Source organism: Streptomyces sp. CNX435 (assembly GCF_059570575.1).
Window position 1 is genome coordinate 57,469 of the sequence record NZ_JCANTA010000024.1, and the last position, 55,223, is coordinate 112,691.

Sequence of the window (55,223 nt, forward strand, 5' to 3'; positions counted from 1 at the left end):
GCCCGGGCTGGAGCCCATGCCGCGGGCCCAGTTCTCGCTGCCGCGTACGGGCGCGCCTTCGAGACCGGTGAAGACGATGTCCATGAACACGGTGCCGGTGAGGAGAACGTCGTGCTCGGGATCGCCGGGAGCCCGTGTGCCCGCCAGCGGGTCGATCGCTGTGCGGACCGCCGAGGGAGTGCTCAACGGCGTGTCCTTCCTGCTCGTGGTTCACATTGAGCGACACCTTGCACCGCCGCGACGGATTTTGCAAGAGGTCACTCACACTCGCGCAAACTCGCTCAGGTGGAGTACATTGCCGTCCATGCTGCGAGAGACGCGCCACGAGAAGCTGCTGAGCATCCTCGGCGACGAGGGCGTGTTGCCCGTCCGGGAGATCGCCAAGCGGCTCGGCGTCAGCGAGGCCACGGCCCGCCGCGACCTCACCGAGCTGGGCCGCGCCGGCCGCCTCACCCGGGTCTACGGCGGCGCCGTCGCCGCCCGCGCGGACGACGAGCGGCCCTTCGCCGAGGTGGCGGTCGACGACCCCGGCGGCCGGGAGGCCGTCGCCACCCGCGCCGCGAAGCTGGTCGAGGACGGCGACGTGGTGCTGCTCGACATCGGCACCACCACGCTGGCGCTCGCCCAGCGGCTGCGGGGCCGCCCTGTGACCATCGTCACCAGCAACCTCGCGGTCTACGAGGAGCTGCGCGACGACCACGCGGTCACCCTGATCCTGCTCGGCGGCGAGGTCCGGCGGAACTACCGCTCGGTCGTCGGCGTGCTCACCGAGTCCAACCTCCGTGAGCTGTACGTCGGCCGCCTCTTCCTCGGCGCCAGCGGGATCCTCCCCGACGGCAGCGTGCTGGACAGCACGCACGTCGAGGTGCCCGTCAAGCGGGCCATGATCAAAGCGTCCCGGCAGGTGGTGCTGCTGGCCAGCGCCGGCAAGTTCCCCGGCGACTCGGGGCTCGTGCGCATCTGCGGCCCCGAGGACGTGCACATGCTCATCACGAACACGTCATCGGACCCGGCGACTCTCGCGACCTTCGGCGAGGCCGGTGTGGAGGTAGTAACGGTATGAGGCTGACAGTGCTGGGCGGCGGCGGGTTCCGCGTGCCGCTGGTGTACCGGGCCCTGCTCGAAGACAGCGGCGAGGAGTCCGGCCGCTGCACCGAGCTGGTCCTGTACGACACGGAGCCACGGCGCCTGGAGGCCATCGGCGCCGTCCTCGCGCAGCACGCGGCGGACGCGGCGGCGAGAGGCGCCCGGCCCCCGGCGGTCCGTACCACCACCGACCTCGACGACGCCCTGCGCGACACCGACTTCGTCTTCTCCGCCATCCGCGCCGGCGGCCTCGAAGGCCGCAGCCGCGACGAGCGCGCGGCGCTGTCGGAGAACCTGCTCGGCCAGGAGACCGTCGGCGCCGGCGGCGTGCTCTACGGGCTGCGCTCCGTACCCGCCGCCATGCACATCGCCGAGCGGGTCGCGGCGGTCGCCCCGAACGCCTGGGTCATCAACTTCACCAACCCCGCGGGCATGGTCACCGAGGCCATGCAGCGCCTCCTCGGCGAGAGGGTCATCGGCATCTGCGACTCCCCCGTCGGCATGGCCCGCCGCGCCGCCCGCGCCCTGGGCGTGGACCCGGAGCGCGCCGAGCTGGACTACGTGGGCCTGAACCACCTCGGCTGGCTGCGCCGCATCCTCGTCGACGGCGAGGACCGCCTCCCGGCGCTGCTCGCCGACCCGGCGACGCTGGAGTCCTTCGAGGAGGGCAGGCTCTTCGGCGCCGAGTGGCTGCAGGCGCTGGGCTCGCTGCCCAACGAGTACCTGCACTACTACTACTTCAACCGCGAGGCGATCACCGCCCTGCGCGGCGCCCCGGCGACCCGCGGCGAGTTCCTGCACGAGCAGCAGGCGGCGTTCTACGCCGCCGCGGCGGCGGACCCGGGCGAGGCGGCGGCGGTGTGGGAGCGCACGCGCAAGGAGCGCGAGGCGACGTACATGGCGGAGAGCCGGGAGAGCACGGGCGGCTGGCAGCGCGACACGGGCGACCTGGACGGCGGCGGCTACGACCGGGTGGCCCTGGCCCTGATGCGCGCCATCGCCCGCGACGAACACGCCACCCTCATCCTCAACGTCCCCAACCGCACCACGATCCCCGGCCTGGACGCCGACGCCGTCATCGAGGTTCCCTGCCGCGTGGACGCCGCCGGCGCCCACCCGCTGCCGACGCCGCCGGCGGCGGCGGACCAGCTGGGTCTGATGCTGACGCTCAAGGACGTCGAACGCTCGACGATCGCGGCGGCGGACACGGGCAGCCGCGCGCAGGCCCTGCGGGCGATGGCGCTGCACCCGCTGGTGGACTCGGTGAACGCGGCGAGCCGGGTCCTGGAGTCCCGCGGGATCTGAGTCGGGTCCTGATCGTCAAGGGGGCGCCGGTCGGTCACTCATTCGAGGGGCGGGATCGGCGTTCCCGGTGGGTACGCTGGTCGTACGGGCGAGGGTCCGTCGTATGGTCCCAACGAACCCGGAGCACGCTCCCCCTACCTGGCCGATTCCACCGCCAGGCGGCTTCACCGCCGACGATCTCGACACGATTCCCGGCCTGCCTTCACACACAGAACTGATCGACGGCAGCCTCGTCTTCAGGGCGCCGCAGAGTTCGTTTCACTCCGGCACCATTTTCATGCTGCGGCTTGGGCTGTACCGCACGGTGCCGGACGGTCTCGCGGTCAGGGGCGAGATGACGATCGTCATCAATGACCAGCAGCGACCCGAGCCGGACGTGATCGTCCTGCGCGCCGAAGCCCTGGGCAACGGGGACGAGACAAGGTACGACGCCGCGGACGTTCTGCTCGCCGTCGAGGTCGTCTCGCCCGAGTCCAGGGGACGGGACCGTGAGACCAAGCCGCTGAAATACGCGAAGGCGGGCATCGAGCACTTCTGGCGGGTCGAGAAGGAGAACGGCAGGCCGGTCGTCTTCGTCTTCGAGCTGGATTCGGAGACCGGGGTCTACGTCCCGAGCGGAACCCACCGCGACCGGCTCAAGCTCAGCGTCCCGTTCGACATCGACATCGATCTCACGATCCCGTAGGGAGCAGGCCGGCACGGCGCGGTGACCGTCACGGCGTCTCGTCCAAGGGGCCGCGACCGCGGCCCACGTGGACACCGATCCGGGCACCCAGCGCGACGAACCCGGCCACACTCACCCTGACGACCCACGTCCGCTGCTCGTCCGTCACGTGCACCTCCAGCTTGGTGGGCACCCGCCCCTCCGGGTCCCAGTAGACGGTCAGCCGGTCGCCGACCGTGGTGTCCCCGTCGCATCCCGGACCGAAGACCTCCGGCTCGGTCCCGTCGGGAAGGCGGACCCGGCAGTGATGGCCGGTGTAGTCCGTGTGCGTGCTTTCGGTGGTGCGTAAGTCCGTCACCACGGCCGTCACCTGCTCTCCCCGCCGGTCGAGAACGGCGTCACCGTAGAACGCGAGCGGCATCACCATCAGGACGTGCAGCATCTGCGTCCCGAGCACGTAGGGCACGGAGAGGCCCAGATACCACACCTCGGCCGCGCAGACGATGCCCGTCATACCGATCACGACGGCCAGGACCGCCGGGCCCTCGTCGCCGGACGAACGCTCCGTCACCCACGCGCCGGAGCGGATCCAGAGCGCGGCCACCAGCAGGCCGCCGCCCGCCCCCAGCGCTCCCCCTACGACCGTCCCCAGGCCCGGCGTGCGCCCCGAGTGCCGTGTGTCCGCCACGTGACCTCCCCGACTCCGCGCCCGGACTCCGACGACGCCGTGGGCGCCCTACGGATACGTACCCGGGCACGCCGGGCAGGCGGACCTCCCCGTGATCGCGCGCGAACTGACGCCGGCCGCCACCACCCCCCGGCATGGCGGACCTGCGCGCGGAGGCAGCGTGGCGCCACACGGACGCGCTCCGGGCCGCGCGGGCCGCGGGCCGCGGGCCGCTGGCCGCTGGCCGCTGGCTGCTGCCGCGCAGGTGCGGTACGCCCCGCGCACACCCCCGCGTGCAGGCCGCCCGCGCCCCCGCGCGTCCGTACGGCACGGCCCCGTACGTACGGCACACCCGCACCCCGGGCAACGCGCCCGTAACCCGTTTCGGTTGTCTGTCGATCTGCGCGGCGGGGGCGGCCCCCGCTCGCCTGCTCTCGATCACACAATCCCTTCGTCGCCACTCCACCCGCTCCACCGCCGAAGGGGTTCCGCGTGCCGTACGTCATGAGTCGCAAGGCCGCCGTCACCGCCACGACCTGGCTCGCCGCCGCCGTCGTCCTCGGGTCCACCGCCGGGTCCGCGGCGTCCGCCACCGAACAGGACTGCTTCGACCGCCGGACCGAGCCGTACACCTCGGTCGTCGACGGACACCTGCACTTCCGGCCCTTCGGCGGCGAGGCCATCCCGTTCCGCGAGCTGGTCGGCTACCTCAAGCGCACCGGCGTACGGCACGCCGGCGTCTTCGGCATCGGCCAGAAGCTCCCCGTGGACTCCCACTGCACGTACTACCTCGACTGCCCCGGCACGCCCGTACTCCCCAGCCTGAAGAACGACGTCGTCAACGCCGAGAACGTCGTCGAGCACCAGCAGGAGGACGTCGACCTGGCCCTGTCCATGACGTACCCCGACCTGGCCCGGCCCGAGACCGTCATGGACGGGATGCGGCTGCTCGACCGGGAGTTCCCGGGGATGTTCCAGTGGATGGGCGAGGTCAACCTCATCAAGCAGGCCCTCCTCCCCAACCACCACGAGCCGGCGGACGAGGAGGACATCGAGGAGTGGGCGCCGTTCATGGACGAGCTGCGCCGGCGCGGGATGCCGATCACCATCCACTCCGACCTCGGCAACGACCGGGAGCCGACGCGCTATCTGCACCTGATGGAGCGCGTGCTGGAGCTGTATCCGCACAACGAGATCGTCTGGGCGCACATGGGGCTCTCCAAGGAGCTGTCGGCCATGGAGCCCGACGCGCACATCGCCATCCTCAAGCGGCTCCTGGACCGCTACCCGAACCTCACGCTCGATCTGAGCTGGCGGGTGCTGGAGGACATGTACTTCAGCAAGCCGGGAGTGCGGGAGAAGTACGCGGCGCTCTTCGACGCGTATCCGGAGCAGGCGATCCCGGGGACGGACTTCGTCGCGTCGCAGAACAAGGACTTCGGGGTCTACAAGGAGGAGCTGGAAGTGACCAGCCGCATCAACAAGGCGCTGGGAGACGAGGCGTTCCGGCGGATCGCGCTGGGACAGAACTACTTCGACCTGCTGGGGATCAAGGAGCGGGCGCCGGAGATCTGCGAGGCGTAGGGCGTGGACGGCGAGGACGCAGGCCGTGCCGCCCGCGTACGCCCGGAAGGCTCCGGACGTACGCGGGCGGGGTCTGTTCCTGCCGGGCGAGACCGGTCAGCAGTTGATCCACCGGTGGGACGAGATCCTGTTGTTGCCGTCGATCAAGTCCAGCGTGGAGAGCGACTGCCCGCGCTTGACGCAGTAGAGGGACGTCCTCTCGCCGCTGACCTTGTAGTAGCCCGTGTAGAACAGCACGTCGTCGTTGACGGTGTTCCAGCCCAGGTTGACGACGGAGCTGGTGTCGTTGTTGTCGCCGCCCCTGCAGGCGCCGCCGCGGCCGTAGTGGCTGTCGTTGTCGTAGTCCTTGCACATCGCCGAGCCGGCGCAGTAGCGCCGGTCGTACATGTTGACCGTGCCGGTGTTTCCGAAGTCCTCGGCGGTCTCCTCGCAGTCCCGGTCCTGGACCGAGACGTCGCGTACCTCGGTGGTGGCGGTCGCGGTGTCGGCTGCGGTGTCGGCTGCGGTGTCGGCTGCGGCCGTGGTGGCCGGGACCAGGGCCCCGGCGGAGGCGACGGCCGCCGCGGCGGCCAGGGCCAGCTTGTACTTGCGCATGGGTGATCTCACTCTCCTCAATCGGTGTGGTGATGGGGTGGGTTCTGTGCGGGGTTCTGTGCGGGGGCGGGGCCGCACGCCGCTAGCGCGGCGGCAGCAGCTCCCGTGCCCGTGCCTGCTCCAGCGCGACCAGCCGCATCCGGTCACGCCCCTCGATCTCCGTGCGGTACCGCACTCGGTCGGACCGTCCCAGTTCCCGCGTCAGGCGCTCGACCGTGCCCGCCAGCGGCGTACTGCGCGCGCACTCCGCCTCCGCCGTCGCCAGCTCCACCTCGACGGCGTGCGCCTTGCCCGCGCTCACGCCCCTCGCGCGCCCCTCCAGCTCGCGCCGCAGGTCGTCGGGGCTGTCGTACGAGTGCCCCCGGCCCGTCATGCAGGCCGACCACTGCCCCACCGCGCGCAGATACGCCGGCGCGCGGCGCAGTTCGGCGCCGTGGTCGGGGAGGTTGGCGGCGACGGTGTCGACGCGGAACCATTCGCGGAAGTCGCCGTACAGCTCACCCTGTGCCTCGGCCAGGCAGCCGGTGCGGGACTGCCGGATGTCCACGCGGGTGGGTGTGGTGACCTCCAGGGCCTCGGTGGCGTCGCCGTAGAGGGTGGTGCGGTAGGCGCGTTGGCGGTCGGGGGCCAGGGTGCGTACGTACGCGGCGTTGGGGTTGTCCTTGCGCTCGCGCGCGGTCTCGCGGTCGAGTGCGCCACCGTAGCCGTGCTCACGTGCCCACGCGGGGTCGTCCACGACGTACGGGAACTGGCGCAGCTCGTCGCGGGTGGCCACGCGGGCGGGGTGGTACCGGAAGCCGTTGCGGTCCATGCACCGGTCGACGAGGGTCTCCTCGGCCCGGTCGAGAAGGGCGAGTTCCCGGAGGGTGGCGGAGCGCGGATGGCTCTCGTCGCCGGCTCCCGCTCCGGCTCCCGCTCCGGCTCCCGCTCCGCCTTCGGCCCCGTCGGCGACGCCGCAGCCGGTCGCGGCGGCGGCGAGGAGCAGCGCGCAGAGCGCTGTCGTCGCCGCGGTTGTGTAGGTACGTACGCGCACGTCAGTCCCCGTTCCCCCGTGGTGCGTTCCCCCGTGCCGCCCGGTTGCCCGACTGCCGGGGTCCTGCTGGTCTGCCCGTTTCCCGTGTTCCCCGTGTTCCCCGTACGGGATGGAGCGCCGACGCCGCCCCTGTGGTCCGAACCGGCGGCGCCGGGCTATGGCAGGAGTGTGCGGGGGTGGGGCGGGGCGGGGGGAGGTGTTTCGGGCGACGCCGAATGTGCGGCAGGGCCTGGTCAGACTCCGGCAAGATCCAGCCCCGGCTCCCCCTGTCATCCTCTGCACGGCCAACACGGCTGATCAGCACCATGGAAGAGGGACGGGGGTACGTGCGCACGAAGTCACGGCTCGTGGGCGCCGCCATGGCGGGGGCCGAGCGGGCGCCGGAGTGAGCAGCGAAGCGTAGGGGCGCGCGGTTGGCTGTCGCCGCCTTGTGGGCGCCGCCGGCCCGGCGGGCGACGGTCGCGGTGACGCGACCGGGGCCGTCGGCACCGGTGAGGGCCAGGGCGTTGGTGACGGCGCTACGGCAGGGTGGCGGCCGGCTCGGGGCGGGTCCCGCGTGCGCGGCGTAGGCTCACCGCCATGGTTGACGTCAGCGTTCCCGAAACCGGCCTGGAGGGCGAGGTGGCCGAGCTGCCGCGACTGCTGACAGAGGCCGCGACGCCGGACGCAGGCAGGTAGGGGTGGTACGCGAACACAAGGACGGTGGCCCAACGCTCACTCTCGCGGAGCCGGTGGGGCGGGGTGCAGGTGCGGGGCCGGGACCGGACGTGGCCACCGCCTCCACCGCCTCCACCGTCGACCAGCTCATGCACGGCATCCGGCGCCTCTGGCCGCTGGTCCGGCCCCTCAGCGCCGAGGCCGTCATCGGCTGCCTCGACCGCGAGACCGTCTACCCGGAGACCGGCGTCCGCCCGCAGCGCCCGCACTGGTTCCTCCACGAAGGCTCCCCGGCCCGGCCGACCCACGACCAGGCACTCGACGTCGTCGACCCCTGGCACGTCGATCCGGTCGTCGAGTCGGTCCCCCGGCTGTCCGTTGAGGCCATCAGGTCCTGGCTGGTACGCGCACAGGCGCAGGCTTCTCCGGCGCCCGACACGCACGAAGTCGGCTGGACGGACCTGTGGTTCAACGCCACCCGCGTACGGGTCCCCCGCCCGTACGCCCCGGATGCCCCGGATGCCCCGGATGCCCCCGCGAACGTCGCCCTGGACGTCGCCGAGACGAGGTGGGTCACGAATGTGCCCTGCGAGTGGCAGGACGGCGCCGCGTGGGTCGCCGGGCCGACCCGCCAGATGCGGCGACTCGCTGCCCGCGCACCGATCACGCTGCACGCCTCCAACTACGGCCAGGTGGAACTGGCGCTCTCCGCGAACTGGACACTGTGGAGCGAGGAGGGATCGCCGGGACGCGCGGCGGTGATCGACGTTGCCCGCACGCTGGTCGCCGACGGGTGGGGCGTGCTGTACGGAAGCGAGTTCTTTCACGAACTCGCGTAGTGCGCGGCTGGGACGGATGCGGCGGGTAGGACGGGGGGCGACAGGTACGGCGGGGGCGATGACCGCGGCTCCGTGCCGGTACCGAACCATCCCCGCACACCCGCCCCAGGGTAGGCCGCTCCTCCGACAACGCCGGGCCCGTGCTGCCGGGGCGGCCGTCGCGCCGCGGTCGTCGCACCGCGGCCGTCACCAACCGCGCCGTCCGCGGCGCGGCGCACTCCCACCATGCGCCGCGCCGCGGGGCATTCCGCGAACGAGGGCTCGCTGCTGATCGGCGCCATCTCGACGCGACCTGACTCCGCCGGAGGTCAGTCCTCGACGTCGCCGTTGATATGCCGTTGCACGTACTGGTGGGCCAGGTCGCCGAACTGCTCACCGAACTGAATGGACGTCTCGGACGTCTTCTTGAAGTGCACGCCGCCCCACAGCCGGCTGGTGGCACAGTCCCGGTTGTAGTCGGTCCAGGTGGGCCAGTGAAGTTCGAGGTCCTTGGTGGGCGTGATCTCCGGCTCCACCACCGACGAGCGGGCGGTAAAGGGCTGCCTCCAGTCCAGGACGTCATCGTCGAAGAAGCGCCGCGCCACCTGCGCTTGGGCGGCACAGATCGTCGTGGAACCTGACGGGTACTCGGGGTGGTCTCCGACGTTCAGGTAGCTGGCCCACTCGTTGGCGGGCATGTCGTCGACCGTCCCCATCCCGGGGCCACCCCAGGCGGTCACAGGGCTGTCGCCGTACACGTGTGCGACCGCGCTGAACGGTCGCACCGTGTCGTACTTCGCCTTGTAGTGCCAGGCGGCGATCAGTGTGTCGTAAATCGCCACCGAGATCCCGGTCATCAAATGGACCCAGCCGTCCAGGTCCAGACCGCGGGTATCAGCCGCGACTTGCCCCGCCAAGCCGACGCCCAGCAGCTTGTTGTCGAAGAACTCGGCGGTCACTTTACGCTCGTCGGTGAGCGTGGCCGACGCTTCCAGGATCTCGTCCACCGAACGCCGGTACGCACTGGGCCTGGTGTGATCGACGTGGTCGGGCGGAGCGAGCGGGTACTGGCCGGGGTCCTTGAACGTGTGGGCCCTGGCCAGCCGCAACTGCGGGGTGACGAACTGCTGGACGGTGAAGATGCCCTTGTCACCCCGTCCCGGGCTGGCGAGGCGGCGTTGATGAGTTCCCAGCTTCGGCTGCCAGCGCGAGGGGTTGGTCAGGTCGTAGGCGGTGTTCACGGGCCGGTAGCCGGTGTAGTCCGCGTAGGGCCGACCGTGGTACTTGCGGCCTTCGTCGCCGAGCTGGTTCATGCCGTCCCGCTCGGTGGCCGCGATGACGGCCTTGCCGGCCAGGTTGCCGATGCCGACCGGACTGGTCCTGTCCTCCGACGTGTCGTCGGGGTCCAGGCCCACCGCAGTCATCAGTTCCCGGAAGAGTGGCTCCCATGCCGGCTCCACGCCCTTAGTCACGTGGTAATTGGCATGCAGGGCGGCGATGTTCCTGTTCCTGTTGGTGGAGGACTCGCTGGAGGGGCGGCGGCCGAGCCGGGAGTACACGCCGACGGCGGTCGGGTGGTAGGGCGCCACCGCGTCGAACCACGAGATCACCGACAGATGGATGTATCTCTGCGAGATGGTCACATCCATGGGGCCGACGATGTCCGCGTACAGCGGGTGACCCGGATGGAACCGGGAGATCACGTCCCGGATGAAGTTGCCGGTATCCATATCGAAGTCCGCGACCGACTCCGCCGCCGAGCGACTGGACTGGCTGGCGGCGGCCGTCCCGTTGTGCCCCAGGGCGCCCAGCGCCGCCGTCGCGGCACCGCCGAACCCACCGAGCAGTAGCGATCTGCGCCGCGGTAAGAAGCCTGAGACCGGAGAATCTCCGAACGTCTTCATAGGGTGCGTCCCTTTCTTGAGAGAATCGCTTGATGCGTGGAATGGGTGCACGTGGCCCAGCCCGAGGCAAGCGCGCAGACTGCCGACTGGAACGAGGCTCGGCGAGTAAGGGCACCATCACACGCCGCAACGTGTGACGCGCCCATGCCGTCCGCCTGGCATGGGGCGGTGGAATGGCGAGAGGGTCGATGCCGCACCAAGCATGGACTCGACCATGCCGTGAACCGGCGGATACCACCAGTCCCGTGGCGGAGCACGAAGTTGCCACAACCAAGCGGTGGTCGGATTCCCCGGTGAAGGTCGCCATGGCCATCGACCAGGCGGGTATCGGGTGTTGATGGCTCGCGGCGGGGGGAGAGCAGGCAGCCCGCGGCTACGACGCGGACGGCCTCGATCGCGGCGGCGCTGTTGTCGCTGTCGGCGCTGTCGGCGCCGGAGTCCATTGTGGCCCATGCGGTCCAGAACTTGTATTGTGCGGGTATGCCTCGACCTCGTGAGTTCGATGAAAATCGTGTCCTTCTCGCTATCCGTGACGAGTTCTGGAACAAGGGCTACGCGGCGACATCGATGGACGACCTGCTGCGCGTGAGCGGGCTGGGCAAAGGCAGCCTCTACGGGGCGTTCGGGGATAAGCGCAGCCTGTTCCTGCGGGTGCTGCGCGACTACGACGACGCGAACCTGCTGATGCTGCGCGAGCGTCTGGTTTCCGCGGCGCGGGGGATCGAGGTGGTGCGCGAGTTCGTACTCGGCCTGACCGGCGATCCGACCGGGGCAGTTGCGCGTCGGGGTTGCCTGCTGTCCAACAGCAACGCCGAGCTTGCCGCCAGCACTCCGGACGTCGCGGCTGAGGCTCGCCGCAGCTATGACGCGATCGCCGCCGTCCTCACCGCGGCGCTGGAGCGCGCCCAGAGCGAAGGCGACCTCGACCCCGGCATCGACCCTTCCGAGACCGCCCGCGCGGCGCTCGTCGCGCAACTCGGCCTCATCACTCTCGGGCGCACCGGCATGGACGTCGGAGCGCTCACCGTGATAGCCCAGTCCGCCCTGGCACGGCTGCTGCCCGCTTCGGCGCAGTAGCGGCAACGCACCGGCCGACCTGCACCGCCACGGCCTGCACAACCGGCTCCGCACCCTGGGGCGTGCCCTGAAGATGCGCCCTGAAGCCGTGCCCTGAAGCTGTGCGCTGCGGCCCCTGCGGAGGGACGCGCTCCGCAGGCCGGGGTCCTGCGCGCCGCCACTCGTCAGGCGACTCGAATCGCGACCCGGCAGGCCGATACCGCCCCGGCGGTCGCGCTGCCGGTGGCGTGGCCCCGCAGTTGTCCGACCTCCGACCAGAGGTCGCGGGTGCGGGACAACTGCCCGCAGCCTGCGCAGCCCGTCTACGGGGCCGCGCCGGGAAGCCCCGTTGCCGAAGCAATCTTGACTGTGCGGTCCATATCGGGGAAGGTTGTGGACGCAACAGTCCATAACTTGAGGGAGGGCGGCATGGCCGTCTTGGAAGGCAAGGTCGCCGTGGTCACCGGGGCCAGCATCGGCATCGGGTTCGCGACCGCGCGCGCATTCCGCGACGAGGGCGCCACGGTGTTCATCACCGGTCGCCGCAAAGACGCACTCGACACCGCGGTTGCCGAGCTCGGACCTGGCGTGACCGGCGTCGTCTGCGATGCTTCGGTGCCCTCAGAGCTCGATGCGTTCTACAGCACCGTGCGCGACCAGGCCGGACGCATCGACGTGCTGGTCGCCAACGCCGGCATCGGCATCGCGGCGCCATTCGGCGAGGTGACGGAAGACCTCATCGACTCGGTGTTCGCCACCAACGTCAAGGGAACGATCTTCACCCTCCAGCAGGCGCTGCCGCTGCTCAGCACCAACGCCTCGGTAATCCTGACGGGTTCGACCGCCTCGACACGGCCCGACCCGGGACTTGAGGTCTACGGGGCGTCGAAGGCCGCGATCCGCACGCTCGCCCGCGGCTGGGCTCGCAGCGCGCGCACACACGGCTTCCGGGTCAACGTCGTCTCCCCGGGCGGTACGCGCACCCCTGGCCTGCTTGAGCTGGTGCCATCCGAGATACTCAAGCAGGCCGAAGGCGCTATTCCCCTCGGCCGGCTTGCCGAGCCCGAGGAGATCGCCGCCGTGACAACGTTCCTCGCCTCGGACGCGTCGAGCTACGTCAACGGTGCCGAGTTCTTCGCCGACGGCGGATCCGCGCAGGTATGAGCGCCCTCGTAAGCGCCGATTCAGATACGTCTCACGCACGGTCCGTGGCTCCGCCAATGTCCGTGGTGTCCCCCGCCGCCGCGCGCTCCGGCCCGCCCGTAGCCCACGTCACCCGCACTCCCGCCCAAGGGTAGGCCGCCCCACTGACAACGCCGATCCACCGCCGCAACCGGGCCCCCCGCACTGGCACCGAGCGGCAGCCGCACTGGAGCGGGCCGAGTCGGCCTGAGGTTGAGTCGAGGTGCGGGTCGCGTTCGCCGGAGGCCGGGGCAATTCGGGCGTACGGCGACGAAACCGCGGCCGGCGTGCGGCAGAACTCGCCGCCGGGCCCCGGGGGGCAGGGTGCCGGAGCACGAGGGCCGTAGCCCGCAAGGCCACCCCGTAGATCCGCGAGGCCCCGTACGCCCGTAAGACCCGGAGGCCACACGGGCACGTACGCCCCCGCCCAACCTCAACGGTCCCCGTACTCCCCCAGGACGACCACCGAGACCACCGCCCCGCCGAACGCGGCGATCGCCCGCCACGCCGTGTGGAGGCGGTTCCGCGTCGCGCGGGCGGCGACGGTTGCGATGGGCGGGCTGTCGGGGCGCGGGGCTTCGGCGGCCCGCGGGCTGTCTGCGGCCCCGCGCGGCGGGGCGATGGAAGCGCTGCTCATGCAATCCAGGCTGCCGCGGATCACCTGTGGAAACGTCGGCCCCGGGACGGAACCGCGCGGTCCCCGATCTACGACCTCAGGGCCAGCCGCACCCCTACGGAAGTCTCAGGGTTCCCCCGAGTTCCCCGTCCCCCGCCCGCCCCGGCGCCTGCCTCCCCGCCGCCGGCTCCAGCGTCGCCCGCACTGTCTTGCCCACGAACTCGCGCGGAAACCACGACAGCTCCGCCCCCAGCCCCCGCGCCAGGAACAGCCCCCTCCCCCGCTCGTCCTCCGGCCCCGGCGGCGACGGGTCCAGCACCCGCGGCGGTAGCTCCGCCTGCGGGTCCGACACGTCGATCACCAGCGCCCCGTCCTCCCGTACGGCCAGCCGCACCCACACCCGCCGGCCGATCCGCCGCCCGTACTGGATCGCGTTCGTCACCAGCTCCGACACCACGACCGCCGCGTCGTACGCGTCCCCGCCCCACCCCCACAGCGCCAACTGCCGCCGGACGTGCACCCGCACGAGGGGCACGGACCTGTGCGCCATCACGTACCCCATCGACCACTCGCGCACCGTGCCCTCCGAACCGCACGCTCCATGCTCGGCCATCCACACCAACTCCAGAATTACAGTGACACTTTGGGATTTGCGGCTGTATTGTCGTAGCGCTTGGTTACGCTGCGTGGTGTAAGGCTTTCGGAGCGGAGTGTCCGGAAGCAAGGCCAGGCACGTGACAGAGGTCACGAGAACGGGAGGCAGGCATGACCCCACGCAACGCCACCCATCGCGCGACGGGTACGACGGCGGAGATGTTCGGCGACGTCCTGAGGCACTTGCGCGAGGCAGCGGGCATGACGCAGGCGGAGCTGGCGAAGCTCATCCCCTGCGACCGGTCGTACGTCGCGAGGATCGAGGCGGCCACGAGCGTCCCGCCGGACACGTTCGCGGCGAAGTGCGACAAGGCGCTGGGTGGTAACGGACTGTTAATGAAGCTGTGGCGGAAGGTCGACTGGTACCCGGACGTGGCGCATCCGGATTGGTTCGACCGGCGAGCGAAGATGGACGCGGAGTGCGTGGCGTTGCGGGCGTACCAGGAGCGGGTCATGCCGGGCCTGCTGCAGAGCGAGCAGTACGCCCGAGCACTGTTCGCGCGCGTCACGCACGACGAGGAGAAGGTCGAGGAACGCGTACGCGCCAGGCTCAGCCGCCAGCAGAGGTTTTTCTCGCCGGAGGGCCCGCTGTGCATCGCCGTGCTCGACGAGAGCTGCCTGCGCAACGTCGTCGGTGGGCAGGAGGTCATGCACGAGCAGTGCCAGCACCTGCTCTCCGCAGGTCAGCGGACCAACATCCAGATCCAGGTAGCCCCGGCCGACCGGCCAGAACTCGTCCGACCCAACACCTCGATGTCGCTGATCACCCTGCCTGACGACTACAGGTGCGTCTACTCCGAGTCTCTCGACCGCGGGCACTTCGGCGAGGATCCAGCGGTCTACGAGCGCCACCTGCGCACCTATGATTTGCTCAGGGCTGACGCTCTGTCGGCCCGCGAATCCGCCGCTCTGATCGGTGAGTTCATGGAGGGATACCGGCAGCATGGCCAAGACGTGGCGTAAGAGCAGCTATAGCGGCGACAACGGCGGCAACTGCATCGAGGTGGCCGCGGACTGGCGCAAGAGCAGCTACAGCGGTGACAACGGCGGCGACTGCATCGAGGTCGCCACCACCCCCACCACCGTCCCCGTGCGCGACTCGAAGAACCCCGACGGCCCCCACCTGGCCTTCACCCCCACCGCCTGGGACGACTTCCTCGCCGCCGTCAAGCGCGCGGAGTTCCGCGCCCACTAAGGGCTGTGCGGTCGGGCGCCCCCGACCGCACACTCCGTACCGGCATGCCGGCTCAAGCCGCGATGTCGGCTTCAGGTCGGAGTGCAGGGCCGAGCAGCAGGCCCCCGTCCAGGACGAATTCCGAGCCCGTGGCGAAAGATGCGTCCTGAGAGGTGATGAAGAGCAACAGGCGGGTGATGTCAGAGGGTTCGGCGAGGCGGGGTATGGCGAAGGGGTCGGGCGAGTAGAAGTCGGCGATGGCCGGCTGGCCTGCGACGGTGGGTTCGTTGATCAGCGGTGTGGAGACGACGCCGGGGTGAATGGAGTTGACCCGGATGTTGTCCCGCCCCAGCTCCAGCGCGGCCGTCTTGGTCAGCCCGCGCACCGCCCACTTGCTGGCGGTGTAGGGGGCGTAGAAGGCCGTGCCGATATGGGCCATGGTCGAGGCGATGTTGACGATGGTTCCGCCACCGCCCCTGCGCATCGACGGAGCCACGGCCCTGATGCCGAGGAACTGGCCGGTGACGTTGACGCTGAAGGTGTGCTCCCAGGTGCGGAGTTCGGTGTGCTCGATAGGAGCCGCCGGGTTCTGGACTCCCGCGTTGTTCACCAGGATGGTGATCGGCCCGAAGTGGCCTTCGACTTTTTGCACCGCCGCCGCCCAGTCGTCCTCGCTGGTGACATCCAGGTGGACGGACAGAGCCCGATGACCGAGCCGAGCAGCGAGTTCGCGGCCGGCGTCGTCGTCGGGGCCGGCGATGACGACGTTCGCCCCCTCGGCGTGGTAGCCCTGCACATGACTGCTGCCCATGCCCCCGCTGCCGCCCGTGACGATGACGGTCTGGCCCTCAAAGCGTCCCATGATGCATCTCTCCCAAGCCACATTAATGGTGAGTCGAGTGACTCACCTCCTCTCTCAAGGTAAGAGCAGGACCAGAGGTGAGTCAAGTGACTCACCTCGCAATAAGAGCCATACTGGAGGGCATGACGGCACAGCCTTCGGAGTACCACCGGCGCGTGGCAGCGCAGAAGCGGACGGCCATCGTCGAGGCAGCGACGAAGCTCTTCCTCGACTCCGGCTACGACGGCACCTCGCTGGCCCGCATCGCCGAGGCGGCCGGAGTGTCCAGGGCAACTCTGTTCAAGCAGTTCACCACCAAGGCGGCCCTGTTCGAGGCGATCGTCACCGAACACTGGAAGGTGGACGACGAGGAGGCGCCCCTCCCCGAGCCAGGGAACCTCCGCGCAGGGCTTGAGGCCATCGGACGCCGATACGTGGCGCTTCTCACCCAGCCCGGCATGGCCGCCCTCTTCCGCATCGTCATCGCCGAGGTGCCGCGCTTCCCGGAGCTCGGCGAGACCCAGTTCAAGCTCGGCAAGATGCCCTACTTCGAATCGGTCCGCCGCTACCTGGAAGCGGCAAACGCCGCTGGTACAGCCCGGCTTGACGATGCCGAGATGGCGGCGACCCAGTTCCTCGGAATGATCTCCAACTACGTGTTCTGGCCGCGGATGCTGCTCGCACGCTGGGAGCCCGACGACTCCGCCGTCACCAACGCGGTCGACCAAGCGGTGCTGACCATGCTCGCCCGGTACGGCACCCCGGGGACCCACGGCGCCTGAGACACCAGCGGCCCCACCGCTCTACCACCCGACCCCTCCCCCACGGACAGGCCCTCGGCCCCGTCGATGAATGTGTGGTGGCCGGGACCGTCGACGTTCACCTTCGGCGTCCAGCCGGACATCATGGACGGCGTGTACGAGCCGAACAGGCAGCCGTTGCTCTTGTACCAGTCCCAGACGTACGTGGGGGTCGCCGCCGGCCCTCAGCCGCAGGTACGTAGCGGCTGCCGGTGGCCGCCGTGGGGCTGCTCATCCGGGCGACGTAGAGGTTCTGTTCGACGTTGGTGTCGCCGGCCCAGCCCGACCACACGAACCAGCGCTGCCCGCCGAACGTGAAGGGCACCCCGTCGATGGCCCACTTGTCGCCGGGCAGGGCCACCTGCCGGAATGCGGGCGAAGCCGGCGGCGGGCGGAGGTCCGGCGTCAGGCGATCCCGCGTGTCGTGCGGCGAGGGAGAAGTGCGGCCCTGGTAGTCGTTTACACGCATACACGACACTGTGTGGCAAATTCGACACAGAAAGGGATGACGTGGCCCGTCTTCCGCTCGTTGCCGCCTGCCTCGCCGCCTTCGCCCTGGCGCTGTCCACCGGCACCCCCGCGCAAGCCGCCGAGGGCACCCTCACCTGGAACATGTACAGCATCTCCGAAACCGACCCCAACAGAACCGACTACTACTCCGCGCAAGAGAGGCAGTACCAGGTCACCGTGGAGAACCCGGCCCCGGGTTGCCACACCATCGCCGAGGACGCCCGGTACAAACGGGAGCACACCGGCGAGCGGTTCCTGCACCAAGTGGTGAAGCAGTTCCAGAACGACACGGACCAGGACCTGATGCTCATCGACGCACCCTGCAACCCCGACAACGACCTCAACATGCCGTCGGGATCGTTCCAGCGGCTCGCCACCATCCGCTCAGGCAACGCAACCTTCGACTGGCCGGAGAACGCACGCTCCCTGGTCATCGGCTGACCGGGCCGACCGGGGGCACGGCCCGGCCGCTGCTGCGGGGTGCCCGCCGCGGACGGCTGTGGCAGCACGAGTGCAGGTCGTCGGCCTGTCTACTGGGCAAGGCCGCCGACCTGCTCTCGGTGCGTCCGCGAGTTCGCAGCTGGTGGGCCGTGCCGCTATCCGATGCCCTGGAAGCTGAAGCCGCGGTTGCTGTACTGCCCGTTGCCGTCGCCGGTGACGATGACGATCCGTCCGCGTTCGATGACGGCGGCCTGAGCCCCTAAGTCCATGAAACCCTAGGTCAGGGCCACACCAAGCAGTACGGCTGGTGGCCCGCCTCGTGGAGGCGGTCGGCGAACTCCTGCCATTCGTGGAGCATCCGGTAGACGTCGAAGGCGTCCCGGGGGCCGCCGCGGTCGGGGACCGTGGACCAGATGAAGGCGGCTGCGCCGACCTCCTCCTCGCCGATGCCGCGGAGCGGGTCGACGACCGTCATGGGGAGGCGGACCACCGCGTAGTCGGGGTGGAGGACGACGAGTTCCAGGGGCGGGACCTTGTGGAGTGGTATGCCCTCGATGCCGGTGAGGACCATCGCGGACATCGTCTCGGGCTTCACCTTGGCGAAGAGGCCGCCCTGGCCGAGTTCGTCGCCGCCGAGTTCCTCCGGGCGCATGGAGATGGGCACGCGGGCGGCCGTCGCGCCGTCGGGCGCGCCGAAGTACTTGTACGTCACGCCGCCCGACCGGCTGTCGTTCTTGTTCACGCCCTCGCCGCCGTGGTTCACCCGGCGATGGCGTCCCGACCTGGCGCGCCGGGGCCCTCGGTCATCGGTCCCCTCGCCCAGTTCGCCACCGCGATGCATATCTCCACCCGACTGCTTTCAGATGTGCACTGCCCCCGCCGCGCAACCCGATCATCGTCTCAGCTACATCCCCAGCAGCGGGCCCGCGAAACACCCCCGCGCGGGTCGCCTTGCAACTCTGAGACCATGGCTTGCGTGACTTATCCGTACCAGGCTCCAGTCTCGCAGAAGCTCTTCGACCGTGCCGCCGCCGTGACGCCGGGCGGCGTGAACTCTCCGGTGCGCGCCTTCCGCGCCGTGGGCGGTACGCCCCGGTTCATGGTGTCGGGGAAGGGTCCGTACCTGACGGACGCCGACGGTCGCAGTTACGTCGACCTCGTGTGCTCGTGGGGGCCGATGATCCTCGGCCATGCGCATCCCGAGGTGACCGCCGCGGTGCAGGAGGCCGTCGCGCGCGGTACGTCGTTCGGCACTCCGGGGGCCGGCGAGGTGGCGCTCGCGGAGGAGATCGTCTCCCGGGTCGGCCCCGCTGAGCAGGTACGACTCGTCTCCTCGGGCACCGAGGCGACGATGTCGGCGATCCGGCTGGCGCGCGGGTTCACCGGCCGGGCGAAGGTCGTGAAGTTCGCCGGCTGCTACCACGGACACGTCGACGCGCTGCTCGCCGCGGCCGGCTCCGGGGTCGCCACCCTGGGGCTGCCGGACACCCCGGGGGTCACCGGGGCGCAGGCCGGCGAGACGCTCGTACTGCCGTATAACGATTTGGCAGCCGTCCGCGCGGCGTTCGACGAGCACCCCGGCGACATCGCCTGCGTGATCACCGAGGCGTCCCCCGGGAACATGGGCGCGGTGCCGCCGCTGCCCGGCTTCAACCAGGGGCTGAAGGACCTGTGCGCCGAGTACGGCGCGCTGTACGTGTCCGACGAGGTGATGACCGGCTTCCGTACGTCCAGGGCCGGCTGGTACGGGGTCGACGGCGTGACCCCGGACCTGATGACCTTCGGCAAGGTCATGGGCGGCGGCTTCCCCGCCGCCGCCTTCGGCGGCCGGGCGGACGTCATGGGCCGGCTCGCGCCCGCCGGGCCCGTGTACCAGGCGGGCACGCTCTCCGGGAACCCCGTCGCCACCGCCGCCGGGCTCGCGCAGCTGCGGCTGCTGGACGACGCGGCGTACGAGAAGCTGGACGCCGTCTCGCGGCAGCTCCGGCAGCTCATCACGGAGGCGCTGGGCAAGGAGGGCGTCGGGCACCGGGTGCAGGCGGCGAGCAACATGTTCTCCGTCTTCTTCACCGGCTCCGACTCCCCCGTCACGGACTACGAGGGCGCGAAGGCGCAGCGTACGGAGCAGTTCACCGCGTTCTTCCACGCGATGCTCGCCGAGGGCGTGTACCTGCCGCCGTCCGCCTTCGAGTGCTGGTTCGTCTCCACGGCGATCGGCGACGCGGAGGTCGAGCGCATCGCCGCCGCGCTGCCGGTGGCCGCCCGCGCGGCGGCCGAAGCGGCCGAAGCCGGGGGCGACGCGGGAACCCGGGAGTAGGGCGTTCCACAATGGCGGACATGCGCGGTAAAGATGAAGAGATCCTCACCGTCGTGCACGTGGTACGCCACGGTGAGGTCCACAACCCCGACGGCATCCTCTACGGCCGCAACCCCGGCTACCACCTGTCCGACCTGGGCCGGCAGATGGCCGAGAGGGTCGCCGACCACCTCGCCGGCCGTGACATCCGGTACGTCGTCGCCTCCCCGCTGGAGCGCGCGCAGGAGACCGCCGCGCCCGTGGCGAAGGCGCACGGCCTGGACGTCGCGACCGACGACCGGCTCATCGAGGCGGGCAACGTCTTCGAGGGCAAGGCGTTCGGCGTCGGCGACGGCGCGCTGCGCAAGCCGGCGAACTGGAAGTACTTCGCCAACCCCTTCCGCCCCTCCTGGGGCGAGCCGTACGTCGCGCAGGTCGTACGGATGACGGGCGCGCTGCAGTCCGCGCGCGAGGCCGCCCGGGGCCACGAGGCGGTCTGCGTCAGCCACCAGCTGCCCATCTGGGTGCTGCGCAGCTTCGCCGAGGGGCGGCGGCTGTGGCACGACCCGCGGTCGCGGCAGTGCACGCTGGCGTCGCTGACGACGTTCACGTTCGACGGCGACGACATCGTCTCCGTCGGCTACCACGAGCCGGCCCGTGACCTGGTGCCGCCGCACCTGCGCGCGGGCGCGCAGCGCAGGTTCGGCCGCGGCGCCATCCGCGGCGCCGCCGCCAACGCCCCGCGGCCGTAGGCGGCAGGCGGCAGGCGGCAGGCGGCAGGCGGCAGGCGGCAGGCGGCAGGCGGCAGGTCGTACGCCGTACGCCGTGGTGGGGCGTGCTTCGCCGCGGCGGGCCCCGGCCCCGTATCCGTACCCAGACCCCCTGAGCAGGACCCCTCCCCCGCCCCGCGGCGCTACAGGGGGGTGGAGAAGATCCCCCTCGGGCCCATGCGAAACTTTTCACATGATTTCTGCGAGGAGGCACCACCGCCGGGCTCTCGCGGCCACCGCCGCGGTCGCCGCCGGCGCGCTGGCGCTGACCGCGTGCGGCGACGACGCGACGTCCTCCGGTGGCGACACCCAGTACGTCAGCGGCACCGGTGAGCTGACCGTGGTCGAGGCGGGCGACCGCCTCGCCGCCCCGGACCTCTCCGGCGAGACCACCGACGGCGAGCGGCTCGCGCTCGCCGACTACCGCGGCAAGGTCGTCGTCCTCAACGTCTGGGGCTCCTGGTGCGCCCCCTGCCGCGCCGAGGCGCCGAACCTGCGCAAGGTGTCCGAGGACACCGCCGACCGCGGCGTGCAGTTCGTCGGCATCAACACCCGCGACCTCGAAGTGGCCAACGCCCAGGCGTTCGACCGCAACTTCGGCATCGAGTACCCGAGCCTGTACGACCCGAGCGGCAAGCTGATCCTGAAGTTCCCGAAGAACACCCTGTCGCCGCAGGCCATCCCCTCCACGCTCATCCTCGACCGGGAGGGGAAGATCGCCGTACGGGCCCTCACGCCGCTCTCCGAGAAGCAGCTGCGCAAGGCGCTCGAACCGGTCATCGAGGAGAAGTGACGTAGCGCCATGGAGCCGAACCAGACCGTGCTGACCGGGGCCCTGCTGCTGGCCCTGCCGGTCGCGGTGCTCGGCGGCCTGGTGTCCTTCTTCTCGCCCTGCGTACTGCCGCTCGTCCCCGGCTATCTCAGCTACGTCACCGGGGTCAGCGGCACCGACCTGGAGCACGCCCGCCGCGGCCGGATGGCCGCCGGCGCCGGGCTCTTCGTCCTCGGCTTCACCGCGGTCTTCGTCTCGACGGGCGCCTTCTTCGGCGGCGTCGGCAACAACCTCCTGGAGCACCGGGAGACGATCTCCAAGGTCGTCGGGGCGCTGACGATACTGCTCGGGCTGATGTTCATGGGCGTGCTGGGGCGTACGCTCGGCGGGTTCACGCAGCGGGAGTTCCGGCTCCACAAGCGGCCCTCCGTGGGGCTGGCCGGGGCGCCGATGCTCGGCATGGTCTTCGGCATCGGCTGGACGCCGTGCATCGGGCCGACGCTGATCTCGGTGCTCGCGCTGTCCACGAACGAGGCCAGCGCCGGCCGCGGCGCGCTGCTGACGGTGGCGTACTGCCTGGGCCTGGGGCTGCCGTTCATCGTCGCCGCGATCGCCTTCCGGCGGGCGCTCGGGGCGTTCTCCTGGGTCAAGAAGCACTATGTGTGGGTCATGCGGATCGGCGGCGGAATGCTCGTCGTGACCGGCATCCTGCTGCTCACGGGCGCCTGGGACCGCATCATCAACGAGATGCAGGTCTGGTCGTCGAACTTCACGGTGGAGGTCTGAGCCATGACCACGACCGACGAGCGCGAGCTGACGGCCGCCGCGTCCCAGCTGTCGACGGCGCCGGTCGACGACTCGCCGCAGAGCCCCGAGCCGCAGGGCGGCTCGTTCGGGCGGGAGCTGGTGGCGTGGGCCCGCTGGTTCTGGCGGCAGCTGACGTCGATGCGGGTGGCGCTGATACTGCTCTTCCTGCTGTCGCTCGGCGCCGTGCCCGGGTCGCTCATCCCGCAGACGCCGGTCGACGAGATCGCCGTCACGCAGTTCCGTGAGCGGCACGGGACGCTCGCGCCGATCTACGACAAGCTGCAGCTCTTCGACGTCTACAGCTCGGTGTGGTTCTCGGCGATCTACATTCTGCTGTTCGTCTCCCTCGCCGGCTGCATCGTCCCGCGCTCCTGGCAGTTCGTCGGCCAGCTCCGCGCCCGCCCGCCGCGCGCCCCGCGCAACCTGACGCGGCTGCCCGCGTACACCACCTGGGAGACGGAAGCCGACGAGGCCGAGGTGCGCGAGGCGGCCGAGCGGATCTTCCGGCGGCGCCGCTTCCGCTACGCCGTGGCGCCGGCCGGCGACGGCAGCAGCAGCGACGGCGGCGGCGGCGCGGTCTCCGCGGAGAAGGGCTATCTGCGCGAGGCCGGCAACCTGCTGTTCCACATCGCGCTCTTCGTCCTGCTCGTCTCCTTCGCCGCCGGCAACCTCTTCCGCGTCGAGGGCGGCAAGCTGATCGTCGAGGGCGACGGCTTCGCCAACACCCTCACGCAGTACGACGACTTCCAGGACTCCGCCTTCGGCGCCGACCTCGACTCCTTCGGCTTCACGCTGGACGACTTCACGGCGACGTTCGAGGAGGACGGGCCGCAGCGCGGCACGGCGCGCGAGTTCTACGCCGACCTGACCTGGTGGAAGGGCGCCGACGGCGAGCGGCACACGGACCGTGTCGAGGTCAACCACCCGCTGCAGATCGACGACACCAAGGTCTTCCTCATCGGCCACGGCTACGCGCCCGTCGTCACGGTCCGCGACGGCCAGGGCGACGTGGCGTTCAGCGGCCCGGTGGCGTTCCTGCCGCAGGACGGCAACCACACCTCCACGGGCGCGATCAAGGTCCCGGACTACCGCGACGAGAACGGCGAGAAGACGCAGATCGCCTTCCAGGGCTTCTTCACCCCGACATTCGGCGGCTACAGCAAGCAGGGCATGGTCTCGCAGTTCCCGGGGCCGAAGTACCCGGCGCTGTTCCTCAACGCCTACCGCGGCGACCTCGGCATCGACTCCGGTGTGCCGCAGAACGTGTACCAGCTCGACACCGAGCGGCTGAAGCAGTTCAAGGACAAGAACGGCGAGCCGCTGAAGAAGGCGCTGCGCCCCGGCGACACGTTCACGCTGCCGAACGGGGCGGGGACGCTGAAGTTCGAGCGCCTGGAGCGCTGGGCCAGCTTCCAGATCTCCCAGCAGCCCGGCAACTACTGGGCGCTGTCCGGTTCCATCCTCGCGATCGTCGGCCTCGCCGGGTCGCTGTTCATCCAGCGCCGGCGCGTGTGGCTGCGTACGGCGGCGGGGGCGGACGGTCGTACGGTCGTGGAGCTGGCGGGGCTGGGGCGCAGCGAAAGCGCGCGGCTGCCGGAGGAGCTGGCGGACCTGGCGGTGGAGCTGCAGACGGACGGGGCGCCGGCGGCGGAGGACGACGGGGTGTCCGGGGACGGCGCCGAGGGCGGGAAGTCCGCGGACGGCGCCGGGGACAAGTCCGGCGCGGCCGGGGGTGGGTCCGCGGCGGGCGGTGCGAAGTCCGTAGAGTCCGTAGAGTCCGAAGGCACGTCCGAGGAGCCCGCGGACGATGAGAACGCGGACGACGAGACCGCGGCCGATGAGAACGAGTCCGACGAGAACGAGTCCAAGACCCAGTCAGAAGAACCCGAAGGCCCCGAAGCCAAGCCCGATGAAGGAGCGCGCGCGTGAACATCGCTGCCGCGACCAACCAGAACCTGGCGGACATCAGCAACGTCCTCATCTACTCGGCGATGGCCGTCTACGCCCTCGCCTTCTTCGCGCATGTCGGGGAGTGGGTCTTCGGCAGCCGTAGCCGGGTGGCCACGACCTCCGCCGCGCTCAGCCCCGGGCAGGCGGCCGGCGGTGACACGCCCGGCGTGACCGTCACGGTCAAGCAGCGCGGCGGCGGCACCGCCGTGCTGGAGCGGCCGAAGGTCGTCACCCGCGCTCCCGCCGGGAGCCGGGACGTACCCGACGGGCCGGGCGCCGCGGGCGGCAACGACCAGGGCGACCTGTACGGCCGCTTCGCGATCTCCCTCACGGTGCTGGCCTTCGCGCTGCACGCCGCCGGGGTGCTGACGCGCGGCCTGTCGGTGGAGCGGGTGCCGTGGGCCAACATGTACGAGTTCTCCACGACGTTCTCCATGGTGGCGGTCGCCGCGTACCTCGGCTTCCTGGTGGCCCGCAAGAACGTCCGCTGGCTGGGCCTGCCCCTGGTGACCACGGTCCTGCTGGACCTGGGCCTGGCGGTGTCGGTGCTCTACACCGACAGCGACCAGCTGGTGCCCGCGCTCGACTCGTACTGGCTGTGGATCCACGTCTCGCTCGCCATCGCGTGCGGCGCGCTGTTCTACCTGGGCGCGGTCGCGACGGTCCTCTACCTCTTCCGCGACCGCTACGAGGCGAAGCTCGCCGACCCGAAGGGCCCGCAGCCCGGTTCGTTCGCGCGCTCGGTGCTCGCCCGGCTGCCGGCGGCGGCGTCGCTGGACAAGTTCGCGTACCGGGTGAACGCGGCGGTCTTCCCGTTCTGGACGTTCACGATCGTCGCGGGCGCGATCTGGGCGGAGAGCGCCTGGGGCCGCTACTGGGGCTGGGACCCCAAGGAGGTCTGGTCGTTCATCACCTGGGTCGCGTACGCCTGTTACCTGCACGCGCGCGCGACGGCCGGGTGGAAGGGCCGCAAGGCGGCCTATCTGGCGATCGCCGCGTTCCTGTGCTTCCTCTTCAATTACTACGGGGTGAACATCTTCGTCGACGGTCTGCACTCGTACTCAGGCGTGTAGGACGACCCGAGAATTCCCTGCCTTGCCGCGTGACGCTCATGGAGCGCACACTGGAATGGCGGCAAGAAGGGAGCTATCGCGATGCTGGAAGTAAAGACTGTCGAGAAGCCGGATGAGCGGCGCGATTTCCCGCGCGGTCACCTCGAAGCGATTCACATGACCGGCCTGGACTTCGCCATCGCCACGTTCGAGCCGGGCTGGCGCTGGACGGAGTCGGTGAAACCCCTGGCGGGTACCGACACCTGCATGGTGCACCACAACGGAATCGTCGTTAAGGGCCGCCTGCACATCCTGATGGACGGCGGCCAGGAGTCCGAGGTGGGCGCCGGCGACGTCTTCGTCTGCCCGCCGGGACACGACGCCTGGGTCGTCGGGGACGAGCAGGTCATCGTCTACGACTTCGCCGGCGGCATGGCCGAGGAGTACGCGAAGGGAAGCTGAGAACTATGACGTTCGTGCAGCTCATCGAATACGAAACCAAGCATGACGAGGCCGAGTTGAACCGCGTCATGGACGAATGGATGCAGGCGACGGAAGGAAAGCGCACGATGTCCCGGGAAATCCACGGCCGGGACCGCGAGAAGAGCGGGCACTACGTGGACATCATCGAATTCCCGTCGTACGAGCAGGCCATGGTCAACAATGACCTGCCGGAGACGCAGCGCACCGCCCAGAAGTTCCGGGAGATGTGCACCTCCGAGCCCAGGTTCGTCAACCTTGAGGTCGTGGACGAACGACCCTGACGACCTGACGACCTGACGACCTGACGACGGACGTACCCCTGGCCCCGGGCGGCCCCCGCGGTCATCCTGGGGTCATGGTCACCTCCAACGGATACGTCCTCGACGAGTCCCCCCGCCGCCTCGGTGAGCTGCGCCCCGTGCCGGACGCCGAGCGGGAGGACCGGGAGGCGCTGTGGGAGCGCCTGCGGCGGGAGGGGCACCTGTGGCTGCGGGGGGCGCTCGACCCCGAAGCCGTACGGGAGTTCCGCCGCTTCTACTTCGCGCACGTCGACCCGGAGCTGTCCCGCGGCGAGCAGCGCGAGGCCCTGTTCGGCCGGGTGGTGCCGGGGCCGGAGTACGCCGCGTTCTGCGCGCAGCCGGCCGTACGTGACTGGTACGCGTGGTTCCTCGGCGGCGAGACGTTCCTCCACCGGCGCAAGATCCTGCGCCACACCCGCCCCGGCGAGGCCGGCGTCGGCACGGCCACGCAGGCGCACTACGACCTCGTCTATCTGCGCGAGGGTACGGACCGGGTGCTCAGCTCGTGGATCCCGCTCGGCGACTGCCCGGTGGAGCTGGGCGGGCTGGTGTACCTGGAGGGCAGCCACCTGCGCGTCCTCGCGGAGGAGGCGGCAGGCACGCTGAAGCGCCCGGCCGCCTCGCTCACCGCCGACCTGCCGGCGCTGGCGGAGGAGTACGACGCGCGGTGGCTCGTCGCCGACTACGCGGCCGGCGACATGGTCGTCCACTCGGCGCACATGGTGCACGCGTCGCTGGACAACACCGCGGCCACGTACCGGCTGTCGACGGACATCCGCTACCAGCGCGCCGACCAGGCCATCGACTGGCGCTGGCAGGAGCACTGGCACGACCTCGACGGGCTCTGATCACCGCGCGGCCCGTGCCCCGACCGGCAACGGCTCCGGCCACAGCTCCGGGCGCCGCGCCGCCACCGCCGCCGCCATCCGCGCCACCGCCTCCGCCGCCGGCAGCGGCTCCGGTCGGCGGCCGTCGCGCAGCCGCGGCGCCGCCGCCCCGCCGGCCGCCTCCCGCGGACCGACCACCAGCTGGTACGGGGCCAGCCGCGCGGCCCGTACCCGCGCGCCCAGGGTGCCCCGCTCCGGCCCGGCCACCTCCGCGCGCAGCCCCGCCTCGACGCACCGCCGCACCAGCGCCGCCGCCGGCGCCACCTCCGCCTCCCCCACCGGCAGCACCACCGCCTGCACCGGAGCCAGCCACGGCGGAAACGCCCCCTGGTGCACCTCGATGAGCTGCGCCACCGCCCGCTCCGCGCTGCCGACGACCGAGCGGTGCACCATCACCGGGCGATGCCGGCCGCCGTCCGCGCCCACGTACGCGAGGCCGAAGCGCGCCGGCTGGTGGAAGTCGACCTGCACGGTGGACAGGGACGCCTCGCGGCCCGCCGCGTCGCGCACCTGCACGTCGATCTTCGGCCCGTAGAACGCCGCCTCGCCCTCCTCGGCGTCGTACGCGACGCCGGCCGCCGCGAGCGCCTGCTCCAGCAGCGCCCCCGCCCGCCGCCACAGCTCGGGGTCGCGCACGTACTTGCCGCCGGGGCCGGGCAGCGAGAGCCGGTAGCGGGCGGCGTCGAGGCCCATCGCGGCGTACGCCTCGCGGATCATCCGCAGCGCCGCCAGCGCCTCGTCGGCGACCTGCTCCAGGGTGCAGAAGACGTGCGCGTCGTTGAGCTGGATGGCGCGTACGCGGGTGAGCCCGCCGAGGACGCCGGACAGCTCGGCGCGGTACATGCCGCCCAGCTCGGCCATGCGCAGCGGGAGTTCGCGGTAGCTGCGCTCGCGGGAGCGGTAGATGAGGGCGTGGTGGGGGCAGAGGCTGGGGCGGAGCACGACCTCCTCACCGCCGGGTCCGCCGAGTTGCATGGGCGGGAACATGTCGTCGCGGTAGTGCTCCCAGTGGCCGGACAGCTCGTACAGCTCGCGCTTGCCGAGCACGGGCGAGTAGACGCGCTGGTAGCCGGCGCGGCGCTCGGCGTCGGCGACGTACTCCTCCAGCGCCTGCCGGACGGCGGCGCCGGCGGGCAGCCAGTAGGGCAGGCCGGCGCCGATGAGGGGGTCGGTGTCGAAGAGGTCGAGTTCGCGGCCGAGGCGGCGGTGGTCCTTCACGGTGGGCTCCTCGCGGGTCGGGTGCGTCGGGGACGGTGGCCGCCCGCGGGGGCGCGCACGCCGAAGCCCCGGGGCGGATCGCCCCGGGGCTTCGGCTGGGTCGTGGGTCAGCGCGCCGGGACGGTGTCCGGCGTCGTCGTCTGCACAGCGCGCTTCATGGCCGGGAGGCTAGCAGGGGCGGGGGGCGGGTTCCGACCCGTTTTCCGGTACGGGCACGGGGCCGGCGGGCACAGGGCCGGCGGGCCGCTCCGGTACGGGCGCGGCCCCCGCCGGGCCGAAGCGGTCCCGGTACGCCGACGGGCTCAGCCCCGTACGCCGCCGCAGCTGCGTCCGCAGGTTCGCCGCCGGACGGCGCCCGGCACGCCTCGGGACGCCGGGCCCGTATCGTCCCCGCACGACCGCGCGCGGGCCAGGCCCCTCACCGGCAGGCCCGTCACCGGCCGGCCCCGCGCCCCGTACGCTCCCTCACCCGGCCCAGTCCGGCCTCCTGCCCAGATACGCCACCAGCCGCTCCCCCGGTCCCGCCCCCTCCCGCACCCACTGCACCTCCGCGAACCGTGCCGGCCGGTCCTCCGCCGCCACGAACAGCGGCGCCAGCTCCAGCAGTTCCGCCGCGAGCGCCGCCGGCACCGGCTCCGGCTGCCCGGTGGCGCGGGCCAGGTCCCAGCCGTGCACCGCCAGCTCCAGCGCTCCCGTGCAGGTCACCACCGCCGCCGCCAGCGGCAGCCGGCCGACCGTCACCAGCTCCCGCCGCCGCACCGCCGCCCACGCGCCGAGCAGCCGCCGGGCCCGGTCGCGTACCGCTCTGACCGGGTCGGCGAGGCTGTACGCGGCCTGCGGCTTGAGGGCGATGTGGCCCGTGTCCGCGGCCTCGTTGAGCGCCGCCATGGAGTCGCCGACGTGCGCGAGGAGCTGCCCGAGGTCCCACTGCGCGCACGGCGTGGGCCGCCGCAGGTCGCCGGTGCCGATCCGGTGCAGCACCCCCAGGGCGTACGTCACCGAGCGCTCCAGCAGCGCCACGCCGCCGAGCAGCGCCGGGGGCGCGCTCCCGTCGGGCCTCATCGGTTCCCCCCGTCGGTCAGGTCCCCGTCGGTCAGGTCCCCGTCGGTCAGGTCCCGGTCCGTCAGGACCTCCGGCAGGCCGGCGGTGGCGAACAGCGCCGTGTCGAAGAAGCAGCCGACGTGCGAGATGCCGCGCCCGCCCGGCGCGACGGTCAGCACGTGCAGCGCGAAGGGCCGATAGGTGCCGGGGGCGCCGTCGGCGCCGCGGGTGTAGAGCGCGAAGCCCGGCTGCCCGTTGAGGCCCACCGGCAGCAGCCGCGCCTCCCCGGGTGCGTACGGGCATTGCACGGTGGCGAGCGTCGCCACCTTCTCCGGCCCGCGGAACCACTCGGGGAACGGCGGCATCTCCCAGACCACGTCCTCAGTAAAGAGACGCACGATCTCCCGTACGTCCTTGGCCACGAACGCCTCGACGTACCGGTCCAGCAGCTCGCGCCGCACCGCGTCGTCCGGCTCGGCGACCGACTCCTCGCTCGGCGCGGCCTTCTCCAGCTGCGCGCGGGCGCGCTGCAGCGCGCTGTTGACGGACGCGGTGGAGGTGTCCAGCAGCTCGGCGACCTCCGCGGCCTTCCAGCGCAGCACGTCGCGCATCAGCAGCACCGCGCGCTGCCGCGGCGGCAGGTGCTGCAGGGCGGCGACGAACGCGAGCCGCACGGACTCCCGCGCGCCCACGACCGCCGCCGGGTCGGTCTCCGCCGGCTCCACCAGCGCGTCCGGCACCGGCTCCAGCCACGGCACCTCGGGCCGTTCGGCGAGCCGCCCGGCCGGGTCGTCGCCGGGGCCGCCGAGGCCGGTGGGCAGGGGGCGGCGCCGGCGGCCCTCCAGGGCGGTGAGGCAGGCGCGGGTGGCGATGGTGTGCAACCAGGTGCGCAGCGAGGAGCGGCCCTCGAAGTTCCCGTACGCCCGCCAGGCCCGCAGGTACGTCTCCTGCACCAGGTCCTCGGCGTCGTGTACGGAGCCGAGCATGCGGTAACAGTGCGCAAGCAGCTCGCGCCGGTAGGGGTCGGACAACCGCAGGAAGTCCTCCTCGGCCGCCGTGTTCGCCGTAGCCATCGCCGCTCCGCCCTCTCTGGTCGCCTTCGCCGCCCCCGCTACGAGTAGTGACTGTGTGATGCACGAAAACTCATCGCGATCCGCACACGAGGGGTCACACGAGGCGTCAGGCGGCGAAGGCCGGGCAGGCGGCGGCGACCGGTCAGGCGGCGAAGGCGTCGGCGTGGGTCCGGGCCCACTGCTCGAACGCACGGGGCTCCCGCCCCGTGATGTCGTACACCGTCGGCAGCACCGGCGACTCGTCCAGCGCGCCGCCACGGTAGAAGTCGAAGAAGGCGTCCACGTACTCCCGCGGCATCGCCGCCGTCATCTCCGCCCGGGCGGTCTCGTCGTCCAGCCCCTCGAAGCGCAGCGGCCGGTCCAGCACGTCGCCGAGGACGGTCACCTGCTCGCCGGGCAGCAGCGGCTCGGGGCCGGACAGCTCGTAGACCCGGCCCTCGTGGCCGTCGCCGAGGAGCGTGTCGGCGACGACCTCGCCCACGTCGTACGGGTCGATGCAGGCGACCGGCACGTCCGCGAAGGGGCCGCGGACGACGTCGCCGGAGCGCAGCTGCGGCAGCCAGCGCAGGGCGTTGGCGGCGAAGGCACTGGGGCGGATCACCGTCCACGGGATGCCGGCGACGCGGACGGCCTCCTCGGAGCGGAGCATGTACGCGGTGACGGCGTTGCCCGTGTCGCCGCTCGCCGCGGAACGGCCGGAAAGCAGTGCGACGCGGGCCACCCCGGCGCGTACGGCCTGGGCGAGGAGGCCGGGCATGTCGCGGTGGCCGGGGAGCAGGAAGACGCCGTCGACGTCGGTGAGGGGGCCGGCGAGCGACTCGGGGTCGTCGAGGTCGCCGGCCACGGCGGTGGCGCGCGGGGGCAGCCCGGGCAGCTCGCCGCCGCGGGTGAGCGCGCGGACCTCGGCGCCCTGCTCGGCCAGCGCCCTGACCACCTCGGACCCGACGTTGCCGCCCGCTCCCGCCACGAGATACATCCGGGACTCCTTCCGGCCGCTGTCCGCAAGACCACAGCGTTGCACGCCGCCACCGCCGCTGTGCAGCCCGTGCTACGCCGTGGCCGGGTGCACGGCCGGGCGCGCGGCGGCAGCGGCCGGGCGCACTCCTTCGCTCCGCGGGGATCTTCGCCGGGGTGTCCGGGGGGTCCGGGGATCCGCAGCCGGAGCCGACGTGCGCGACGGCCGACAGCGTGATCACCAGCGGCAGCGGGCCGCGCGGCCCTGTCTGCCCCTTCTGCTCAGCAGGGCGGAGTCATCGGGTGGTGAGGTTCAGCCGCCCGCGGGCCCGCGGGCGTTCAGCGGGCTGCGTCCCGGGGGCCGTGGGCCCCCGCGGGTGGTGCGGGCCCGCGCCTACGGCTGCGTGCCGTCCGCCCTCGCCGAGTGCGGCGGAGCAGGGGGATTCTGCGGTGCGGCCGGCTTCGTCCCGGGCGGCGGCTCGGCCCCGGCCGCGGGAGCGAGGTGTTCCACCGTCACGCGGACCAGGCCGTTCATCCGCTGCTGCATCGCGGTCGCGACGGTCGCGGACAACTGCCCGTCGGCGCACCCCACGGCCACGGTGACCGGCCCCTCACCCGTCCCGCTGCGGAACGCCGCCACCAGGGGGACGACGCCCTCGACCAGCTCGGCGGCGCCGTCCGCCCCCAGCTCCGTCTGCGCGCATGCGCCACAGACGGTCAGGCCGTTGACATCGGTGATGTCGCCGGACTCCTGAACCGAGGAGCCACTGATCTGGCCGCGCAGGTCGAGTGTGATGTCCGTGCCGGAGGAGGGGAACGGGCCGCGCCCGTAGCCGAAGCTCATGACGTGCACCGCCGCGGCAGGCGGTTCCTCGGATGAGTCGGCCGCGGCTGAGCGGGCGTCCGGATGGGAGGTGCAGGGGTGTGGCAGCTCCCTGTCCAGCCGGTCGGCGGCGGAGTCATGGGTGCTGCTGTTGTCGATCACCGAGGTTCCCTTCGCGGTACGAGCAGTTCGAGGAGGCCAGGGCCGTGCGGTCGTCGGTCGCGGGCCCCGGAGCAGCACGGGGGAGCTGCGTCCGGGTCCCGCGGTTCGCGGCCCGCCTCGGGGACGGCGGGGCGGGCAGGGAGTCGGCGGCGAGCACGGGTCACCGCCCCGTCGGCACGGCTGGAGCGGAGAGCGTCAGCCGGGCCCACACCAGAGTGCCGCCGCGACAAGAGAGCGCCCCCCACTGCTGCCGGGTGAGCCGGTCGACCATGAACAGCCCGCGCCCGGACTCGGCCAGCACATCGACGTCGGCCCCGGCCTGCTCGCCGTTCCCGTGCTCCCCGGCCTGGTCACCGAGCCGAAGCCAGCCGCGGCCCTGGTCGACCACGCCGACGGTGAGTTGCCGGTCGTGCAGGCGCAGGCGCAGCTCGATGCGGCGGCTCAGGGTGTGCAGGACGGTGTTGTTGACCAGCTCCGACATGATCGCCTCGGCGTCGTCGCGGGTGTCAGCCGGAACGGCCCAGCCGTCGAGGACATCGCAGACGATCCGCCGCGCGTGCCGCGGCACCGCGTTGTGCCCGCCCGGCAGTACGAAGGTCGCCCGGGGACCGTGGTCCCGGCGCAGGGCAGCGACCCCCGCAGCGACGCGGTCACGAAGGCCGGGCAAGGGCGCCGAGTGGGCAGTTGCAGGACGCACGTTCATGCGGCGGCCCTCGTCTCGGACAGCCGGGCCAGCCCCCGGTGCGCCAGGGCGGCGGCAACCGCTTCGCAGAGAACATCGGCGTCGGTGTGCGGCGGCGCGGACGACGACGGCGGAACCAGCCAGCGCCGACCGCCTACGGTCAACGCCCCGCCTGACGAGTGAGCCGCTACGAAACCTGGCAGGACCGCGCACGCATCCGCTGGGCCACGGTCAAAGCCATCGCCGAGGCGTGCGGCGCCTCCGCCGGGGAACGCGACGCCCTCGTCTCGATCGCAAGGGCACAGGACGAGGGTTGGTGGGTCGGCAACCCGGCCGTACCCGAGTGGATGGACCCCCTCATCTCCTTCGAACACGAAGCCACCTACGAGTACGTGTTCGCAATCGGCGCCGTTCCCGGCCTGTTGCAAACGCGCGACTACGCCATGGCCGTACACGAGGCCAGTGAGGTACGCGAAGAGCGGGCCGCAGTGGAGCGGATGGTGGAGTCGCGGATGCAGCGCCAAGCCATCCTCGAACGCACCGAATCGCCCATGCACCTGTGGGTGATTCTGGATGAGGCGGCTCTGCGCCGAGTGGTCGGCTCCGAGGAGGTGATGCGGAAGCAGTTGGAGCACCTGCAGGAGGTCATGCAGCGGCCCAACATCGACATCCAGGTCCTACCGTTCACCGCGGGCGCGCACGCCGCGGGCCCCGGGCACTTCGTCATCCTCGGCAGAGACGATGAGGGTGACCCACGGAACTCCATGGGCATCGTGTATATCGAAATGCGGCGCCGTGGGCTCTACTTGGACGTACCGGACGACGTTGCCTCTTATAGAATCACGTTCGATTACCTTCGCTCCCAGGCGGCCGACACGTCAGCCTCCGCTCGACTGCTCGGCGCAGTACGACAGGAGATGATCTCCGGATGACTCACCGTTCCCCCTACCTCCCCGCGGAACCCGCCGCGTGCTGGTTCAAGAGCAGCTACAGCGGCCCCAACGGCAACGAATGCGTCGAGGTGGCTGACCTGGGCGCGGGCGGTATCGGCGTGCGGGACTCCAAGGACCCGTCGGGTCCTGTCCTCACCTTCGACCGCGGGGCGTTCGCCGACTTCATCGCCGATCTCGCAACAGGCCGGCTGAACTCCTGACCCACTCAGTACATGCGAGCGGGGCCCGCGTGGGGTCACGTGTGGGACCTCGTCAGCTCCAGAATCGTGATCACCAGTACGGTCCTTCGAGGTCGGCCACGAGACCCCGCACCCTCCGCTCCCGACCCTGCACGATCCTCGCAGCCACCTGCAATCCGCAGCATGAACCGGCGTCGGGTGCTGGCGGCCAGGCGTCGCCCCGGCCCGTGGAGTGGAGCCCGGCTCCGGCGGGATCGGCGCCGGGCGGACGGTGGTTCGCGGGGTGGGCCGCACCCCCCGGGCACCCGGCCCACCCGCAGGCGCACCCTGTACCCCGGCGCTGATCAACCGCGCCGCAGAGGAGATGCAATGACCAGCACAAGCGGACACATAAGTCCCGACCTCGACAATGCCGAATGGTTCAAAAGCTCTGCGAGTTCCGGAACCGGCGGATGCCTCGAAGTCGCGTTCCTCCCTGATGGCAGAGTTGCACTCCGAGACAATCAGGTTTTCTCAGCGAGTTTCGTTCCATGTGTTGTTGAGGACGAGTGCGGCTTGGGCGATGGCGCCGATTCTGCTTGGGCTGAGTGTGATGTGCTGGAGTGCACGCCAGCGCTGCTTAAGGGTGGCGGCGGCACGTTCGCCCACGGCTCGTAGACCGCGTAGCAGTCGGTCGTGGCTGCGGTTGTCCGCGCACAGCGGCTCGGGCCGGTCGGGGTGGACGGGGGTGGGGGTGTGGATGCCGATGCCGGCACCCTGATAGCCCAGATCGGCCAGGGTGGGCAGGCCGTCGCGGGCCGCGCGGTACAAGGGCGGGCAGGACATGGCGGCGGGCGGCGGTGATATCCGGTGTGCTGCCCGGCTCTACCTCGGAGACCCACAGCAGGTCACCGCATGGTGAGGCCAGGAACTGGAGGTTGCCGCCGAATCGACGGGCTTTCCCGGAGTACCACAGGTCGTTGCCGTTCTCTCTCACCCCGGCGGCCCGGTCGCAGGGGATGAGGGTGCCGTCCAGCACGACGTGGCTGAGGCCCTGGCGGTGACAGCGGTCGAGGACGGTGTGCAGGTTCGGGGATTGGTGGGCCAGCACGTCGATACCCTCGGCGAGGTACCGGTAGCCGGTGGCCTGTGAGATCCCGGCGTCTGCGGCCAGGCAGTGCACGCAGGCTCGCTGCCGGAACCAGCGCAGCACCAGCACGGCCTGGTGAAACGGGCCAAGCACCCGTGACCTGCGCGGAGTCCCGATCTGGCGCCGGTGAGCGGCCAGCAGCCGGGCGAGGAACTCCACCACAGGGCGGGGGACATCGAGCATGGCAGAATGGGTAACCAACGTGAAGTCCCTGGTTCGATGAACGTGATCTTGGCAGGCCCGTTCTTACCAGTGGCTTCACGCCTCCTCGCCACAGGGGCCCCAACGCCCGATCCGCCGGAGACGAACACACCAACCCCGCCCCGCCAAAATCATCTCGCAGAGAAAACCTGAGTGAAGCTCTTTCATTCTGTGCGGCAGGGTGAAAGAGTTTCAATGATGGCCGCGATCGTCAGGCGTCTCCTTGATTATCGGATCCGCCGTCTATTGGACACCCCCGTCAGCGCCGAGGCGTTTTCCCGGACTGTTTGTCCGGCGCTACGTACTTCTTGTCAGCGGCAGTTGGACCGGACTCCGGACGGGAAGCTGCGTCCGAACTCATATCGCTCTGCGCCCTGGGCACGTTGGCTCTTACGAAGTCGGCGAAGCGGAAGCCGGGGCCGGTGCGGGAAGTGGGGGGCTCCGCACGCTCACTCCCATCGGGCTGCGCGCTCGGTACCGTGGATCGTATCAAATCGGCGAAGTGGAAACCGGGGCCGGTACCATCAGGTACACCCACGTCCCGCCGCATGGCCCTTAGATCAGCCTGAGAAGGAGCCGATGAATCGGTACTTGGACGCTGAGCAGGAAGCGCAACCGAACTACGCACAAGATTGGCAAAGTTATAGGTACCTGGCTGAGGATGCGCGGCAGCGGAGCCTTGGTGAGGCTGAGAGTCTGGCTGCGAGCCGGAATCCCTCTGGTTGGAGTTCGGTGCCATTTTCTATCCTTTCTTGAAACGGTGCAGTTCAGGCCGGTGGGAACGGACGAGCGGGTGCGGCAGGGGTGTGGCGACTCCGGTCTTCACATCGGAATCGCACATGATGCTGGGCGAGTATCTCCCCGGCCAGCCGTCTCCCCCGGCCACCCCCACAGGGCTCCACAACGGAGGAAGCGCCGAAACCGTTCAACCTCACCGACCCCTCACGGCCACCGTGACCGAGTCGCAACCCGACGGGCACCGCATCGTTCGCGCGTGCAGGATCTGCGCGACGGCGGCGAGGTACGAGCGTGCCCGACGTCCTCGCAGGATGGTTGCGGCGCGGACGCCCGCGCGACGGGTTGGCTGGCCGGGTAGCCAAGTGCGGCAGCGCCTGTGCCGTCACCGCGCGCTGCTCCATGACGTCGGCCATCCGGCCCGCGAGGCAGTCGGGGGAAGCCCCCTACCCGCGCTACTTCGCGCACTGGCGATGGGTCCCGGAGTTCTGACGGCAAGGCTGAGAAGAGCCCGGTAACGGGAGACCGTCACGCCGGGATCTGTGGGAGCCCGGAGGTGAGACCCCCGGGGGGCCACCCGACGTCTCGCCAAGTCGGTGCTCAAGAGCCTCGGGTGAGCCCCGCGAGCGGTGCCGGCGATCAGCGCTGCGCGCGCAGTCGTGGGTGCGCGGGTCGGCGAGGTGGATCTCGAACGCGGCGGCGTACGGGGTCCACTCATGGGCCGTGATCGTGTGTCCGCGGTCCTCGCGGGACCAGGAGCGGGGGCCGTGGACGCGGCGTACGCGCGCCCGGTGGTGTCGGTGAGGACGTTGTCGAAGGCGCACAGGGCGGTGATGGCGACGAGTACGAGGGACGCGGGGCGGGCGACCCGTCGGCGGCGGACTGTGCCTCAATGGCCCTGCGACGACGGCGGCGGGCGCCGCAGCCACCCGGAATCCGCGGCTCGCACCGCCCGCGCCCTGCCCCGCCGGCACCCCAGCCCACCCGCTTATCCTGGCCCCATGCCTACCGCAGTCGTCACCGGCGCAAGCAGCGGCATCGGCGCGGCCACGGCCCGCCAGCTCGCCGCCGCCGGCCACCACGTCGTCCTCACCGCCCGCCGCAAGGACCGTATCGACGCGCTCGCCGCCGAGCTGACCGCCGCCGGGCACGCGGCCACCCCGTACGCGCTGGACGTCACCGATCGCGCCGCCGTGGACGCCTTCGCGGCGTCCCTGGACAGCTGCGACGTTCTCGTCAACAACGCCGGCGGCGCGCTGGGCACCGAGCAGGTCGAGGCCGGCGACCCGGCCGACTGGCGGGCGATGTACGAGGTGAACGTCATCGGCACGCTCAACCTCACCCAGGCGCTGCTGCCCGCCCTCGTCGCCTCCGGCGACGGCACGGTCGTCATCGTCACCTCCACCGCCGGCCACGCCGTGTACGAGGGCGGCGGGGGCTACGTCGCCGCGAAGTTCGCCGAGCACAGCGTCGCCGCCACCCTGCGGCTGGAGCTGAACGGCCGTCCCGTGCGCGTCATCGAGATCGCGCCGGGGATGACCCGCACCGAGGGCTTCGCCGTGACCCGGATGCGTGGCGACGAGGAGAAGGCCGCCGCCGTGTACGCGGGCGTGAAGGAGCCGCTGACGTCGGACGACGTGGCGGACACGATCACCTGGGCGGTGACCCGGCCGCCGCACGTGAACGTCGACCTGCTGGTCGTACGCCCCCGGGCGCAGGCCGCGAGCTACAAGGTGCACCGCGAGCCGTAGACCGTAGACCGTAGAGCCTGTCGTCGACCTCCCGTCGTTCGCCCGCAGTGCGGGCTCCCCCACAGCGCGCGGGCGCGTCAGCGCTTTGGGCTGCGCTCTGGGCAGCCACGTTCGGTCTCCGCATCACCTCGTGAGATTTCAGCAAGGTTCTATACAGAAGTTGCCGTTACAGTCCGTCGCGCGCGTCGTTCGGGGCACACCGCTGGTCCCGTGTGAGAACCAGACGCACGCGCAGCGAATTTCGAGGTGCCGCCCGCAACCAGGGAAACGTATTGGGTGACTTGACGTTTCGACCGATCGTGCCGCAAGCCCTCGGGCACGAGGCGGCCCGCCGCCGTGCGGTGCTGCTGGCGGTGCTGCCCGCCGGGTTGGTCGCGCTTGTGGGCCTGGCGGCGGGCGCGTTCCTGGCGAGCCGGGGGACCCTGACCGGCGTCGCCGAATCCACCGCCTGGTGGCTGCTGGTGGCTTCGGCCCTGGTCACCGTCGCCGTCGTCGTCGGCGCCGGGTGGGCCGCGGCGGCCCACGCGCGGGCGGTCGCGGCGCGCGAGGCCGAGGAGATCGCCGCCGCCCAGCGCGCGACCGAGGCGGCGGTGCGTGAGCTGGCAGCGACCCGGTGGGGCGGGGCAGGCGGGGAGTCCGACGACGGCGCCGAGCGCTTCGAGGTCTTCGACAACCTCGCCCGCCGCCTCCAGTCGCTGGTCCACCGGGAGATCGGCCTGCTGGACGACCTGGAGAACCAGGTCGAGGACCCCGACCTGCTCAAGGGCATGTTCCAGGTGGACCACCTGGCCACCCGGGTCCGCCGCTACGCGGAGAACCTGGCGCTGCTCGGCGGCGCCGCCGCGCACCGTCAGTGGTCACGGCCGATCAGCGTCAGCGACGTGCTGCGCTCCGCGATCGCCGAGATCGAGCAGTACTGGCGGGTCAAGCTGGTCCTTCCCATCGAGGGAACGGTACGCGGCCACGCCGTCGCCGACGTGGTGCACCTGATGGCCGAACTGGCGGAGAACGCGACGGCGTTCTCGCCCCCGGACACGCGCGTGCTGCTGCACGTCCAGCGCGTCACCGCCGGGCTGGCGATCGAGGTCGAGGACCGCGGCCTCGGCATCCCGGTGGACGAGCGGAACAAGCTCAACGCGCTGCTTGCCTCGCCGCGCGAAATCGCGCTGGGCGAGCTGCTCCTCGACGGGCGAATAGGGCTGTACGTCGTCGCCGCGCTCGCCCAGCGGCACCACATCAGCGTGCAGTTGCAGGGCAACATCTTCGGAGGCACGCAGGCGGTGCTGGTGCTGCCGCACGAGGTGCTGGGCGAGGAACCGCAAGGCCAGGAGGGCCAGCAGGGCCGGGAGGGCGAGAGCGCCGGGAGCCCCGAGAACACCCCCGTACGGCCGAAGCCGCGACCGCAGCCGCGACCGAAGCCGGAGCCGCGACCGGAGCCGGAGCCGGAGCCCGCCCGGGCCGCCGCTCCCGCGCCCGCCCCCGCCGCCGCCCGCGCGCCCGAGCCCGCCAACGGCTCGCCGCCCCCGCTGCCCAAACGCCGCCGCCAGACGCACCTCAGCCCCGAGCTGCGGGACACGGACCAGCCCTCCGTGCCGGACGACATCGACCACGACACCGGCCTGCTGGCCGCGTTCCGCGACGGCATCCGCCAGGCGGAACAGGCCCCCGGGGGCCCCACTCAGGACGCCTCACCGGCCTGATCCCGTCACAAGGAGCACACGATCATGGGAAGTGACACCGCACCCGCTCAGCAGACGGATCTCTCCTGGCTGCTCCGTGGCCTCGTCGAACGCGTGCCGCACACGCGCAGCGCGCTGCTGTTGTCCTCGGACGGCCTGGTGAAGGCCGTGGACGGACTGGAACAGGACGAGGCCGAGCACCTGGCCGCGCTCGCCAGCGGGCTCTACTCGCTGGCCCGCAGCGCGGGAAAGCGCTTCGACTCGGGCGGCGACGTACGGCAGATCGTCACCGAGCTCAGCAACTCCGTCCTGTTCGTCGCCGCGGCCGGGCACGGTGCGCACCTGGCGGTGCTCGCCGGACGCGACGCGGACGCCTCCGTGCTGGCCTACGAGATGGCGATGCTGATCAAGAGCGTCCGCTCGCACCTGGCCACCCCCGCCAGGCAACCGGCGAGGCAGTGACGGATGCCCGACCCGCGGCACGGGCCGTGGCTCGACGACGATGCCGGCCGGCTGGTCAGGCCGTACACCGTGAGCGACGGACGTACGCGCCCCACGACCCGGTTCGACCTGATGACCGTGGTCGTGGCCACGGGCACGGGCTCGATCGCCCGCACCGGTCTCGGGCCGGAGCACGCCGAGGTGCTCGGTCTGTGCGGGTCGCCGATGACCGTGGCGGAGATCGCGGCGCGCCTGCGGCTGCCGGCCACGGTGGTGAAGGTGCTGCTGTCGGACCTCGTGGAGCAAGGCGTCGTGGCCACCCGCGCCTTCATCCCCGCGCCGGCGAAGGCGGAAGCGATGGACATGGACCTGCTGGAGGCGGTGCTGGATGGACTTCGTAAACGACTCTGACGCGCCCGTGCCCTCCCCCTCGTACGCCGGTGGGTCGCCCACCGCGTTGCCCACCGCGATCAAGGTGCTGATCGCCGGCGGCTTCGGCGTGGGCAAGACCACGTTCGTCGGGTCGGTCAGCGAGGTGGCGCCGCTGAGCACGGAGGAGCTGCTCACCGAGGTCAGTGCCGCCACCGACCGGCTCGACGGGGTCGAGGACAAGTCCACCACCACGGTCGCGATGGACTTCGGCCGCATCACCCTCGACCCGCGTCATCTCCTGTACCTCTTCGGCACGCCCGGTCAGGAGCGCTTCTGGTTCATGTGGGACGAGCTGTCGGCCGGCGCGCTCGGGGCCGTGGTGCTGGCCGACACCCGGCGGCTGGAGCACTGCTTCGCGGCGGTGGACTTCTTCGAACGACGCGGCATCACGTTCTTAGTGGCGGTCAACGTGTTCGACGGCGCGCACCACTACCACCCGGACGATGTACGGGCCGCGCTCGACCTCGGTCCCGAGGTGCCCGTGATGCTGTGCGATGCCCGGGTGTCCAGCTCCGGCATCGAGGTACTGGTACGCCTGCTAGAACATCTCATCGAGACGAGGAGATCCCATGTCCGCGATGCCGCACAGCCCGGCTGAACTCGGCGGCAATCCCGCGCTGATCTCCGGGCCAGAGGCCGGAATCGCCCTGCGCCACCTGATGCTGCGCCCGACCGACGCCGACGGCCCGGCGCGGGCGCGGCGGCTGAAGGAGCTGGGGGTGGGGGAACAACCCGTCCCGGAGCTCGACGCGCTGGCGCGGGAGCTGGCCGTCCGGCTGGGAGGCCGCATCGGCGCGGTCAATCTCATCGGCGACACGCACCAGTACTTCGCCGGCTTCTACGCCGAGCCACCGGCCGAACCGGCGTCGGAGGAGGCGCCCGAGCAGGCTCCGCAGGACCAGGAGGAGACCGCGGAGGAGGTCGCGGACGAGACCGCGGAGGAGGGAGACGGCCGGGCGTTGGGGAACGAGGTCGGCTTCTGCCCCCACGTGATCGCGCGCCGCAGGTCCCTGGTGCTCGACGACGTCCGCGACTTCGCACGCTTCTCGGTGGATCCGGTGATCGACATGCTGGGCGTGCACTCCTACATCGGCGTGCCGCTGATGGACTCCAGCGGCATCGCGCTGGGCACGGTCTGCGTGGCCGACCAGGACCCGCAGCGCTGGGGCCGGGAGGATCTCGCGGTGGTGAAGGAGGCCGCCGCGCAGGTGATGGAGCGGCTCAGGCGCGGGGAGTTCCGGGGCTGAGCGCCGCGCCCCCCGACCCGTCCCGGGCCGCCCGGCACCCGAATGGCCGCGCCGCGGCGGCCGTCCCGCCCGGGGCGCGGGAGAGTCGTCGTATCGCCAGCCGCCAGGGGAAGGGAGTGCCGCCGTGCCCCCGGGCCCGTACCCGCCGATCGCGGACCACGGCATCGTCGGAGACCTGCAGACCGTCGCGCTGGTCTCCGCCGAGGGCGTGGTCGACTGGCTGTGCGCGCCCCGCTTCGACTCCCCCAGCGTCTTCGGCGCGCTCCTCGACCACGAGCGCGGCGGGCGCTTCGCGCTCACAGCGGACGCCCCCGACGCCGTCCCGCGCCAGCTCTACCTGCCCGGCACCGCCGTCCTCGTCACCCGCTTCCTGTCCACCGAGGGCATCGGCGAGGTGCTGGACTTCATGCCGGTGGACCGCCCGGAGGAGCCCTCGGACACCCACCGGGTGATCCGGCTCGTACGGGCCCTGCGCGGCCGGATGCGCTTCACGCTCGACTGCAGCCCCCGCTTCGACTACGGCCGCGACCCGCACCGGCTCGAACTCGACGGCCGCACCGCTCGCTTCCGCTCCGGCACCGCCGACGGCCACCTCCAGCTCCTCGGCCCGGCCGCCGGGCTGACCCGCGCCGGCGACGACGTGCGCGCCGCGCTGGACCTGGCGCCGGGCCGCTCCGCCGCCGCGGTCTTCACCGTCTGCGCCCCCGGCGCCGAGCCGCCGCCGGCCGCGTACGAGCAGGGCGTGCACCGCGAGCTGACCAGGGCACGGACGTACTGGCACCGCTGGACCGCCCGCTGCACCTACCGGGGCCGCTGGCGCGAGGTGGTCACCCGCTCCGCGATCACGCTGAAGCTGCTGACGTACGCCCCGACCGGCGCCCCCGTGGCCGCCGCCACCATGGGGCTGCCGGAGCAGATCGGCGGTGAGCGGAACTGGGACTACCGCTACACCTGGATCCGCGACGCCTCCCTGTCGGTACGCGCCCTGGTCGCACTCGGCTACGTCGCGGAGGCGGACGCCTACCGGCGCTGGCTCGGCGACCGCCTCAGCGCCGGCCACGCCGCGCGTACGGCCGCCGCGCGCACGGCCGGCCCCGGCACCGCCGATGCCGAGCCCGCCGACACCGAGCCCGCCGACACCGGGCCCGCCGACACCGGGCCCGCCCACACCGGCACCGTCACCGGCGAGCCGCTGCAGATCATGTACCGCGTCGACGGCGACCCCCACCTGCCCGAGGAGACCCTGCCGCACTGGCAGGGCTACCGCCGCTCCGCCCCCGTCCGCGCCGGCAACGCCGCCGCCGACCAGCTCCAGCTCGACATCTACGGCGAGACCGTCTACGCCCTCGCCCAGACCCGCCACGCCGGCGGCCACGCCGGCTACGACGCCTGGCTGCACCTCACCGCCCTCCTCGACTGGCTCGCCGACCACTGGGACCGCCCCGACGAAGGCATCTGGGAGACCCGCGGCGGGCGCAAGGACTTCACGTACAGCCGGCTGATGTGCTGGGTGGCCTTCGAACGCGGCATCCGCATGGCCACCGACCTGGCCCGCCCCGCCGACGTCGCCCGCTGGACCGCCGCCCGCGACGCGATCTTCCTGCAAGTGCTGGAGCGCGGCTGGAGCGAGGAGCGGCAGGCGTTCGTCCAGCACTTCGACGACGACGTGCTCGACGCCTCGCTGCTGCTGATGCCGCTCGTCGGCTTCCTCGCGCCGCGCGAGCGGCGCTGGCTGTCGACGCTGCGGGCGATGGAGGCGGAACTCGTCATCGACAGCCTCGTCCACCGCTACGACCCGTCCGCCGCCCCCGACGGACTGCGCGGCAGCGAGGGCACGTTCTCGCTGTGCAGCTTCCTGTACGTCTCCGCCCTCGCCGGCGCCGGGCAGGTCGACCGGGCGCGCTACGCGTTCGACAAGATGCTCACGTACGCGAACCACGTCGGGCTCTTCGCCGAGGAGATCGGCCCCACCGGCGAGCAACTCGGCAACTTCCCGCAGGCGTTCACGCACCTCGCGCTCATCACCGCCGCGCTGGCCCTCGACGAGGCGCTGGACGCCGCGGCGGCGGAAGGAGGACCCGCCCATGGGTGACCTGCTGCTCGTCCGGCACGGCGAGACCGAGTGGAGCCGCGACGGCCGCCACACGGGCCGTACGGACCTGCCGCTGACGGACGCCGGCGAGGAGCAGGCCCGCGCGCTCGTCCCGGTGCTCTCCGGGCGCCGCATCGGCACCGTGCTGTGCAGCCCGCTGGGGCGCGCCGTCCGCACGGCGGAGCTGGCGCTGCCGGGCCGCCGCGGCACGGTGCTGGAGCCGCGGCTGCAGGAGTGGGACTACGGCGGCTACGAGGGCCTGACCACCGCGGCGATCCGCGCCGACCGCCCCGGCTGGGACCTGTGGCACGACGGCGTGCCCGCGGGCGGCCCCGGGCACCCCGGCGAGACGCTGGCGGCCGTCGGCCGCCGCTGCGACGAGGTGCTGGCCGTCGCCGACGCGGCGCTGCGCGCCGGCGCCGGCGCCGGCGACAACGCAGCCGGCGACGTGCTGCTCGTCGCCCACGGCCACGTCCTGCGCGTCCTCACGGCCCGCCGGCTGGGCCAGCACCCCGCCGCGGGCGCCCTGTACCGGCTGGAGACGGCCACGCTGTCCGTCCTCGGCACGGAGCACGACCGGCCCGTACTCCTCGGCTGGAACCTCCCCGGCCGGGGCGCTCGGTGACGCACGCGCATGCCGATCTCCGGCACACGCGCGCGAAGATAACGAAAATGACGAAGCTGACGAAGATAACGGGGCCAACTACCCCACGGCGGACACCCGACCGAACGAACAGGCTGGACGTGCGATAAACATGGTGGTCGCCCGGCGTGTCCGGGCGGCACCATGTCCTGAAGTCGGAAGAAGTCGGAAGGAGCCTTCTCCCGTGCAGCGAAGGGCACTCGCGCAGGCCGCCGCCACGGCCGCCGTGCTCGCGGTCGCGCTGGCAGGCTGCACCGGCTCCGACGAGGCCACCGGAGCGGTCGACAGCCAGTCCGGCGGGGCCGACGCCAGCACCGCACCGGCGCCCTCCGGGAAGTACAGCACGCTGCCCGAGCCGTGCACGGCGCTGAGCGCCGGGACGCTGGAGGAGCTGCTGCCGGGGGCGGAGGAGGAGACCGAGGAGGACGCCGAGGAGGCCCTCGCGGGCGAGCCGGACCTCACGTACGACGCCGACCGGCTGGTGGGCTGCAGTTGGGAGCGGGAGAGCACCGAGGGCGGGCACCAGCTGGAGCTGCGGTTCGAGCGGATCGTGTCGTACGACGACGAGGTCAGCGACGACGAGCAGGCGGCGCAGCTCTACACGGAGCGGGCCCAGGAGCACGACGTCGACGTGACCAGCGCCCCGCCGGACCTGCCCGACAAGGACGGCACGCCCGCGACCGGCGAGAGCAGCCCGCCGGCGGCGACGGACGAGGCCGAAGCCGGCGGCGAGACCGACGACGGGACCAACGACGACGCCACGGACGACGCGGACGACACCACCGACGCCGGTACGGACGCCGGCGCCGACGGCTCCTCGGAGGCCGCCGACGACGCCGATGACGCCGACGACGCCGACGACGCCGCAGCCACCATCGCCCCCCGCCTCCTCGACGACATCGGCGACGAGTCCTTCCTCGACGACCGGACCGGCGGCGCCGGCGCCGGCGTGCAGCGCGAGGTGACAGTGGTGTTCCGCACGTCGAACGTCGTGGTGACCGTCACGTACGACCAGTGGCGCACCGCCGCGAGCGAGCCGCCGGACAGCGCTGAGCTGCAGCAGCGCGCTCAACAGGTGGCCGACCAGCTCGCGGACCAGCTCGCCGACTGACGGCCCGTCCTTCCCCGACCGCCCGTCCGCCGTCCGCGGCGGCGGGTACGCTCGCAAGCCGGTGCCTCCGGGCGCCAGGCCCAGGGCGTCGTGCCCCCCCACCACGCGCCGCCCCACGACCGAGTGATGAAGGACCCATGCACCGCTCAACCACCCGCATCCCCCGCGTTCTGGCCGCCGCGGCCGTGCCCGTGATACTCGTCACCGCCGGCTGCTCCTCCGGCGACGACGGCGGCGACAGCGGCAGTCCGAGCAGCGCCGCACCGTCCTCCGAGAGCAGCGAGCCGCAGGTCGAGCCGGCGAAGTTCGCCAAGCTCCCCGAACCGTGCGACGCGATCGCGAAGGACAGCGTCAAGGACCTGGTGCCGGGCGCGAAGAGCACCGCCGGCACCGCCGGGAAGTCCGCCGACACCGGGCAGCGCAGCAGCTGCTCGTGGACCGGCCTTGAGGGCTATCAGTGGCGCTGGCTCGACGTCTCCTACCAGCGCTACGACTCCGACCCGGCCATCGGCAGCGGCGCCGACCGCGCCGCGGAGTACTACGGCAAGCAGGTCCGGGCCGTCGAGGCCACCGAGGGCGCCAAGGACATGAAGTCCTCCGCGCAGTCCGGACTCGGCCAGGAGGCCACGGAGTTCGCGTACGAGACGACGGAGGACAAGGAGGACTACCGCAAGCAGACGGTCGTCGCCCTCCACGAGAACGTCGTCGTCATCGTCAACTACCACGGCGCCGGCTTCCAGGGTTCGGACGAGCCGAAGTCCGCAGACCTGCTGAAAGACGCGGAGAAGGCGACCAAGGAAGCCGTGGCCGCGGTCAAGTGACCGTCAATTGAGTGTCCGTCAACTGACCGGACCTGCATACGCAAGCCCGTACAACTGTGCGAGGCTAGCGTGGCTCCGGGCCGAGCCCGGGGCGGCCGGTGATCGCCAGCGGAGAGGGAACGGCGCGTGGACAGGGCTCCTGCGATAAGCATGAACCGGACGCACCGCATACTCATCACCGTCGTCGTCCTCGGCGCGGTGGTGATCGCGGCGATCGGCTTCGCCGGGTCCTACGCGGCCGTGCGCGACCTCGCGGAGAAGAAGGGCTTCGGCGACTTCGCGGTCTTCTTCCCCATCGGCATCGACGCCGGGATCGTGGTGCTGCTCGCCCTCGACCTGCTGCTGACGTGGATACGCATCCCGTTCCCGCTGCTGCGGCAGACGGCGTGGCTGCTGACGGCGGCGACGATCGCGTTCAACGGCGCGGCGGCGTGGCCCGACCCGCTGGGCGTCGGGATGCACGCGATCATCCCGGTGCTGTTCGTGGTGTCGGTGGAGGCGGCGCGGCACGCGATCGGGCGGATCGCGGACATCACGGCCGACAAGTACATGGAGGGCGTGCGCGTCTCGCGCTGGCTGCTGGCCTTCCCCTCCACGTTCCGGCTCTGGCGCCGGATGAAGCTGTGGGAGCTGCGCTCGTACGAGGAGGTCATCCGCCTCGAACAGGACCGCATGGTCTACCGCGCCCGGCTGCGCGCCCGCTATGGGCGGGCGTGGCGGCGGCGGGCGCCGGTGGAGGCGGTGATGCCGCTGAAGCTGGCACGGTACGGGGTGCCGCTGGCGGAGACGGCGCCGGAAGGGCTGGCGGCGGCGGGCATAGACAAGCCGCTGCGCCCGCAGGCGGCGCAGCCGGAGCTGGAGGGCGGGCCGGTACGGGCCACGCAGGCGCAGGCGACGCCGGTAGCGGAGCCGGCACAGGCCACGCAGCCCGTACACGCCACGCAGACCACGCAGGTCGCACAGCCCGCACAGGTCATACAACCCACCCAGGTCGCCCAGACCACGCAAGCCACACACGCCACGCAGCCGGTGCCGACCCAGGCGGCGTACCCGGCGCCCGCCCCCGCACCCCGGGCCGAGACGACTCAGCCCGCCACCGCCTACGCCTCGGTCCCGGCGCCCGCCCCCGCGCACGCAGCCGTCCCCGTGCCGGACCCCGAGCCCCTGCCCGTACCCGAGCCCGTCGCCACCATCCCGGGCCCCGCACCCCGCCGCGACCTGCGCGCGCCCGAGCCCGCCGCCGTCAACGGCCACCCGCGCCGCGCGCCGCAGCCGCCGTCCTTCGTCGCCCCGCCGCCCCCGCCGCCGGAACCCGAGCCCGAATCCGAACCCGAGCCCGAGCCCGAGCCCGAGCCGGTCCAGGCCGACGACCTCACCGAGATCGTCGGCCTGCCGGACGGCATTCCGTACGACGACGCGCTCTTCGGCTTCTACCGCCAGTTCGTGCTGAGCGAGGGCGTCTTCCCCTCCGCGCGCCCGTTCGCCCGCTACCTGCGCGACGTCCACGGCGTCAGGTACGCCGACGGCAGCGCGCTCGACGAGCGCTATCTGCGCACGTACCTGCAAGAGCTGAAGACGCGCTACAACCAGGGCATGGGCACCGCCTGAGCCCCGCGGCGCCCACGCCCCCGCTCAACCGCGCCCCGCTCAGCCGCCCAGCAGCTCCCGGACCCGCTCCTGCCCCACCGCCAGCAGCAGCGTCGGCAGCCGCGGCCCGGTGTCGCGGCCCACCAGCAGCCGGTACAGCAGCGCGAAGAACGCCCGCTGCTCCGTCTTCAGCTCCGGCGTCGGCTTCGCGTCCGCCGGCAGCCCGGCGCGCAGCTTCGGCACCCCGTACAGCAGCGTCGTCAGCCCGTCCAGCGACCAGTGCTCGTCGAGACCGGCCAGCAACAGCCGCAGCAGCTCCCGCTCGTCCGCGCCCAGCGACGCCAGCAGCTCCGCGTCGGCGTCCTTGCGCACCTGCGTGCGCTGGTCCGCGGGGACCTGCGTGGTGATCCACCGCTCTGCCTTGTCCAGCCGCGGCCGCACCTCGGCCAGCGAGGTCAGCGGGCGCTCCGGGTCGACCTCGGCGAGGATCCGCAGGGTCTGCTCGTCGTCGCCCGCGGTCACGTCGGTCACCGAGGCGAGCATCCGGTACGGCAGCGGGCGCGGCGTCGCGGGCAGCGGCCCGGCGGCGGTGCCGGCGGCGCGCTCGTACGCCGCGACGTCTCCCGGCTGCGCCGTGCCGGCGCCGACCTTGCGGACGAGGGCGTCCCACTCGTCGTAGGTCCGCTGGATCTCATGGTCGAAGGCGATCTTGAAGGACTGGTTCGGCCGCCGCCGCGCGTACAGCCAGCGCAGCAGCATCGGCTCCATGATCTCCAGCGCCTCGGCGGGCGTCGGCACGCCGCCCTTCGACGACGACATCTTCGCCATGCCGCTGATGCCGACGAAGGCGTACATCGGGCCGATGGGCCGCTCCCAGCCGAAGATGCCGACGAGCTTCCCGCCGACGTTCCAGGAGGAGCCGGGCGAGTGGTGGTCGACGCCGGAGGGCTCGAAGACCACGCCCTCGTACGCCCAGCGCATCGGCCAGTCGACCTTCCACACCAGCTTGCCGCGGTCGTACTCGGCGAGCCGCACGGTCTCGCCGTGGCCGCAGGCGCAGGTGTACGTCAGCTCGGTGGTCTCGTCGTCGTACGCGGTGACCGTCGTCAGGTCGCGCTCGCAGACCGCGCAGTACGGCTTGTACGGGTAGTACGCGCCGCCGGCCGTCAGGCCGTCGTCCTCGTCGGCGGCGCCGGAGCCCTCGGCCGCCGCGCGCGCCGCTGCAGAGTCCGCCTCGTCGACCGGCTTCTGCTGCTTCTGCTGCTGCTTCTGTTGCGGCTGCTGCTTGGGCTTCGTGCGGAACTCGGCGAGGACGGCGTCGATGTCGCCGCGGTGCCGCATCGCGAAGAGGATCTGCTCGCGGTACGTGCCCGAGGTGTACATCTCCGTCTGGCTGATGCCGCGGTACGTCACGCCCATCTCGGCGAGCGCGCCCTCCATGGCCGCCTTGAAGTGTGCGGCCCAGCTGGCGTGCGGGCTGCCCGCGGGCGCGGGCACGGAGGTCAGCGGCTTGCCGATGTGCTCCGCCCAGGACTCGTCGACGCCCTCGACGCCGAAGGGGACCTTGCGGAAGCGGTCGTAGTCGTCCCAGGAGATCAGGTGCTCGCAGGGGACGCCGCGGCGGCGGATCTCGTCGGCCACCAGGTGCGGCGTCATCGCCTCGCGCAGGTTGCCCAGGTGGATCGGGCCGGAGGGGGACAGGCCGGAGGCGCAGACCACCGGTTTGCCGGGGGCGCGACGCTCCGCCTCGGCGATGACCTCGTCGGCGAAACGGGAGACCCAGTCGGCGGCCTCGGCGGTGGCACCCACAGTCCTGCACTTCCTCTCTGTTCAGCGCTTGCGCGGCCCATTCTCCCAAACAAAATCGCTTTGCCCTGCATGGGATACTGAAGCCTCATCCCACTCCTCCGTTAGGAAGCGGCGATCACGAACATGGCCTCAGTCCCGTCCCTCGCCACCCAGGTCCGGCAGCGCGTCTCGGACGCCCTCGCGGCGGCACTGCCGCAGCAGGCTTCCGCAGATCCCCTGCTGCGCCGCAGCGACCGGGCGGACTTCCAGGCCAACGGGATGCTGGCGCTGGCCAAGCAGCTCAAGACCAACCCGCGCGAGCTGGCCGGCCAGGTCGCCGCGCAGGTCGACACGGGCGACGTGCTCGCGGAGATCGAGGTCTCCGGGCCCGGCTTCCTCAACATGACGGTGACGGACGCGGCGATCACGTCGAACCTCGCCGCCCGCGCCGCGGACGACCGCCTCGGCGTGCCGTACGCGGACGCCCCGGGCACCACCGTCATCGACTACGCCCAGCCGAACGTCGCGAAGGAGATGCACGTCGGGCACCTGCGCTCGGCGGTCATCGGCGACTCCCTCGTACGGACGCTGGAGTTCACCGGCGAGACCGTGGTCCGGCGGCACCACATCGGCGACTGGGGCACGCAGTTCGGCATGCTCATCCAGTACCTGGACGAGCACCCGCACGAGCTGGACCACGGCGGTACGGACGGCGCCGCCGCCTCCGGCGAGGAGGCCGCCTCGAACCTCAACCGGCTCTACAAGGCCGCGCGGGCCGTCTTCGACACCGACGACGCCTTCAAGGACCGGTCCCGGCGCCGGGTCGTCGCGCTGCAGTCGGGCGACCCGCAGACGCGGGCGCTGTGGCAGCGGTTCGTCGACGAGTCCAAGCTGTACTTCTTCTCGGTCTTCGACAAGCTCGACATGGAGGTCAGGGACGCCGACATCGTCGGCGAGTCCGGCTACAACGACATGCTGGACGAGACCTGCGACCTGCTGGCCGACGCCGGCGTCGCGGTCGACTCCGAGGGCGCGCTGTGCGTGTTCTTCGACGACATCAAGGGCCAGGACGGCCAGCCGGTCCCGCTGATCGTGCGCAAGTCCGACGGCGGCTACGGCTACGCGGCCACCGACCTGTCCGCGATCCGCGACCGGGTGTTCAACCTCAAGGCGCAGACGCTCCTCTACGTCGTGGACCACCGCCAGTCGCTGCACTTCCGGATGGTCTTCGAGACCGCCCGCCGGATGGGCTGGCTCGACGACGGCGCGACCGCCGCCCAACTCGCCTTCGGCACGGTGCTGGGCAAGGACGGCAAGCCGTTCAAGACCCGGGCGGGCGCTACGGTGCGGCTGGAGGACCTGCTCGACGAGGCGATCGACCGGGCGTCGGCGGTCGTCCGGGAGAAGGCCGACAAGGCGGTGCCGCCGCTGACCGAGGAGGAGATCGCGGAGCGCGGCGCGCAGGTGGGCATCGGCGCCGTGAAGTACGCCGACCTGTCCACGTCCGCGGCCCGGGACTACAAGTTCGACCTCGACCAGATGGTGTCCCTGCACGGCGACACGTCGGTCTACCTGCAGTACGCGTACGCCCGGATCCGCTCCATCCTGCGCCGGGCCGGCGCCGACGCCCACCCGGCCGCGCACCCCGAGCTGCCGCTGGAGCCCGCCGAGCGGGCGCTCGCGCTGCACGCGGACGGCTTCGCGGCGGTGGTCGCGGAGGCGGCCGAGGAGTACGCGCCGCACAAGATCACGGCGTACCTGTACCAGCTCGCGTCGCTCTTCACGACCTTCTACGAGCACTGCCCGGTGCTGAAGGCGGACACCCCCGCCCAGGTCGAGAACCGCCTGTTCCTCAGCGACCTCACCGCGCGGACCCTCCACACCGGCATGGCCCTCCTCGGCATCCGCACCCCGGAACGCCTCTGAGGGGCGACATGAAGACGCGGCAGACTTACACGGTGGCGGAGGGCCGCAACCGCTTCGGGCAGCTCGTCCGCCGGGCCTCCCACAGCCGGGAACGCATCACCATTACCGACCACGGACAGCCCGCCGCCGTGCTGATCAACGCCGATGAGCTGGCGGATCTGGAGGAAGCCAACGCGGTCCTGGAGTACAGGCTGCGCCGAGCGCTGGGGCAGACAGGCGGCACGGTGCCCGCCGCCGAAGCCCGCCGCCGCGTCGTCGGCTCCAACGAGTGAACGTCACCTGGGACCCCAGGACCCTGCTGCAGCACGTCCGCGCACATGGGCGAACCATCGCGCGATGACCGCGGAACCGCTCCCGTACGCTGATCGGCATGAGCGGCTGGGAGTTGACGCGGACCTTCGCCAGTTCCGCCGGTGAGGTCCGCTGGGACCGGCTCGGCCCCGCCGGAGGCGCTCCCGGTGGCCGGCCCGTGGTGCTGCTGCACGGTACGCCATGGTCCTCGTACACCTGGCGGGCCGTCGCCCGCGCGCTGGCCCGCGGGCGCGAAATGTACGTCTGGGACATGCCCGGCTACGGGCAGTCGGAGAAGCACGCCGGGCAAGATGTCTCGCTCGGCGCACAGGGACGGATCTTCGCCCAGCTGCTCGCCCACTGGCAGTTGGACGAGCCCCTGGTCGTCGCGCACGACTTCGGCGGTGCCGTCGCGCTCCGCGCGCACCTGCTGCACGACGCCGCGTACCGCGCGCTGGCCCTCGTCGACCCCGTCGCCCTCGCCCCCTGGGGCTCGCCGTTCTTCCGTCTCGTACGGGACCACGCGCCCGTCTTCGAGCAGCTCCCGGCGGCGCTGCACACCGCGCTGGTTCGCGAGTACGTCGCCACCACCGGCGGCCCCGGACTGCACCCGGCCGTCCTCGACGCGCTCGTCGCGCCGTGGACCGACGACGCCGGCCGCCCGGCGTTCTACCGTCAGATCGCCCAGGCCGACCAGCGCTACACCGACGAGGTGCAGGGCCGCTACGGCGAGATCGCCGTGCCCACGCTCGTCTGCTGGGGCACGGACGACACCTGGATCCCGGTCGCCAGGGCGCACGAGCTGGCGGGGCTGGTCCCGGGCGCGCGGCTGGAGCTGTTCGAGGGCGCGGGCCACCTGGTCCAGGAGGACGCGCCGGCCGAACTGACCGCCGTACTGCAGACGTTCCTCACCGAGCAGTCCTAGCGCCGGCCCAGCGCCGGCCCGCGGCTACGCCTCCTCCCACCACGGCCGCACGCCGGCCACGGAGACGAAATCGTGGAAGTCCATGTTGGCGATCTCCAGGTTGCAGACCATCGATCCGGTCATGTGGCACGGCAGGACGGCGATATTGCCCGGGGTGCGGTGAAGGTCGACGGCGGCCAGCGGCCGGTCCGCCCCGGCGAAGGTCCCGGCGTCGGCGAGCGCGACGAGCACGGTGTACTCCTCGGGCGGTACCAGCGCGGGGACGCTGCCGGGCGGCAGTCCCTCGTAGGCGGGGTCGTCCACGACCAGCGCCGTCAGCGGGTAGCGCTCCGGGTCGATGTCGTCCGGGTCGATGTCGGCACCGACCCAGCCCTCCTCGTCCGTGCCGCCCAGCTCGTCGAGCAGAGCGCGCCAGCCGTCGTCGTCCTCGAACCAGGTGCGGACCAGCAGGGCGCCGTCGGTGGCGGGCAGCGCGGGGAAGTCCCGCTGCGGCTGCGTCGTCGGCACGGGGAAGGCCCGGCGGCCGGCGTCGCCCCGGTAGGTGCCGCGCAGGTCCATGTCCCGGATCAGGTCGTCGAAGACGAGCGCCCCGTCGAACAGGGCGGCCAGAACCTCGCCGACCCGCTCCTTCGCGACCCGGACCCCGCGCCCGGGTATCGCCACCAGGTCCACCAGCAGCGGCTCGCCGCCGTACACCACGGCGAAGTCGATGAGGACGACGACGGGCGCGGCCGATCCGCCGCCGGGGAGGAGCGCGGGCACGTTCCCGCCGCGCAGGTGGTCCCACCCGGGGTCGGCGACAGGGCGCAGCCGCACGGGGCCGCCCTCGGGCACGACCGCGGTTGCGCGCCCGGTCCGGTCGACCAGCCCGCCCCAGCGGGGTTCGCCGTTCTCGTAGTACGTACAGACCACCAGCACGTCACCGGACGTGGTCCGGGGTAGCTCCGGGCAGGGCATGACTCCCCTTTCGCGAGGTCGCCGCGGGATGCCCCGGAAACTATCGCGCCGGACTGACAGCAGCCGCCCAGGCGCTCGAAGCGGACGTCGACCTGCACCTCACCGTCGGCGGCGGAACCGCCGTCACGTTCCACGCTCACGCCGCCTGACCGACCCGGACGTCAGCCCGCTGTCCGTCGCCGTCGTCTGCCGGGCGCGGACGGCACCGAGGTCCCGGTCGCCAGGGCCCGCGAGCCGGCGACTCGTCCCGGGTGCGAAGCTGGAGCTGTTCGAGGGCGCTGGGCACCTGGTCCAGGAGGACACGCCGGCCGAACTGACCGTCGTACTAGAGACGGTCCCTGCCGAACAGGAGTGAGCACCATGCGCGCCGTAGTTGTGGAGAAGCCCGGACCCGCCGAGTCGCTGAGCGTCACGGAGACGCCCGCGCCGACGCCCGGGCCCGGCGAGATAACCGTCGACGTCTCGTACGCCGGCGTGGGGTTCGTGGACACGCTGTTCCGCGCGGGGGCCTTCGAGCTGCCGCTGCCGTTCGTGCCGGGGATCGAGGCCGCCGGGCACGTGCGGGAGGCGGGGCCGGGGGTCACCGGGTTCGAGCCGGGCGCGCCGGTCGGGGTGCTGCTCAACGACTTCGGCCGCGGCCTGCGGGCCGGCGGGTACGCCGAAGTGGCCGTCGCGCACGCCTCGATGGCCACCGTGCTGCCCGCGGACGCCGACCTGGCCCGGATGTGCGCCCTGCTGATCAACGGGGTCACGGGGTGGCTCGCGCTGCACGACCTGGCCCGCGTCACCGACCGGGACACCGTACTGGTGCTGGGCGCCGGCGGCGGGCTCGGCAGCATCACCGGGCGGCTGGCCGCCGCGCACGGGGTGCGCCGGGTCGTCGGCGTGTTCGGCAGCGAGGCCAGGAAGCCGGCGGACGGCGGCGAGTGGACGGACATGGTGCTGGCCGCCGACCTGGAGACGGCCGTCGCGGAGATCACCGGGGCGGACGGCGGCGGTGTCGACGTCGTGATCGACCCGGTCGGCGGCGACCTCCGTACCCGCGCCTTCGACCTGCTGGCGCCCTTCGGCCGACAGGTGGTCGCCGGCAACGCCAGCGGCCAGGACCCCGCGCTGTCGGGCGACGCGGTGTGGCTGAACAGCCGGCAGCTCCTCGGCCTGAACCTCGGCGGCCTCGCCCACGTCGTCCCGGAGCGGGTCGGCGCCGCGCTGTCGGCCGTCGTCGACCTCGTCCACCGCGGCGTCGTACGGGAGCCGGCGCCCGCCGTGCTGCCCCTGGACCGGGCGGCCGAGGTGCACGCGGCGCTGGAGAACAGGACGGCCCCGGCGAAGACGGTGCTCGCCGTCCGCTGAGCCGCCGCACGGCGCGCGCAGGGGCCTCTCAGGACGCGGACTTCGGGCGGGCGCGCAGGTGCGCGCGCTCGCCCTGGCCGCCGAAGAGACTGAGGAACTCCACCGGCTCGTCGTCGGCCGCGCCGAA

The 55,223-nt window shown here is 71.9% G+C and carries 56 protein-coding genes and 3 pseudogenes (2 of these 59 only partly in view); 39 read left to right on the top strand and 20 right to left on the bottom strand.

All coding sequences use genetic code 11. From position 1 onward, the window contains the following. Window positions 1-186, bottom strand: partial view of a carbohydrate kinase family protein gene (locus tag T328_RS29655; RefSeq protein WP_496499292.1) — the 5' end (the start) only. The gene continues 915 nt to the left of window position 1, outside the view; 186 of the gene's 1,101 nt are visible here — the first part of the coding sequence; it begins with the start codon at window positions 184-186; the stop codon falls past the left edge of the window. Window positions 187-304: 118 nt separating this feature from the next. Here T328_RS29655 and T328_RS29660 point away from each other — a divergent pair, with 118 nt between their 5' ends. The 3 genes from T328_RS29660 to T328_RS29670 all read left to right on the top strand — a co-directional run bounded on the left by T328_RS29660 (window position 305) and on the right by T328_RS29670 (window position 3,076). Beyond that, complete coding sequence (locus tag T328_RS29660; protein ID WP_496499293.1) at window positions 305-1,063, top strand: DeoR/GlpR family DNA-binding transcription regulator; 759 nt, start codon at window positions 305-307, stop codon at window positions 1,061-1,063. Then, complete coding sequence (locus T328_RS29665) at window positions 1,060-2,391, top strand: 6-phospho-beta-glucosidase (RefSeq protein WP_496499294.1); 1,332 nt, start codon at window positions 1,060-1,062, stop codon at window positions 2,389-2,391. Before T328_RS29660 ends, T328_RS29665 begins: the two co-directional genes overlap by 4 nt. Window positions 2,392-2,494: 103 nt before the next feature. Further along, window positions 2,495-3,076, top strand: a complete 582-nt coding sequence (locus T328_RS29670) for a Uma2 family endonuclease (protein WP_496499295.1) — start codon at window positions 2,495-2,497, stop codon at window positions 3,074-3,076. 28 nt (window positions 3,077-3,104) lie between these two features. On the opposite strand, the gene T328_RS29675 is transcribed toward T328_RS29670, so the two are convergent. After that, window positions 3,105-3,743 carry a hypothetical protein gene (locus tag T328_RS29675; protein WP_496499296.1) on the bottom strand — a complete coding sequence of 213 codons (639 nt, stop codon included), beginning with the start codon at window positions 3,741-3,743 and terminating at the stop codon, window positions 3,105-3,107. A gap of 471 nt (window positions 3,744-4,214) precedes the next feature. On the opposite strand from T328_RS29675, the gene T328_RS29680 reads away from it, so the two are divergent. Continuing rightward, the gene (locus T328_RS29680) at window positions 4,215-5,306 is read left to right on the top strand and encodes an amidohydrolase family protein (protein WP_496499297.1); all 1,092 of its coding nucleotides are present in this window, start codon (window positions 4,215-4,217) and stop codon (window positions 5,304-5,306) included. Window positions 5,307-5,402: 96 nt separating this feature from the next. Here T328_RS29680 and T328_RS29685 read toward each other — a convergent pair whose 3' ends face one another. Both T328_RS29685 and T328_RS29690 read right to left on the bottom strand, forming a co-directional pair. Further along, window positions 5,403-5,900, bottom strand: a complete 498-nt coding sequence (locus T328_RS29685; RefSeq protein WP_496499298.1) for a hypothetical protein — start codon at window positions 5,898-5,900, stop codon at window positions 5,403-5,405. Between the two features lie 82 nt (window positions 5,901-5,982). Continuing rightward, on the bottom strand, window positions 5,983-6,933 hold the full coding sequence (locus T328_RS29690; RefSeq protein WP_496499299.1) for a hypothetical protein: 951 nt from the start codon (window positions 6,931-6,933) through the stop codon (window positions 5,983-5,985). Window positions 6,934-7,700: 767 nt separating this feature from the next. Here T328_RS29690 and T328_RS29695 point away from each other — a divergent pair. Beyond that, the gene (locus T328_RS29695; protein WP_496499300.1) at window positions 7,701-8,429 is read left to right on the top strand and encodes a hypothetical protein; all 729 of its coding nucleotides are present in this window, start codon (window positions 7,701-7,703) and stop codon (window positions 8,427-8,429) included. A 308-nt stretch (window positions 8,430-8,737) separates the two neighbouring features. Here T328_RS29695 and T328_RS29700 read toward each other — a convergent pair whose 3' ends face one another. Continuing rightward, window positions 8,738-10,312, bottom strand: a complete 1,575-nt coding sequence (locus T328_RS29700) for a vanadium-dependent haloperoxidase (protein WP_496499301.1) — start codon at window positions 10,310-10,312, stop codon at window positions 8,738-8,740. 480 nt (window positions 10,313-10,792) lie between these two features. On the opposite strand from T328_RS29700, the gene T328_RS29705 reads away from it, so the two are divergent. Together T328_RS29705 and T328_RS29710 are read left to right on the top strand one after the other, a co-directional pair. Continuing rightward, the gene (locus tag T328_RS29705) at window positions 10,793-11,389 is read left to right on the top strand and encodes a TetR/AcrR family transcriptional regulator (protein WP_496499302.1); all 597 of its coding nucleotides are present in this window, start codon (window positions 10,793-10,795) and stop codon (window positions 11,387-11,389) included. 408 nt (window positions 11,390-11,797) lie between these two features. Beyond that, the gene (locus T328_RS29710) at window positions 11,798-12,532 is read left to right on the top strand and encodes an SDR family NAD(P)-dependent oxidoreductase (protein WP_496499303.1); all 735 of its coding nucleotides are present in this window, start codon (window positions 11,798-11,800) and stop codon (window positions 12,530-12,532) included. A gap of 451 nt (window positions 12,533-12,983) precedes the next feature. On the opposite strand, the gene T328_RS29715 is transcribed toward T328_RS29710, so the two are convergent. Both T328_RS29715 and T328_RS29720 read right to left on the bottom strand, forming a co-directional pair. Further along, window positions 12,984-13,187 (bottom strand): hypothetical protein, encoded by a 204-nt coding sequence (locus T328_RS29715; protein WP_496499304.1) that lies wholly within the window; start codon window positions 13,185-13,187, stop codon window positions 12,984-12,986. Between the two features lie 94 nt (window positions 13,188-13,281). Beyond that, window positions 13,282-13,779, bottom strand: coding sequence for an ATP-binding protein (locus T328_RS29720; RefSeq protein WP_496499305.1), 498 nt, complete (start codon window positions 13,777-13,779; stop codon window positions 13,282-13,284). Window positions 13,780-13,979: 200 nt separating this feature from the next. Here T328_RS29720 and T328_RS29725 point away from each other — a divergent pair, with 200 nt between their 5' ends. Both T328_RS29725 and T328_RS29730 read left to right on the top strand, forming a co-directional pair. Then, window positions 13,980-14,783 (top strand): helix-turn-helix domain-containing protein, encoded by an 804-nt coding sequence (locus T328_RS29725; RefSeq protein WP_496499363.1) that lies wholly within the window; start codon window positions 13,980-13,982, stop codon window positions 14,781-14,783. Continuing rightward, entirely contained in the window at window positions 14,764-15,015 is a 252-nt protein-coding gene (locus tag T328_RS29730; protein WP_496499306.1) for a DUF397 domain-containing protein, read from the top strand. The genes T328_RS29725 and T328_RS29730 overlap by 20 nt, the downstream gene beginning before the upstream one ends. A gap of 52 nt (window positions 15,016-15,067) precedes the next feature. On the opposite strand, the gene T328_RS29735 is transcribed toward T328_RS29730, so the two are convergent. Then, a complete protein-coding gene (locus tag T328_RS29735; RefSeq protein ID WP_496499307.1) occupies window positions 15,068-15,856 on the bottom strand; it encodes an SDR family NAD(P)-dependent oxidoreductase in 789 nt (262 codons plus the stop codon). A 122-nt stretch (window positions 15,857-15,978) separates the two neighbouring features. Between T328_RS29735 and T328_RS29740 the strand changes: the two genes are divergently transcribed. Further along, window positions 15,979-16,617: a TetR/AcrR family transcriptional regulator gene (locus T328_RS29740; RefSeq protein ID WP_496499308.1), complete on the top strand. Its 639-nt coding sequence runs from the start codon at window positions 15,979-15,981 to the stop codon at window positions 16,615-16,617. Between the two features lie 528 nt (window positions 16,618-17,145). Further along, the gene (locus T328_RS29745) at window positions 17,146-17,586 is read left to right on the top strand and encodes a hypothetical protein (RefSeq protein WP_496499309.1); all 441 of its coding nucleotides are present in this window, start codon (window positions 17,146-17,148) and stop codon (window positions 17,584-17,586) included. 280 nt (window positions 17,587-17,866) lie between these two features. Here the strand turns inward: T328_RS29745 and T328_RS29750 are convergent, their stop codons facing one another. After that, on the bottom strand, window positions 17,867-18,349 hold the full coding sequence (locus T328_RS29750) for a hypothetical protein (protein WP_496499310.1): 483 nt from the start codon (window positions 18,347-18,349) through the stop codon (window positions 17,867-17,869). Between the two features lie 204 nt (window positions 18,350-18,553). Here T328_RS29750 and hemL point away from each other — a divergent pair, with 204 nt between their 5' ends. The 9 genes from hemL (at window position 18,554) to T328_RS29795 (ending at window position 26,863) form a co-directional block, all read left to right on the top strand. Next, window positions 18,554-19,903 (top strand): glutamate-1-semialdehyde 2,1-aminomutase, encoded by a 1,350-nt coding sequence (gene hemL, locus T328_RS29755; RefSeq protein WP_496499311.1) that lies wholly within the window; start codon window positions 18,554-18,556, stop codon window positions 19,901-19,903. Window positions 19,904-19,914: 11 nt separating this feature from the next. Further along, complete coding sequence (locus T328_RS29760) at window positions 19,915-20,634, top strand: histidine phosphatase family protein (RefSeq protein ID WP_496499312.1); 720 nt, start codon at window positions 19,915-19,917, stop codon at window positions 20,632-20,634. Window positions 20,635-20,845: 211 nt separating this feature from the next. Further along, window positions 20,846-21,445, top strand: coding sequence for a TlpA family protein disulfide reductase (locus T328_RS29765; protein ID WP_496499313.1), 600 nt, complete (start codon window positions 20,846-20,848; stop codon window positions 21,443-21,445). Between the two features lie 9 nt (window positions 21,446-21,454). After that, complete coding sequence (locus T328_RS29770) at window positions 21,455-22,210, top strand: cytochrome c biogenesis CcdA family protein (RefSeq protein WP_496499314.1); 756 nt, start codon at window positions 21,455-21,457, stop codon at window positions 22,208-22,210. 3 nt (window positions 22,211-22,213) lie between these two features. After that, the gene (gene resB / locus T328_RS29775; protein ID WP_496499315.1) at window positions 22,214-24,160 is read left to right on the top strand and encodes a cytochrome c biogenesis protein ResB; all 1,947 of its coding nucleotides are present in this window, start codon (window positions 22,214-22,216) and stop codon (window positions 24,158-24,160) included. Further along, window positions 24,157-25,254 (top strand): c-type cytochrome biogenesis protein CcsB, encoded by a 1,098-nt coding sequence (gene ccsB / locus T328_RS29780; protein WP_496499316.1) that lies wholly within the window; start codon window positions 24,157-24,159, stop codon window positions 25,252-25,254. Before resB ends, ccsB begins: the two co-directional genes overlap by 4 nt. An 81-nt stretch (window positions 25,255-25,335) precedes the next feature. Next, a complete protein-coding gene (locus tag T328_RS29785) occupies window positions 25,336-25,695 on the top strand; it encodes a cupin domain-containing protein (RefSeq protein WP_496499317.1) in 360 nt (119 codons plus the stop codon). A 5-nt stretch (window positions 25,696-25,700) separates the two neighbouring features. Then, window positions 25,701-25,997: a hypothetical protein gene (locus T328_RS29790; RefSeq protein WP_496499318.1), complete on the top strand. Its 297-nt coding sequence runs from the start codon at window positions 25,701-25,703 to the stop codon at window positions 25,995-25,997. 74 nt (window positions 25,998-26,071) lie between these two features. Further along, complete coding sequence (locus tag T328_RS29795; protein WP_496499319.1) at window positions 26,072-26,863, top strand: phytanoyl-CoA dioxygenase family protein; 792 nt, start codon at window positions 26,072-26,074, stop codon at window positions 26,861-26,863. On the opposite strand, the gene thrS is transcribed toward T328_RS29795, so the two are convergent. From thrS to T328_RS29830, 7 genes and pseudogenes are all read right to left on the bottom strand, one after another. Next, window positions 26,864-28,231, bottom strand: coding sequence for a threonine--tRNA ligase (gene thrS / locus T328_RS29800; protein ID WP_496499364.1), 1,368 nt, complete (start codon window positions 28,229-28,231; stop codon window positions 26,864-26,866). A 57-nt stretch (window positions 28,232-28,288) separates the two neighbouring features. After that, window positions 28,289-28,492 (bottom strand): annotated as a pseudogene (locus T328_RS29805) (AraC family transcriptional regulator); the annotation flags it as partial. A gap of 93 nt (window positions 28,493-28,585) precedes the next feature. Further along, window positions 28,586-29,182 (bottom strand): TIGR03086 family metal-binding protein, encoded by a 597-nt coding sequence (locus T328_RS29810; protein WP_496499320.1) that lies wholly within the window; start codon window positions 29,180-29,182, stop codon window positions 28,586-28,588. Continuing rightward, window positions 29,179-30,234 carry a sigma-70 family RNA polymerase sigma factor gene (locus T328_RS29815; RefSeq protein WP_496499321.1) on the bottom strand — a complete coding sequence of 352 codons (1,056 nt, stop codon included), beginning with the start codon at window positions 30,232-30,234 and terminating at the stop codon, window positions 29,179-29,181. Before T328_RS29815 ends, T328_RS29810 begins: the two co-directional genes overlap by 4 nt. 142 nt (window positions 30,235-30,376) lie before the next feature. Next, complete coding sequence (locus tag T328_RS29820) at window positions 30,377-31,210, bottom strand: NAD(P)H-binding protein (RefSeq protein WP_496499322.1); 834 nt, start codon at window positions 31,208-31,210, stop codon at window positions 30,377-30,379. 372 nt (window positions 31,211-31,582) lie between these two features. Further along, window positions 31,583-32,173, bottom strand: coding sequence for a hypothetical protein (locus T328_RS29825; protein WP_496499323.1), 591 nt, complete (start codon window positions 32,171-32,173; stop codon window positions 31,583-31,585). Window positions 32,174-32,333: 160 nt separating this feature from the next. Beyond that, window positions 32,334-32,840, bottom strand: coding sequence for an ATP-binding protein (locus T328_RS29830; RefSeq protein WP_496499324.1), 507 nt, complete (start codon window positions 32,838-32,840; stop codon window positions 32,334-32,336). Between the two features lie 194 nt (window positions 32,841-33,034). Between T328_RS29830 and T328_RS29835 the strand changes: the two genes are divergently transcribed. The 3 genes from T328_RS29835 (at window position 33,035) to T328_RS29845 (ending at window position 34,644) form a co-directional block, all read left to right on the top strand. Next, window positions 33,035-33,787, top strand: a complete 753-nt coding sequence (locus tag T328_RS29835; protein WP_496499325.1) for a DUF5753 domain-containing protein — start codon at window positions 33,035-33,037, stop codon at window positions 33,785-33,787. Next, window positions 33,784-34,008: a DUF397 domain-containing protein gene (locus T328_RS29840; protein ID WP_496499326.1), complete on the top strand. Its 225-nt coding sequence runs from the start codon at window positions 33,784-33,786 to the stop codon at window positions 34,006-34,008. Before T328_RS29835 ends, T328_RS29840 begins: the two co-directional genes overlap by 4 nt. Window positions 34,009-34,356: 348 nt before the next feature. Next, window positions 34,357-34,644 carry a DUF397 domain-containing protein gene (locus T328_RS29845; RefSeq protein WP_496499327.1) on the top strand — a complete coding sequence of 96 codons (288 nt, stop codon included), beginning with the start codon at window positions 34,357-34,359 and terminating at the stop codon, window positions 34,642-34,644. Here T328_RS29845 and T328_RS29850 read toward each other — a convergent pair. Continuing rightward, window positions 34,528-35,317, bottom strand: a pseudogene (locus tag T328_RS29850) (transposase family protein); the annotation flags it as partial. The gene T328_RS29845 and the pseudogene T328_RS29850 overlap by 117 nt on opposite strands. Window positions 35,318-37,053: 1,736 nt before the next feature. Here T328_RS29850 and T328_RS29855 point away from each other — a divergent pair. From T328_RS29855 to T328_RS29905, 11 genes are all read left to right on the top strand, one after another. Then, a complete protein-coding gene (locus T328_RS29855) occupies window positions 37,054-37,803 on the top strand; it encodes an SDR family NAD(P)-dependent oxidoreductase (protein ID WP_496499328.1) in 750 nt (249 codons plus the stop codon). Window positions 37,804-38,084: 281 nt separating this feature from the next. Further along, entirely contained in the window at window positions 38,085-39,503 is a 1,419-nt protein-coding gene (locus T328_RS29860; protein WP_496499329.1) for a sensor histidine kinase, read from the top strand. A 24-nt stretch (window positions 39,504-39,527) separates the two neighbouring features. Continuing rightward, a complete protein-coding gene (locus T328_RS29865; RefSeq protein ID WP_496499330.1) occupies window positions 39,528-39,944 on the top strand; it encodes a roadblock/LC7 domain-containing protein in 417 nt (138 codons plus the stop codon). A 3-nt stretch (window positions 39,945-39,947) separates the two neighbouring features. After that, window positions 39,948-40,334: a DUF742 domain-containing protein gene (locus tag T328_RS29870; protein ID WP_496499331.1), complete on the top strand. Its 387-nt coding sequence runs from the start codon at window positions 39,948-39,950 to the stop codon at window positions 40,332-40,334. Continuing rightward, a complete protein-coding gene (locus T328_RS29875) occupies window positions 40,312-40,953 on the top strand; it encodes a GTP-binding protein (protein ID WP_496499332.1) in 642 nt (213 codons plus the stop codon). Before T328_RS29870 ends, T328_RS29875 begins: the two co-directional genes overlap by 23 nt. After that, the gene (locus T328_RS29880) at window positions 40,925-41,602 is read left to right on the top strand and encodes a GAF domain-containing protein (RefSeq protein WP_496499333.1); all 678 of its coding nucleotides are present in this window, start codon (window positions 40,925-40,927) and stop codon (window positions 41,600-41,602) included. The genes T328_RS29875 and T328_RS29880 overlap by 29 nt, the downstream gene beginning before the upstream one ends. 124 nt (window positions 41,603-41,726) lie before the next feature. Then, window positions 41,727-43,694 carry a glycoside hydrolase family 15 protein gene (locus T328_RS29885; RefSeq protein ID WP_496499334.1) on the top strand — a complete coding sequence of 656 codons (1,968 nt, stop codon included), beginning with the start codon at window positions 41,727-41,729 and terminating at the stop codon, window positions 43,692-43,694. Beyond that, on the top strand, window positions 43,687-44,319 hold the full coding sequence (locus T328_RS29890; protein WP_496499335.1) for a histidine phosphatase family protein: 633 nt from the start codon (window positions 43,687-43,689) through the stop codon (window positions 44,317-44,319). Before T328_RS29885 ends, T328_RS29890 begins: the two co-directional genes overlap by 8 nt. A 202-nt stretch (window positions 44,320-44,521) precedes the next feature. Further along, window positions 44,522-45,448, top strand: a complete 927-nt coding sequence (locus T328_RS29895; protein ID WP_496499336.1) for a hypothetical protein — start codon at window positions 44,522-44,524, stop codon at window positions 45,446-45,448. A 137-nt stretch (window positions 45,449-45,585) separates the two neighbouring features. After that, entirely contained in the window at window positions 45,586-46,269 is a 684-nt protein-coding gene (locus T328_RS29900; protein ID WP_496499337.1) for a DUF3558 family protein, read from the top strand. Window positions 46,270-46,419: 150 nt separating this feature from the next. Next, on the top strand, window positions 46,420-47,877 hold the full coding sequence (locus T328_RS29905; protein WP_496499365.1) for a DUF2637 domain-containing protein: 1,458 nt from the start codon (window positions 46,420-46,422) through the stop codon (window positions 47,875-47,877). A 39-nt stretch (window positions 47,878-47,916) separates the two neighbouring features. Here the strand turns inward: T328_RS29905 and lysS are convergent, their stop codons facing one another. Continuing rightward, complete coding sequence (lysS, locus tag T328_RS29910) at window positions 47,917-49,665, bottom strand: lysine--tRNA ligase (protein ID WP_496499338.1); 1,749 nt, start codon at window positions 49,663-49,665, stop codon at window positions 47,917-47,919. Between the two features lie 123 nt (window positions 49,666-49,788). Here lysS and argS point away from each other — a divergent pair, with 123 nt between their 5' ends. From argS to T328_RS29925, 3 genes are all read left to right on the top strand, one after another. Further along, window positions 49,789-51,570, top strand: coding sequence for an arginine--tRNA ligase (gene argS, locus T328_RS29915; RefSeq protein ID WP_496499339.1), 1,782 nt, complete (start codon window positions 49,789-49,791; stop codon window positions 51,568-51,570). Window positions 51,571-51,578: 8 nt separating this feature from the next. Then, on the top strand, window positions 51,579-51,842 hold the full coding sequence (locus T328_RS29920) for a type II toxin-antitoxin system Phd/YefM family antitoxin (protein WP_496499340.1): 264 nt from the start codon (window positions 51,579-51,581) through the stop codon (window positions 51,840-51,842). Window positions 51,843-51,940: 98 nt separating this feature from the next. Further along, complete coding sequence (locus T328_RS29925; RefSeq protein WP_496499341.1) at window positions 51,941-52,786, top strand: alpha/beta fold hydrolase; 846 nt, start codon at window positions 51,941-51,943, stop codon at window positions 52,784-52,786. A 24-nt stretch (window positions 52,787-52,810) separates the two neighbouring features. Here T328_RS29925 and T328_RS29930 read toward each other — a convergent pair whose 3' ends face one another. Next, entirely contained in the window at window positions 52,811-53,743 is a 933-nt protein-coding gene (locus T328_RS29930; protein WP_496499342.1) for a DUF6924 domain-containing protein, read from the bottom strand. 192 nt (window positions 53,744-53,935) lie between these two features. Between T328_RS29930 and T328_RS29935 the strand changes: the two are divergent. Then, a pseudogene (locus T328_RS29935) lies at window positions 53,936-54,098 on the top strand (alpha/beta fold hydrolase); the annotation flags it as partial. A 5-nt stretch (window positions 54,099-54,103) separates the two neighbouring features. Continuing rightward, the gene (locus T328_RS29940; RefSeq protein ID WP_496499343.1) at window positions 54,104-55,096 is read left to right on the top strand and encodes a quinone oxidoreductase family protein; all 993 of its coding nucleotides are present in this window, start codon (window positions 54,104-54,106) and stop codon (window positions 55,094-55,096) included. A 28-nt stretch (window positions 55,097-55,124) separates the two neighbouring features. On the opposite strand, the gene T328_RS29945 is transcribed toward T328_RS29940, so the two are convergent. Continuing rightward, a protein-coding gene (locus T328_RS29945; RefSeq protein WP_496499344.1) for a helix-turn-helix domain-containing protein crosses the window boundary here: on the bottom strand, window positions 55,125-55,223 show its 3' end. 522 nt of this gene lie beyond the right edge of the window; the window shows 99 of its 621 coding nt (coding positions 523-621); its start codon lies off the right edge, out of view; its stop codon occupies window positions 55,125-55,127.

What these genes read in the sequence shown, in the direction of transcription:
- T328_RS29940 (WP_496499343.1), top strand. Translation starts at nt 54,104, where the DNA reads ATGCGCGCCGTAGTTGTGGAGAAGCCCGGACCCGCCGAGTCGCTGAGC.
- T328_RS29705 (WP_496499302.1), top strand. Translation starts at nt 10,793, where the DNA reads ATGCCTCGACCTCGTGAGTTCGATGAAAATCGTGTCCTTCTCGCTATC.
- T328_RS29785 (WP_496499317.1), top strand. Translation starts at nt 25,336, where the DNA reads ATGCTGGAAGTAAAGACTGTCGAGAAGCCGGATGAGCGGCGCGATTTC.
- T328_RS29660 (WP_496499293.1), top strand. Translation starts at nt 305, where the DNA reads ATGCTGCGAGAGACGCGCCACGAGAAGCTGCTGAGCATCCTCGGCGAC.
- T328_RS29720 (WP_496499305.1), bottom strand. Translation starts at nt 13,779, where the DNA reads ATGGCCGAGCATGGAGCGTGCGGTTCGGAGGGCACGGTGCGCGAGTGG.
- T328_RS29855 (WP_496499328.1), top strand. Translation starts at nt 37,054, where the DNA reads ATGCCTACCGCAGTCGTCACCGGCGCAAGCAGCGGCATCGGCGCGGCC.
- hemL (WP_496499311.1), top strand. Translation starts at nt 18,554, where the DNA reads ATGGCTTGCGTGACTTATCCGTACCAGGCTCCAGTCTCGCAGAAGCTC.
- T328_RS29795 (WP_496499319.1), top strand. Translation starts at nt 26,072, where the DNA reads ATGGTCACCTCCAACGGATACGTCCTCGACGAGTCCCCCCGCCGCCTC.
- T328_RS29715 (WP_496499304.1), bottom strand. Translation starts at nt 13,187, where the DNA reads ATGAGCAGCGCTTCCATCGCCCCGCCGCGCGGGGCCGCAGACAGCCCG.
- argS (WP_496499339.1), top strand. Translation starts at nt 49,789, where the DNA reads ATGGCCTCAGTCCCGTCCCTCGCCACCCAGGTCCGGCAGCGCGTCTCG.
- T328_RS29925 (WP_496499341.1), top strand. Translation starts at nt 51,941, where the DNA reads ATGAGCGGCTGGGAGTTGACGCGGACCTTCGCCAGTTCCGCCGGTGAG.
- T328_RS29740 (WP_496499308.1), top strand. Translation starts at nt 15,979, where the DNA reads ATGACGGCACAGCCTTCGGAGTACCACCGGCGCGTGGCAGCGCAGAAG.
- T328_RS29670 (WP_496499295.1), top strand. Translation starts at nt 2,495, where the DNA reads ATGGTCCCAACGAACCCGGAGCACGCTCCCCCTACCTGGCCGATTCCA.
- T328_RS29685 (WP_496499298.1), bottom strand. Translation starts at nt 5,900, where the DNA reads ATGCGCAAGTACAAGCTGGCCCTGGCCGCCGCGGCGGCCGTCGCCTCC.
- T328_RS29875 (WP_496499332.1), top strand. Translation starts at nt 40,312, where the DNA reads ATGGACTTCGTAAACGACTCTGACGCGCCCGTGCCCTCCCCCTCGTAC.
- T328_RS29730 (WP_496499306.1), top strand. Translation starts at nt 14,764, where the DNA reads ATGGCCAAGACGTGGCGTAAGAGCAGCTATAGCGGCGACAACGGCGGC.
- T328_RS29770 (WP_496499314.1), top strand. Translation starts at nt 21,455, where the DNA reads ATGGAGCCGAACCAGACCGTGCTGACCGGGGCCCTGCTGCTGGCCCTG.
- T328_RS29810 (WP_496499320.1), bottom strand. Translation starts at nt 29,182, where the DNA reads ATGAGGCCCGACGGGAGCGCGCCCCCGGCGCTGCTCGGCGGCGTGGCG.
- T328_RS29930 (WP_496499342.1), bottom strand. Translation starts at nt 53,743, where the DNA reads ATGCCCTGCCCGGAGCTACCCCGGACCACGTCCGGTGACGTGCTGGTG.
- T328_RS29870 (WP_496499331.1), top strand. Translation starts at nt 39,948, where the DNA reads ATGCCCGACCCGCGGCACGGGCCGTGGCTCGACGACGATGCCGGCCGG.
- T328_RS29710 (WP_496499303.1), top strand. Translation starts at nt 11,798, where the DNA reads ATGGCCGTCTTGGAAGGCAAGGTCGCCGTGGTCACCGGGGCCAGCATC.
- T328_RS29760 (WP_496499312.1), top strand. Translation starts at nt 19,915, where the DNA reads ATGGCGGACATGCGCGGTAAAGATGAAGAGATCCTCACCGTCGTGCAC.
- resB (WP_496499315.1), top strand. Translation starts at nt 22,214, where the DNA reads ATGACCACGACCGACGAGCGCGAGCTGACGGCCGCCGCGTCCCAGCTG.
- T328_RS29880 (WP_496499333.1), top strand. Translation starts at nt 40,925, where the DNA reads ATGTCCGCGATGCCGCACAGCCCGGCTGAACTCGGCGGCAATCCCGCG.
- T328_RS29735 (WP_496499307.1), bottom strand. Translation starts at nt 15,856, where the DNA reads ATGGGACGCTTTGAGGGCCAGACCGTCATCGTCACGGGCGGCAGCGGG.
- T328_RS29905 (WP_496499365.1), top strand. Translation starts at nt 46,420, where the DNA reads ATGAACCGGACGCACCGCATACTCATCACCGTCGTCGTCCTCGGCGCG.
- T328_RS29920 (WP_496499340.1), top strand. Translation starts at nt 51,579, where the DNA reads ATGAAGACGCGGCAGACTTACACGGTGGCGGAGGGCCGCAACCGCTTC.
- T328_RS29790 (WP_496499318.1), top strand. Translation starts at nt 25,701, where the DNA reads ATGACGTTCGTGCAGCTCATCGAATACGAAACCAAGCATGACGAGGCC.
- T328_RS29725 (WP_496499363.1), top strand. Translation starts at nt 13,980, where the DNA reads ATGTTCGGCGACGTCCTGAGGCACTTGCGCGAGGCAGCGGGCATGACG.
- T328_RS29815 (WP_496499321.1), bottom strand. Translation starts at nt 30,234, where the DNA reads ATGGCTACGGCGAACACGGCGGCCGAGGAGGACTTCCTGCGGTTGTCC.
- T328_RS29845 (WP_496499327.1), top strand. Translation starts at nt 34,357, where the DNA reads ATGACCAGCACAAGCGGACACATAAGTCCCGACCTCGACAATGCCGAA.
- T328_RS29900 (WP_496499337.1), top strand. Translation starts at nt 45,586, where the DNA reads ATGCACCGCTCAACCACCCGCATCCCCCGCGTTCTGGCCGCCGCGGCC.
- T328_RS29665 (WP_496499294.1), top strand. Translation starts at nt 1,060, where the DNA reads ATGAGGCTGACAGTGCTGGGCGGCGGCGGGTTCCGCGTGCCGCTGGTG.
- T328_RS29840 (WP_496499326.1), top strand. Translation starts at nt 33,784, where the DNA reads ATGACTCACCGTTCCCCCTACCTCCCCGCGGAACCCGCCGCGTGCTGG.
- T328_RS29865 (WP_496499330.1), top strand. Translation starts at nt 39,528, where the DNA reads ATGGGAAGTGACACCGCACCCGCTCAGCAGACGGATCTCTCCTGGCTG.
- T328_RS29820 (WP_496499322.1), bottom strand. Translation starts at nt 31,210, where the DNA reads ATGTATCTCGTGGCGGGAGCGGGCGGCAACGTCGGGTCCGAGGTGGTC.
- T328_RS29700 (WP_496499301.1), bottom strand. Translation starts at nt 10,312, where the DNA reads ATGAAGACGTTCGGAGATTCTCCGGTCTCAGGCTTCTTACCGCGGCGC.
- T328_RS29765 (WP_496499313.1), top strand. Translation starts at nt 20,846, where the DNA reads ATGATTTCTGCGAGGAGGCACCACCGCCGGGCTCTCGCGGCCACCGCC.
- T328_RS29890 (WP_496499335.1), top strand. Translation starts at nt 43,687, where the DNA reads ATGGGTGACCTGCTGCTCGTCCGGCACGGCGAGACCGAGTGGAGCCGC.